The following is a 57,425-nucleotide window of genomic DNA, read 5'->3' as shown; positions in this document are numbered from 1 at the left end:
TACAGCGCCATCAGCGGCCTGGGCTCGTTGAGCGATGCGTACAAGGCTGGTTCCGGCGCCTTCACCACGATTACCCAGTTCGACGACACCAACAAGACCGTCAAATACGACGACAAGGGCAACGGCGCGGGCAGTTCGGCTTCGGCGCTGGGCAAGGTGGTCGATCTGGTCGGCGCGGTGCGTAACGACGCGTCCACCACACCAGCCAAATCCCATTATCAGTACCCACGTCCTTGGCGTCAGACGCTGGACGGCCAGAACCTCGAATTCGTGGTGCAACCGTCACTGCGTCCTGCCAAGAGCACCACGCCTGCCAGCGATGCGGGCTTCCCGAGTGGCCACACCAACGCCGCGTACCTGTCGTCCATCGCCCTCGCCTACGCGATTCCCGAGCGCTACAGCGAACTGATGCTGCGTGCCTCGGACATTGGCGACAACCGCATCGAAGCCGGCATGCACTCGCCCTTCGACGTGATGGGCGGGCGCATCACGGCCACTTATTTCGCCATCGACAACCTGTCCAACCCGGCCAACACCCAACTGCGCGCCGACGCCCGTGCCCAGGCGCTGGCGTACTTCACCGCGCAGTGTGGCGGCGACGTGAATAACTGCATGGCGAAGATCGATCCGGCTACCGACCGCACGTCCCAGCACGCGCAGGACAAGGCGCTGTACACCTCACGCATGACCTACGGTTTCAGCCCGGTCGGCCCGACCAACCTTGCGCCCGTGGTGCCGGTCAACGCTGAAGTGCTGCTGGAAACCCGCTTCCCGTACCTGGACGCCAGCCAGCGCCGCGAGATTCTGGGCACCACCGAGATTTCTTCGGGTTACGCAGTGATCGATCAGTCCAATGGCTACGGCCGTTTGAACCTCTACGCCGCAGGTGACGGTTATGCCGCGTTCAACTCCAATGTCACGGTCAACATGAACGCCAGCCAAGGCGGATACAACGCCATCGACGCCTGGCGCAACGACATCTCGGGCACAGGCGGCCTGATCAAGAACGGCACTGGCAACCTGATACTCACCGGCAACAACACCTACTCGGGCGGCACTGTGATCAACGGCGGCGTCCTGACCGGTCACGCCCAGTCGTTCGGCAGCGGGACGATCACCGACAATGCGACGCTGGTGCTCGATCAGTCGACCAATGACACCTTCAGCAACGCCATTACCGGCAACGGCGCATTGATCAAACAGGGTGCAGGCTCGCTGAACCTGACGGGCAACAGCAGTCTGTCCGGCGCGACCACTGTGCAGGCCGGGCGACTGGCGGTGAACGGCAACCTCGGCAACTCGGTCGTGACCGTGAACTCCGGTGCAGTGCTGGGCGGCAATGGCTCGGTGGGCGGTATCAACGCGGCTTCAGGCGGTGTCGTCGCACCGGGCAATTCGGTGGGCCAGTTGAACGTCAACGGTAACGTCAACTTCGCGCAGGGCTCGGTCTATCAGGTTGAGTCAGATGCGGCTGGCAATGCCGACCGCATCGTCGCCACAGGCCGCGCCACACTGAACAACGCCACCGTTTCGTTGGTCGAGGGCGGCAACTGGGTCGCAGCAAGCCGTTACTCGATTCTCTCGGCAGCGGGCGGTATCAGCGGTACGTTCAACAACGTACAGTCGAACTTCGCGTTCCTGACGCCCACCCTCAATTACACCGCGACCGATGTCGGCCTGACGCTTGATCGCAACGCGCAGAGCTTCGCCAGCCTGGCGACCAGCCGCAATGCTCGAGCCGTCGCTCAGGGCCTGGACAGCGCAGGCGCAGGCAACGCGTTGTGGAGAAGTGTCGTACAGGCCGATGCGGCAACGGCACAGGCCACCTTCAACGCTCTGTCCAATGAACTGCATGCCTCGACTCAGTCTGCGCTGATCGAAGACAGCCGTCTGGTGCGCAACGCCATCGCTGACCGCCTGCAGCAATCGCAATCGACGCAAGCATCCGGCGGTGCTTCGCAAACCCTGGCAGGCGATGCCTCGCGCGGTCTGGTCTGGACGCAGGCCATCGGCGCAACCGGCAAGACCGACAGCACGGATGACGCTTCGGGTCTGGACAGCCACACCAGCGGCCTGTTGTTCGGTGCCGACGTGCCGGTCAACGACACCTGGCGTGTCGGTGCGCTGGCCGGTTTCAGCCGCAGCAGCTTCGACCTGCGCCATGCGTCTGGCTCCAGCGACAGTGACAACTATCACCTGGGTATCTATGGCGGCGCAAAATGGGGCCAACTGGGCCTGCGTCTGGGCGCCGTGCGGACCTGGCATGATCTGACGTCCAAGCGCACCCTGGACCTGCCGGGCTCTTCCGAGCGATTCAAGCAGGATTATCAGGCGGCGACCAATCAGGTATTCGGCGAACTCGGCTATGCCATCGAACTGGGCAACGCGCAGCTCGAACCCTTCGCCAACCTCGCCCACGTCAGGCTGGACACCGACGGTTTCGACGAAAACAGCAACGCCATCAGCCTGCGCAACAAGTCCGAGGAGAACCACATCACGTTCAGCACTCTCGGCCTGCGGGCAGCCACGCACATGAACGTGGGCAGCGTCGACGTCAAACCCAACGCCACCGTCGGCTGGCGCCGTGCATTCGGCGACGTGACACCCGAAAGCCGCGCAGCCTTCAGCGGCGGCGACACCTTCGCACTGTCCGGCGCACCGATTGCGCGTAATGCTGCGGTGCTGGGAGCGGGTGTGGACCTGGGGTTGAGTGAAACGCTGAGCGTGGGCGTGAGCTACAACGGACAGATCGGCAGCGACACGACCGATCAGGCGTTGAATGCGCGGGTGACGTTGGCGTTTTGAGGGGTGGGCTGACTGTTATTCGCCAGTCAAAAGCCAGGAATGATTAGGCCACATCATTCTGCGTCCGCTCTGGAATGGGACGCAGAGCGTCCCGGGCTGCATGCCCACGCGGAGCGATGGGCACGATCAATATCATGTGATGATCGTTCCTACGCTCCGCGTGGGAATGCCTCTCAGGACGCTCCGCGTCCGGCCGTGAGGTGACGCAGAGCGTCGCGGGCACGATGTCGGGCGATCAATACCAGCGCTGGACATCAATCAAACCAACCTGTCCCTGATAATCCCGGGCACTTGAGTATCGCCAGTGCTCACCGACATCTACATACCCCCGCTTGACCGGGTTGTGGTGGATGTAGTCGAGTTTCTGCCGCATCACGTCTTCACTCCAGATGACCTCTGCGTGGGTGCCTTCCTGCCAGACCTGATAAACCCTGTCTGCCTTATACGCACGTTTCGTAAAGCGTAATCGCTCAAGCACACGCTCTGCGTTGCTCCTCTCCAAATGATCGACGATCCGTCTCGCGGTGAAGGATTTGAAGCTGCGAACGCAACTGCCAGATCTTGTGCCTGAGCCACATAGTGCAGATGGTTCTCCAGAATCACATACCCGAACAGTTGCATTCCCTGCTCATTCTGCTGATAGCGCCACGCGTCCAACAGAATGCCCACCAATTCAGGCCGGGTGAATAAGGGCTGCCACTCCACAATTGTGCACGTCAGGAAATGAGGTTTGTCAGGTTCAGTGATGGTGTAGCGGCTTCGGGCCATCGATTCGTCCTTGAGTCAGCAGACGGGGAGTCTGATGACACAAGGCTAACGTCCATTTCCACGAGAGAGGAACGAGCAAGGTGTTACGAGGTTTTGTTCAGCTTCGGGCCTACGCCGGGACGCGGAGCGTCCTGAGAGGCATTCCCACGCGGAGCGTGAGGAACGATCAGCGGTCTCAAGCACACTGATCGTTCCCACGATCAACAATCAGAACGCTGGCAGTACCGCGCCGTCGTACTTCTTGTTGATGAAGTCTTTGACTTCCTGACTGGTCAGGGCCTTGGACAGTTTCTGGATGGCGTCGCTGTTTGCGTTGTCTTCGCGGGTAACCAGGAAGTTCACGTACGGCGAATCGGCACCTTCGATGATCAGGGCGTCTTTCTGCGGATTGAGTTTGGCTTCCAGCGCGTAGTTGGTGTTGATCAACGCCAGGTCAACCTGACCCAGTGCACGCGGCAGTACGGCCGATTCCAGTTCGCGGAATTTCAGTTTCTTCGGGTTGGTGGCGATGTCTTTCGGCGTAGCCAGTGCGTTGGTCGGGTCTTTCAGCGTGATCAGACCGTTCTTCTGCAGCAGGAGCAGTGCGCGACCGGCGTTGCTGCCTTCGTTCGGAATGGCAACGGTTGCGCCTTCAGGCAAGTCGGCAATGCTCTTGTATTTTTTCGAGTAGCCGCCGAACGGTTCGACGTGTACGCCAACACCTGTCACGAGGTTGGTGCCCTTGCCTTTATTGAAGCCATCCAGGTAAGGCTTGGTCTGGAAGTAGTTGGCGTCCAGACGCTTCTCGCTCAACTGCACGTTCGGCTGAACGTAGTCAGTGAAGACCTTGATTTCCAGGTCCACACCTTCCTTGGCCAGCGTCGGCTTGATCAGCTCAAGGATTTCCGCGTGCGGCACAGGCGTGGCGCCCACGACCAGTTTTTCACCGGCGTGCGCCAGGCCAATCGAGAAAGCAGCCGCCAGAGCGGTCATCAACAACGTCTTTTTCATGCAATGTCCTTAGCGAATCCGTAAGCGTCACAAAAAATGACGCCTTTTCAGTGGTTTGCCGCGGCGCTATCCCGTGCTGCGACATCATGTGGACATTACCGAGATTTGTTATTCCGAGAAAATACTTTTTAAGCAAATGCTTATGCTTTTTTTCTCGAAGATGTCTTCCAACTCATTTGCAGCGCTCTGCAACAAGGGTTATGCCGGGTTTTGCTCAAGTCGGTCCGCGACCGTTTCCAGTAACTGCCTGAGTGCCGCAAGCTGGCCGGGATTGTTTTCGGCGAGCAGCCTGCGAGCCTGATGCTCGATCTGTTTCAGCGGGCTGGCGAGTTCGGGCAGGTGAATGTCTTCAGGTTGAATCTCATCGCCCTGGCTGACCAACAGCGCAAAATGAATGACGTTCTCAAGCTCTCGCGTGTTGCCGGGCCAGCTATAGGCTTCCAGCGTTTTCTGCGCGGCCTCGCTGACCAACTGGACAGGCAGGTTCAGACGCTGGCTGTAGATGCCGACGAAATACTCGGCCAACGGCAGGATGTTGCCGGGCTGCTCGCGCAACGCCGGCAGGTCGAGCTTGCCTTCGCGCAGGTAATGGTAGAGCCGCTCATTGAATTTTCCGGCCGCCACGGCCTGGGCCAGATCGATACTGGTGGCTGCCACCAATCGCACATCCACAGGGCTTGGCTGATGCGCGCCGACTCGGGTGACTTCATGATTTTCCAGCGCCGCCAGCAACTTCACCTGAATGGGCAGCGGCAAGTCGCCGATTTCGTCCAGGTACAGCGTGCCGCCGTTGGCCGAACCGAACCAGCCTGCGCGGCTGCTCACCGAGCCGCTGTGTGCGCCTGCCGCGTAGCCAAACAGCTCGGCGTCGGCATAGGTCGGGCTGATGGCGCCGCAATTCACGGATACGAACAGGCCGGAGCGATCACTGCCGCGATGAATATGCCGTGCCAGCAACTCCTTGCCCGTTCCCGACTCACCGCGTATCAACACGGGCAACGAACGCGGCGCCAGCAACTCCATCTCTTCGCGCAACTGGCGCGAACGCGGGTCGATGAAGACCAGCGCCTTGGCACGAATGCTCAGTGGGCTTTTGTCGGAATCGGGGAAGGTCAGCAGCGGCTGACCGAAGGTTTCGTGAAGGCTCATGACGCACTCCCGCCCGAGCCGCTCACGGTCTCAGGCGTTAAAAAAACGGGGCCGGATGGCCCGCAATACAAGGCAATCCGGTCATGCGCGACGACGCGCGTGTTGCTCCAGACGATTTTGCAGACGGTACAGATATGCGAACCCTTGCTCCCAGCGTTGATGGCCGGACTTGACGTTGATGTGCCCGGCTTCGCTCAGAAAACCCAGTTCAGCGCCCCAGTGACGGGCCATTTCCATCGCGCGTTGCGAGCTGACGGCCGGGTCGTTGTCGGAGCTGACAATCTGGGTCGGAAACGGCAGCAGGTCGGTGGGTATCGGTGAGAAATTGCGCAACGCAGGCGGGCAGTTCGGACGATCCACGTCGGCAGGCGCGACCAGCAGCGCGCCCTGCACCTGACGCAGCGTCTCCAGCGGAGCCAGTTGCGCCCAGTGCGCGACGGTGACGCAACCCAGGCTGTGAGCGATCAGGATCACGGGCGTATCTTGTGCAGCAATGGTGCGCTGCAATTCACCCACCCAGTCTTCACGGCGCGGCTTGAGCCAGTCGGCCTGCTCGACGCGCGCGCTGTTGGGCAGACTGTTCTGCCAGTGGGTTTGCCAGTGATTATCAGGGGATCCCTGCCATCCTGGCAGGATCAGATACCGGATCGACTCGTTATGCATGGATTCGCCTCCTGCACGTATGCGTTCATGGGGCGAGTATAGGGATGGAACATATATTCGTTAAGGAATAAGAAGATATTTATTAATTCCCAAAAAGAATATAAAGCTCAAAGCAAAAAAAGGACCGCTCCCTGCCTTGAAGGAACGGCCCTGAATAAAAAACTAGATTGAGCGAAGGTTAACCAATCTTTGTGACAACTGTGCGACGCCGCATCAGGTGGCTGGAACGGAACGGGTGCCCGGTACGATGTCATCCACGATCAGCGGATCGTCTTTCTGGGTGACTTCACGCGCCACGGTCCACACCACAAAGGCTGCAATGATGTCGAAGATCGCCAGCACGACGAACAGCGGGCTGTAGCCGATCTTGGTGACCAGCACACCGAACACCATGGTGAATGCCGCTGCGCCAAGGAAGCCGAACATGCCGCCCATGCCGGTGGCTGTCGCGACTTCGTTTTTGCCGAACGAGTCCGAGGTGATGGAGTACAACGCGCCCGACAGGGTCTGGTGCGCGAAGCCGCCGATGCACAGCAACGCGATGGCGGTGTAAGGGCTTGCAACCAGCCCGATGCACGCCGGGCCGATCATGCAGAAGCAGCCGAACAGCATCACCATCTTGCGCGAGGTGAACAGCGAAACCTTGCAGTACTTGTGGAACAGCGGGCTGAGATAGCCGCCCAGCACGCAGCCGATGTCTGCCGCCAGAAAGGGCAGCCAGGCGAACATCGCGACTTCCTTGATGTTCATGTGTCGCTCGGTCATCAGGTACAGCGGAATCCAGGCATTGAACGTTTGCCAGGCAGGCTCGGACAGAATCCGCGCCGAGGCGATGGCGTAGAAGTTGCGATTCCTGAACAGTTTTTTCCAGCTGCCCTTCTGCGCCGGAGCGTCCTTGAGACGTGCTTCCTGACCGCTGAGGATGTAATCACGCTCGGTGTCGCTCAGGCGTTTCTGATCACGAGGGTGCTTGTACAGCAGCAACCACAGGCCGCTCCAGATAATGCCCAGTCCGCCGACGATCAGGAACGCCAGTTCCCAGCCGTTGTGCAGGATGGCCCACACCACCAGTGGTGGCGCCAACAGGGCGCCGAAGGACGAGCCGATGTTGAACCAGCCGATGGCGACCGAGCGCTCCTTGGCCGGAAACCATTCGGTGGTGGCCTTGACGCCCGCAGGCAGCCCCGCTGCCTCGGTCAAGCCGAGCAGACCGCGAAAGATCGCCAGACTCTGCCAGCCGGTGGCAAACGCAGCCGCCGCGCAGGCTGCAGACCAGGCCACGGCAAAGATCGCAAAACCCATTTTGGTGCCGATGGCGTCGATGATATAGCCCGCAACCGGCTGCATCAGGGCGTAGCACATCTGCCAGGCGACCACGATGTGAGCGTACTGCTCGGTCGAGATGCTCAGCTCACTCATGAGCGTCGGCGCTGCGACAGACAACGTATTGCGAGCGAGGTAGTTGACGACCAGACCGGCTGTAACCAGCCCGACCATCCACCACCGAATGCCTTTTACTTTCATCTCTTCACCCTGCTTATTCTTGGATTGGCGACGAGCGTCCCGCAGCCTTGACCGAGGGGCGGCTGGATTTTGTAACGTCAGGTTACTGAAGCTGAAAAGGTTTTATGCATGCATAGTCGGCGGATTACGGCTTTTTTGCCGCATTTTTCGCACCATGATGAGTGATCCCTGGACGGGATGTGAGCGCTGGACATGAGCTTTGTTACTCTTTGAATTATTTTTATGGTTGTAATTTTTGAAAGCCGTACGTTGTCGTACAACACGGCGCATTTATAGTCATTTGCCATGAGCGTGTCAAATGCCGAACACCACTGTGAGCAACGTTCTCTATAGGAAAATCACTCAACGAGCTGAACAGCCAAAAGCCAGTCATACGATGACAAGAGGTTTTCACGCATAGCCGATTGCCACTGCGTGCACAGCGCTGCATTCAGTCAGGCAGTACTTGCAAAAGTGTCACAAAAGCTTCCATTCTCTGTATGCAGCGTCAGGCAAAGGAGTTGCCCATTGATGCCTTGTCGGCAAAGACCGACGTTGAATGCCAATCGAAGACAGGAAGGGTCGCCCGCATGCCTGAGCCAAGCAGCCTCGCCAGCTGGACCCGTTCGCTGCGCAAGCAACTGGATGCGCTTGGCCTGAACAGTGACGACTTGTGCCAGGCAGCGGGAATCGATACGCCGCGGCTCAATGATCCCGATGCCAGCTTTGCAGCAAGCTCCACTGCGAAGCTCTGGCGACTGGCTGTGCAGGCCAGCGGCGATCCGGCGCTGGGGTTGCGGGTTTCACGCTTTGTCAGCCCCACCACTTTTCATGCGCTGGGTTATACGCTGGTGGCCAGCGGCTCGCTGCGCGAAGTCTTTGAACGCATCGTGCGCTATCACTCGATGGCCGAAGATTCACTTGAACTGGATTTCAGAGCCGCGGGCGAGCGTTACGAATTTCGCTTTACGGCACCCGCTTCCTGCCAGTCAACGACGCATGAATTACTGGATGCCTTCGCCGCCATTTATGTACGCACCTGCCGCAACCGGCTGGGCAGAAACTACGCACCGCTGGCCGTTCACCTGCAACGTCCACAACCTGAAAATCCGCAGCCCTGGCATGAGCTGTTTCGAGCGCCACTGTTTTTCTCGGCGTCGGAGAATCGGCTGGAATTTGCCTGCGACGACTTCGACAGTCACCTGGACGAAAACCCGATCGTGCTGACCGAACAGATGCCCAGCGCAGAACCCTTGCCATCGCTGATCTGGGAGCAGCGTGTACGCTCGGCCATCGAAACCCTGCTGCCATACGGTGAACCCTCGGCCGAGAGCATCGCCGAAGCCCTGCACCTGACCCCGCGCAGCCTGCAACGGCACCTGGCCGACGAAGGCTGCCGCTATGATTTGCTGCTCAATCAGTGCCGCCAGAACCTGGCGCTGATGCACATGAGCGACCCGCACAGCTCGTTGAGCGAGGTCGCCTACCTGCTGGGTTTCGCCGACACCGACAGCCTGAGCCGCGCCTTCAAACGCTGGACCGGCATGACGCCGGGGCAGTACCGAAGTGACTTGATACGCTGACGAGACGTTTCTGCGCCCGAACCGAAATATCCGCACGATGATGATTGATGCATGCCCACGCGGAGCATTCATCGTTATACACAAGTCTGCCTCAACCCTGATCGTGCCCATCGCGTGGGCATGCATCCCGTGACACTCCGCGTCACAAATGGCACAGATTGCGGATTAAGTGAGCCGAGCGCATGACGTGGATAACGCTGGAGCCTGGCCACGCATCTGCGCCACATTCGAGAGCGGACGCGGAGCGTCCTGAGTGGCATTCCCACGCGGAGCGTAGGAACGATCAGCGTGATCTCAGGCACGCCGACCATGCCCATGCTCAGCGTTATACCCGAGTCTTGCCGCCTCCCACGGGGTATGCATTCAGTCAGTCACGTTCGTTTTGGCCCCCGTTTTGCGCGTCTTGCGGACTTGTGTATAACGATGAGCGCAGAGTATCGGCACGATCAGCGTCGGGCGCACCTTCAACACACGGCGCTGGCCTTGGAGTAATTAGCCACCTTGCGCAGCTTCTCCACTTCAAAGACCTCCAATTGCCCCTCCCCCAAACGCACGATCTTGCGCTGATGCAGGTCCTGCAGCACGTCGAGCAAAACGGCCGGAGAAAGATCCTCAGGCGGCTGGATTTCGTCCATCGTCACCAGACGCCGCGCATGGCTGAGACTTCCATAGCCTTCGGACAGCATCAGCAGGCGCCACGCAACCCAGTGCCGGGCGGGCAATCGGACCATCTCCTCGGAAGGCGGAATCGGCAGGCCCAGCTTGTGACTGAGCAGAGTGGCAAACGGGCGCCAGTACTGCGGATACTGATCGAGCAGCTCCATGAGCACGCGCTGGGGCACATGCAGAAAGATCGTCTGCTCCCGTGCCACCACATCGAACCTGCGCGGCAGCCCGTCGAACAACGACACTTCTCCAAACCAGCAAGGCAGGCGAATGGGTTCCAGACGCGGCACCAGACGCTGATCAGCAGCAGGGCCGACACGCACACCGCCCTCGACCAACACGTAAAGACCGCACGCCGGGTCGCCTTTTTTGAACAGTGCCTTGCCGGGCGTCTTGCGAATCTGGAAAGCGGCGTCCAGCAGGCTATCCTGCAAACCGGCAGGTAGATTGGAAAACCAGTAATCGGACAGCAATCGTGACCGCCATAACGTTCCATTTGTCATATTTGCTCCCTTGTTTTTCAGGCAGTCGTATTGCAAAGGCGATACGGTAATCAACCCGGATCAGCGCTTCAGGCAGGAATAATAATGAAAAACCTTGTCGATCATCTCAGCCAATACGCTTCCTATCACCGCGACTCACGCAATATCGTGACCCACTTCATAGGTATCCCGCTGATTGTTCTGGCGGTGGCCGTACTTTTGTCCCGGCCGGGCTGGTCAGTGGGCGGCATCTGGCTATCGCCCGCAGCACTGGTGACGTTGGCCTCGACCGTGTTTTACCTGCGACTGGACCGGGTGCTCGGCGTGGTGATGGCGGTACTTTTGCTGCTGTGCATCTGGGCAGGTGCGAATCTGGCGCAACAGACGACGATGGTCTGGCTGAGTGCAGGCGTGGGGCTGTTTGTCGTTGGCTGGATCATCCAGTTCATCGGTCATTACTACGAAGGCCGCAAACCGGCATTCATCGATGACGTGACCGGCCTGATCATCGGCCCGCTGTTCGTGGTGGCGGAACTGGCGTTCCTGATGGGCCTGCTGAAACCGTTGCAGCACGCCATCGAAGAACGTGCAGGCCCGGTGGGGCGTAACGTGCGCAAGGCTGCGGTTTAACTAACTGGTGATGATCGTTCCTACGCTCCGCGTGGGAATGCCTCCCAGGACGCTCTGCGTCCGCTCTTGAATGTAACGCAGAGCGTCACGGGCGGCATGCCCACGCGGAGCAATGGGCACGATCAGTACCGGGTCGTTCGAACAAGCACGATCAGCCCGACTGCCTTACAACTTCTGCCAGACCTTGGGCTTGAAGAACAGGGTCTCACCCCGCGCCAGGCCCACAAGGCTGTCGTGATCCTTGACCACTTCAGCCTCGATCAGCTCGCTCTGCCCTTCGACCTTGAGCGTGACCCGCGTGGTGGCGCCAAGCGGGCGGATGTCGCGGACTTCAGCGGCGTGGTGGTCTTCCAGTTCCTGGCGTGACAACGACACTTCATGCGGGCGGAACAGGACGTGGCCTTCATCACCCAGGCTCAAGCGATTGGAGTCGCCGAGGAAGTGATACACGAAGTCGTTGGACGGGTTTTCATACACCTCGCCCGGCGAGCCAATCTGTTCGATCACGCCCTTGTTCATCACCACGATGCGGTCCGCCACTTCCATGGCTTCTTCCTGATCGTGAGTCACGAAGACCGAGGTCAGGTTGATGTCTTCGTGCAGACGCGCCAGCCAGCGACGCAGCTCCTTGCGGACCTTGGCGTCCAGCGCACCGAACGGCTCGTCCAGCAGCAGCACCTTGGGTTCCACAGCCAAGGCGCGGGCCAGCGCAATACGCTGGCGCTGACCACCGGAAAGCTGCTCCGGATAGCGGTCGGCCAGCCAGTCCAGTTGCACCATGTTCAACAGCTCATGAACCTTCTCGGCAATCCGCGTCTCGTTGGGACGTTCGCGCTTGGGCTTCATGCGCAGGCCGAACGCGACGTTGTCGAACACGGTCATGTGCCGGAACAGCGCGTAATGCTGAAACACGAAACCGACGTTGCGATCACGCACGTCATGGCCAGAGACGTCTTCACCGTGGAACACGATGCTGCCGGCGTCCGGGGTCTCCAGGCCTGCGATGATGCGCAGCAAGGTGGTCTTGCCGCAGCCTGACGGGCCGAGCAAAGCGACCAGTTCGCCACTCTGGATGTCCAGATTGATGCTGTTCAAGGCCTTGAAGGCGTTGAAGTTCTTGCTGACGTTACGGACTTCGATCGACATGATTATTCCTCCGCCGCGTTATGGCGCAGACGGTTAATACGGGATTCGCTCCACTGCTTGAGCAGCAGGATGAACAGCGCAAGGATCAGCAACAGGCTCGCCACTGCAAAGGCGGCAACGTGGTTGTATTCGTTGTAGAGGATCTCGACGTGCAGCGGCAGCGTGTTGGTAACGCCGCGAATGTGGCCGGACACCACCGACACCGCGCCAAACTCACCCATCGCCCGTGCGGTACACAGCACCACGCCATAGATCAGGCCCCACTTGATGTTCGGCACCGTGACATGCCAGAACATCTGCCAGCCGTTGGCCCCCAGCAGACGCGCCGCCTCTTCTTCCTGCGTGCCCTGCTCCTGCATCAGCGGGATCAGCTCACGCGCGACGAACGGCACGGTGACAAAGATGGTTGCCAGCACGATGCCCGGCAGCGCGAAGACGATCTGGATGTCGTGATCCTGCAGCCATGGCCCGAACAGGCCCTGCGCGCCGAACATCAGCACGTAGACCAGACCGGCAATGACCGGCGATACCGAGAACGGCAGATCGATCAGCGTGACCAGAATGCTCTTGCCACGAAACGAATACTTGCTCACGCACCACGCGGCGCTGACGCCAAACACAAGGTTGAGCGGCACCGAGATCAGCACGGCAATGACCGTCAGCTTGAGCGCCGACAGCGCGTCCGGCTCGAGCACCGCCTCGAAGAATGCGCCCAGACCGTTTTTCAGGCCTTGCGAGACCACGATGAACAGCGGCAGCCCCAGAAACAGGGCGAAGATCAGCCAGCCAAGGCCGATCAGGATACGACGCGCTACCGCATTGCCACGACGTGCGTCGTTGGCGGAGGCTGCAGCGGATACCGATGAATAAGACATGCTCGCCTCCTCAGGATGGGGTTTCAATGCGCCGCTGCAGCAGGTTGATCAGCAGCAGCAGAATGAAGGAAACCACCAGCATCAGAACGCCAATGGAAGTCGCACCGGTGTAGTCGTACTGGTCGAGCTTGACCATGATCAGCAAGGGCATGATTTCGGTTTTCATGGGCATGTTGCCCGCGATGAAGATGACCGAACCGTACTCCCCCACACCGCGAGCGAAGGCCAGCGCGAAGCCGGTCAGCCACGCAGGCAGCAGCGCCGGCACGAGAATGTGGCGAAACACCTGCAGCGGACGGGCACCCAGGCAGGCGGCGGCCTCTTCGACTTCACGCGGGATATCGGCCAGCACTGGCTGAACAGTGCGCACCACGAATGGCAGCGTCACGAAGGTCAGCGCCAGGGTGATACCCAAGGGGGTGTAGGCGATCTTGAAACCCAGATCAGTGGCGAACTGCCCGACCCAGCCATTGGGCGCATACAGCGCTGTCAGGGCGATACCGGCCACGGCGGTCGGCAGGGCAAAAGGCAGGTCGATCATCGCATCGATGATCTTGCGTCCGGGGAAGGTGTAACGCACCAGCACCCATGCCAGCAGCGTACCGATCACGCCGTTGATGACAGCTGCGTAGAACGCTGTGCTGAAACTCAACTTCAGCGCCGCCAGTACGCGAGGTGCGGTGATGATGGTCCAGAACTGATCCCAGGTGAGCTGTGCGGCATGTACGAACATGGCGGCCAGCGGTATAAGCACAATCAGACTGAGGTACACCAAGGTGTAGCCCAGCGTCAGCCCGAAGCCGGGTATGACGGGGGAGATACGACGCGACATAGAAGTCCCTGGTTTTACTTGCACGAAGCCCGGACGTCGATCCGGGCTGTTTTACCATCACTGCGATACGCGCCCGTTGAGGGCTGCGCGGTATCGTCATGCGGTTTATTGCGCTTGATAAATCTGGTCGAACACGCCGCCGTCGTTGAAGAACTTCGGCTGCGCAGTCTTCCAGCCGCCGAAGTCTTTGTCGATAGTCACCAGATCCAGTTTCGGGAATTGCTTCTCGTATTTGGCGGCGATCTCTTTATCACGCGGACGATAGAAGTTTTTCGCCGCAATTTCCTGACCTTGTTTGCTGTACAGGTGTTTCAGGTACTCGGTCGCGACGGCGGTGTTGCCTTTCTTCTCGGCATTCTTGTCGACGACGGCGACGGGCGGCTCGGCCAGAATCGACAGCGACGGTACGACGATGTCGAACTTGTCTGCGCCACCGTCTTCCTTCAGCGCCAGGAACGCCTCGTTTTCCCACGCCAGCAGCACATCACCCTGACCGTTGTTGACGAAAGTGATGGTCGAGCCGCGCGCGCCGGTGTCCAGAATTGGCACGTGCTTGAACAGGGTCTGAACGTATTCCTTGGCCTTGGCTTCGTCGCCCCCGCCCGCCTTCAGGCCATAGGCCCAGGCAGCCAGGAAGTTCCAGCGCGCGCCGCCCGAGGTTTTCGGGTTGGGCGTGATCACCGACACGTCTTTCTTGATCAGGTCGCCCCAGTCCTTGATGCCTTTTGGATTGCCCTTTCGCACCAGAAACACGATGGTCGATGTGTACGGCGTGCTCGCGTCCGGCAGACGCGTCTGCCAGTTCTCAGGCAAGGTTTTACCCAGTTTGGCGATCTCGTCGATGTCACCGGCCAGCGCCAGGGTCACGACGTCGGCGCGCAGGCCGTCGATCACGCCACGGGCCTGCTTGCCCGAGCCACCGTGGGACTGCTTGATGGTCACGGTGTCGTCCGGATGGGACTGTTTCCAGTGCTTGGCGAACTCGGCGTTGTATTCCTGATACAGCTCACGCGTCGGGTCGTAAGACACGTTGAGCAGCTCGTAATCCTTGGCGACAGCGGAACCTGCGAATACAGCGCTGGCGAGAGCGGCCAGGGCAAAACGGCGAATGGACATAGGTGAAGCTCCTGCAAATTCTGTGTGTCGGCTTTTTTTGATTTCTTCGTCGCACGCCAGCGTGAGATTCACACCGGCGCGCTGCTTGTCAGGGGTGCATCGCATTCGGTTGTTTCATCCGGCGCTGTGTCAGCTCGGCTTGTTACCCGGGTTCTGCAAACGAAACTTTTCCTTGCGCTCGATCTGCACCACTTGTGCGTTGTGCACGGTGATCTCGACGGCGCCAAAGCGCAGGTCACGCAACGCACTCTGAATCTCACGCAAAATGGCCGCTTCGTCCTGACCGTCAACACTACGTAGAGATGCGCTCATTATCGTATTCCTTGAAAGGGGAGCCTGCCGTCGCACCCGAAGCGCTGGCATGTGGCGATAAGGCAATAGTAGTGAGGTGTAGATATTCTTAAAAAGACTATTTAAGAATGCAGATATAACCAAAAGAAATTAAAAGATTTCACGCCATGGCGGAACGCATTGCACGTCCGGCCAGAGCGTGAATCAGGCGTGTCAAACCCGTCAGACCGGGGCTGCCGTGAACGCCGGGGTATGTGCCCAATTGATCGATTCGGCAGGCACGGGTCGCCCGAACCAGTAGCCCTGGCCCAGCTCACACCCGTTGTCGAACAGAAACGCCGCCTGCTCGGCCTGTTCGATGCCCTCGGCCAGCACTCGCATGCCCATGCTGCCCGCCAGCGCGATGACCGCGCGCACGATGGCAATATCGTCGTCATCGCCAGGCAGCCCCGCCACGAAACCCTGATCGATCTTCAGCTTCTGGACCGGCATGCGCTTGAGCCTGAGCAGAGAGGAATAACCGGTGCCAAAGTCATCGATGGCCAGACTCAGGCCCAGCTCGCGCAGCCGGTGTAACTGCTCTATGGCCTGCTCGGGGTCTTCCATCACCGCGCTTTCAGTCACTTCCAGCTCCAGCAAGGCAGGATCAAGGCCGGTATCACGCAGCACCTGGCTGACCTGACGATCAAGATCACCGGTGCTGAACAACCGGCTGGAAACATTGACCGCCACAAAGCGGATCGGCACGTCGCAGGCTTGCCAGGCCAGCATCTGCCGACATGCCGTTTCCAGCACCCAGGCATCGATATCGGCAATCAGCCCGCTCTGCTCGGCCACCGGAATGAATTCCCCCGGTGAAACCATGCCCCGTGACGGGTGCTGCCAACGCACGAGCGCTTCGACACCCACGATGCAGCGCGTGGAGAGGTCGTGAACCGGCTGATAAAAGACGCGTAATTCCTGATGTTCGATGGCGTGGCGCAGTTCGCTCACCAACTGCACCCGCTGACGGGCGTGGGACGTCAGTTCTTCGGTGTACAACGCATAGCCGTCGCGGCCGTTGCTCTTGGCCTTGAACAGCGCAGAGTCGGCATTGCGCAACAATTGCTGGTCGGTCAGCGCATCGCCTGGAAACAGGCTGATGCCCAGGCTGGCACTGATGAACAGCTGCTGTCCGGCGATGGTAAATGGCGCCTTGAGCACTTCGATGACCCGCTGCGCCAGAGCCGCAGCCAGGACCATCTGCGGACAGTTCTTGACCAGCAAGGCAAACTCGTCACCGCCCAAACGCGCCAGGGTCATGTCGCTCTCGGTCACACCTTCGAGTCGAACGGCAATGGCCTTGAGCACTTCGTCGCCGATATTGTGGCCGAGGCTGTCATTGATGTTCTTGAAATGGTCCAGATCGATCAACAGCAGCGCGCAGCCGCGCTTGCTGGAACGGGCAGACGTCAGCGCCTGACTGATCCGGTCAGTGAGCAGCAGACGGTTGGGCAGGCCGGTCAGCGCATCGTAGTGGGCCAACTGCGCCAACTCCTGCTCGGAACGCTTGATGGCGGTCATGTCGGAAAACACCGCGACGAAGTTTTTCGGCTGGCCGTCATCGGCCTTGATGCTGCGGATCGTCTGCCACTGCGGATAGACTTCGCCGCTCTTGCGCCGATTCCAGATCTCGCCGCTCCACTGACCGGCGCTGAGGATCGAGCGGTACATCTGCCGATAGAACTCCGCACCGTGGCGGCCGGACTGGAACTTGCTGGGGTTGAAACCCAGCACTTCATCGGGCTGATAGCCGGTAATGTCCACAAACGCCCGGTTGACGTGCACGATCCGCCCTTTCGCATCGGTCACCAGCACTCCTTCCAGCGTACTGTCGAACACTGCAGCAGCCAGTCTCAGTTGGTCGTGATCGTCCTGATGACGCGCTACCTGTGCCTTGCCGGTGATGACTTTCATCAAACGGTCACGCGCGACAAAGAGCATGACCGCGCTTATCAACACCCATCCATAGCCGCCCGCGCGCTGCCCGATGGCCAAATGAGCCGGATCTTCGATGAAAAGCGGCAGCAGGCAGTCGAACGCCAGCAGCCACAGAACGGACAGCATGCCGTACAGAATGGCCGTCCGTAGCGCTCCGTCAGTAGAGTCCGTCATAAGAAAATCCAGGGCCTTATGAAAGGAGCGCAATTATAAAGCAAGAAACATCCTGCGACTCTTATCTAAAAGCGTGACTGGTTTTCTGTGGGATGTCAGTGATAATGCAGCTGTTACTTTTTTCTTCACGCGTATCTCTACGAGGGCCAAACAGCCTATGTGGTACAACGGTTTGCTCGACCTTTCCGTCTGGCAGGTAATAGCAGTCACACTGGCTATGACCCATGTGACGATTGTCGGCGTCACGGTCTATCTGCACCGCTACTCAGCTCACCGCTCCCTGGAACTCAATGCGGGGCTCAAGCACTTCTTCCGTTTCTGGCTGTGGCTCACCACGGCGCAGAACACTCGCGAGTGGACCGCCATCCACCGCAAGCACCACGCAAAATGCGAAACCGTCGACGACCCGCACAGCCCGGTCGTCAAAGGGCTGTCCACCGTCCTGCGCAAGGGCGCCGAGCTGTATCGCGAAGAGGCTCAGAACGAAGACACCCTGCGCATCTACGGCAAGAACTGCCCGGAAGACTGGATCGAACGCAATCTGTACTCGCGCTACAAGCTGCTCGGTATCGCCCTGATGGCGGTCATCGATCTGGCGCTGTTCGGTGCCATCGGTATCACCGTGTGGGCAATCCAGATGATGTGGATTCCGTTCTGGGCCGCAGGCGTGGTCAACGGACTGGGTCATGCCGTGGGTTATCGCAACTTCGAGTGCCGTGATGCAGCGACCAACCTGGTGCCGTGGGGCATCATCATTGGTGGCGAAGAACTGCACAACAACCATCACACCTATCCCAATTCGGCCAAGCTGTCGGTCAAGCCGTGGGAGTTCGACATGGGTTGGGCGTGGATCAAGGTGTTCAGCTTTCTGCGTCTGGCCAGGGTGCAGCGCGTCGCGCCTATCGCCCATCGGGTCGAAGGCAAGGGCCATATGGACATGGACACCGCGATGGCAATCCTCAACAACCGCTTCCAGATCATGGCTCAGTACCGCAAGGTCGTGATCGGTCCGCTGGTCGCTCAGGAACTGGCCAAGGCCGATGCGTCGGTCCGCCATCAGTTCCACCGTGCCAAGCGCCTGCTGTCCCGCGAGACCAGCCTGCTGGACGACAGACACCATGTGCGCATCCAGACCATGCTGGAACACAGCCAGGCACTGAAGGTGATCTACGAAAAACGCCTCGCGCTGCAGCAGATCTGGGTAAAAACCAGCACCAACGGTCACGACATGCTGTCAGCCATGAAAGAGTGGATTCACGAAGCCGAAGCCAGTGGCATTCAGTCCCTGCGCGACTTCGCCGATCAGTTGAAAACCTACTCGTTGCGCCCGGCTCAAGCCTGACACCGTTGATCGGCGCGCCCCTTGCGGGCGCGCCTGTTCCGGAACTTCCCTCCCCGACAAACATCTGATCATCTTTCCCGCTGTGAATGGGAGAGCGTGCAAGCACTGGCTGCGCGCTGCTTGAGACGTTGCCTTTATGGAAAAGCAAAGCCCTATCGCCTCTGCTACCGAAATGCCCGCCGCCGCTGAAACCCTGCTGGCCCTGATGCATGCACAGGCGGAGGTGGCGCGTCTGAGCGAGCGTGAACAACTGTTCAGTTCGCTGCTGGTCAGCGTCAACGCTGTGCTATGGGCGTTCGATTGGGAAACCCAGCGCATGATTTACGTCAGCCCGGCCTACGAGCGCATCTTCGGGCGCTCTGCAGGGCTGTTGCTGGCCGATTACAGCGAATGGCGCGACAGCATCTACCCGGATGACCTCAACTACGCTGAGCGCAGCCTGAGCGAAGTGATCGAGAAAGGCGCTATCGAAGACCGTGAGTACCGCATCATCCGCGCCGACGGTGAAGTGCGCTGGCTGAGCGATAAGTGTTTCGTCAGTCGCCAGACCGATGATGCACAGCGTCTGGTCGTGGTGGGCATTGCCGAGGACATCACCGAGAAGAAACAGCTCGAGGATGAACTGCAGCGCCTGGCCACCACCGACGTCCTGACCCAGAGCAGCAACCGACGCCACTTTTTCGAATGCGCCCAGCGCGAGTTCGAACTGGCACGCCTGAACGGCACGCCGCTGGCCTTCCTGCTGCTGGACATCGACGATTTCAAGCTGGTGAACGACACCTACGGGCACCAGGAAGGCGATACCGTGCTGCAGCGCATTGCCGAGAGCGGTCGCTCAGCGCTGAGGCGTGGGGATCTGTTCGGACGTATTGGCGGTGAAGAGTTTGCAGCGGTCTTTCCTGGTTGCGCACCGGAAATGGCCATGCAGATCGCAGAGCGCCTGCAACGCGAGATCCAGCGCCAGAGCTTCCAGTGCGGCACCAGCACCTTCAGCATCACGGCCAGCCAGGGCCTGACCAACCTGACCCAGGACGACCACAGCCTGGAAGCCCTCTACGGCCGCGCCGATGCCGCGATGTATCAGGCCAAGCGGCAGGGCAAGAACCAGATCGTTCTGGTTTGACCTGATCGCCTGATCCACCATTGATCGCGCCCATCTGCGTGGGCAGCCTTGAAGCTCTGCGTCGCATTCGGGAGCGGACGCGGAGCGTCCTGGGAGGCATTCCCACGCAGAGCGTAGGAACGATCATCATCGTATTCCTCCAGGAGGACTTGTGTATAACGCCGAGCGCGGAGCGTAGGAACGATCATCACACGATATTGATCGTGGGAATGATCAGGATCGGCGCTTAAACCGCCATCGGCGCGGTCATGGCCGGGTGATGCTCATAGCCTTCCAGCGTGAAGTCAGACGGCTCGATCAGTTCCAGCCACTCCGGCTGATACACACCGGTCTTGGCAAACTCCGGCACGCGGTCGGAGATTTTCAGTTTCGGCATCGGGAACGGCTCGCGGGTAAGCTGCTCGTTGAGCATGTCCAGATGGTTCTCGTAGACGTGGGCGTCACCAATGAAATAGGTGAACCAGCGTGGCGTGTAGCCCGTCAGACGACCGATCAGGCTCAGCAGCGCCGCGCCTTCGGTCAGGTTGAACGGCGTGCCCAGACCCAGATCGTTCGAACGGATGTAGAGGGTCAGCGAGATTTCACGCGTCTGCGGGTTCGGATGCAGCTGATACAGCAGGTGGCAAGGCGGCAGCGCCATCTCATCCAGCTGTGCACAGTTCCAGCCGTGGAACAGAATCCGGCGGCTGCCTGGATCGTTGATGATGGTGTCGACGCACTGGCGAATCTGGTCGATGGCCTTGTACAGCACCACGAACGCCTGGCCGTCTTCTTCGGATTCGGCAATCTGGCGATAACCCTGACCGAGCGCCAGTTCAATCGCGGCGACATTGGCCGCATCAATGCGCTTGTAGGCAGGCCACTTGCGCCACTGCACGCCGTAGATCTCGCCCAGATCATCCTCGCCCTTGCGGAACGGGTTGTTCAGCCACTGAGCGTTTTCGTTGGCGTTCTGGTCCCAGACCTTGCAGCCCAGCTCGCGGAATTCGGCCGCATTGCTCACGCCACGCAGAAAACCAACCATCTCGCCGATGGCCGATTTGAACGCCATACGACGCGTGGTGATTGCCGGGAAACCTTCCTGCAAGTCGTAACGCAGCATCGCACCCGGAAAGCTGATGGTGTTCACGCCGGTACGGTTGGACTGCAAGGTCCCGTGCTTGATCACGTGGGCGACCAGTTCCAGATATTGCTTCATAAATCACCTGCATTGTTGAAAGCGCCACACGCGAACATGCGGCGTTTCGGTGTCAGACCGCTGCGTTGGTCGTCGTCGCAGCGCGCTTGTAAGCGAACCAGATCAGGAGCAGACCGGCGATGATCATCGGCAGACTCAAAATCTGACCCATGGTGACCCAGCCCCACGCCAGATAGCCCAGCTGCGCATCCGGCACCCGGACGAACTCGACCACGAAACGGAAAATGCCGTAAAACAGCGCGAACATGCCGGAAACGGCCATGGTCGGGCGGGGTTTGCGCGCATAGAGATTAAGGATGATGAACAGTGCCACACCTTCGAGTGCGAACTGATACAGCTGCGACGGATGGCGTGCCAGTTGTGCAGGGTCGCTGAACGGCGGGAACACCATTGCCCACGGCACATCGGTCGGCTTGCCCCACAGCTCGGCGTTGATGAAGTTGCCGATACGCCCGGCACCCAGACCGATCGGCACCAGCGGTGCAACGAAGTCCATCAACTGGAAGAAGCTTTTGCCGTTGCGCTTGCCGAACCACCAAGCCGCGATCATGACGCCGACAAAGCCCCCGTGGAACGCCATGCCGCCCTTCCAGACCTCGAAGATGAGCAACGGATTGGCGATATAGGCCGACAGGTCGTAGAACAGCACATAGCCCAGCCGTCCACCGACGATCACGCCCATGGCCAGCCAGAAAATCAGGTCGGAAAGTTTTTCCTTGGTCCAGGTCGGATCGAATGCGTTCAAGCGACGTGACGCCAGCAGCCAGGCACCACCGATGCCGACCAGGTACATCAAACCGTACCAGTGAATTTGCAGCGGGCCGATGGCGACTGCTACCGGGTCAATCTGCGGGTAAGGCAGCATTGCGTATCCTCAATTGGAACGCCCGTGCGGGCGACTGAATCAGGCGGGCATGTTACCGGAGCCCGGCCGGTTGCTCTAGCGGCCACTGGTCAAAGCTGCGTACAGTTCAGGAAAAAGGAGAACCTAATGTGTCTGATCGTATTCGCGTGGCGGCCGTCTCAGGCCCAGCCGCTGATTGTGGCGGCCAATCGTGACGAATTCTATGCGCGCCCTACCCGACCACTGAGCCAGTGGGAGGAAATGCCGAATGTTTACGCAGGGCGAGACCTGGAAGCCGGCGGCACCTGGATGGGCATCGGTGCCTTGGGACGCTTTGCCGCTGTGACTAATATTCGTGATCCGGGCCAGACTTTGGGCCTGCGTTCCCGTGGCGAGTTGGTGGCGAAGTTTCTGGCGGGCGAGCAATCGCCCGAGGATTACGTGGCCGAAATGGCTGCGCGCGCCAGTGAGTACACCGGTTTCAACTTGCTGGCGGGTGACGCAGGGCAGTTGTATTACCTGAACTCGACCGACCCGACGCCCCGGTTGCTGGGCGAAGGCGTATACGGGCTGTCCAACGCAGGCCTGAACACGCCATGGCCCAAACTGCTCAAGGCCAGAGCAGCGCTGACCGACCAACTGGATGACCCTCGGCCTGGACCATTACTGGACCTGCTGAAGGATCCGCAGCCTGCCGCAGACGCCGAACTGCCTGAAACCGGCGTGGGCCTTGCCACCGAGAAGCTGCTGTCCAGCGTGTTCATCGCCAGCCCCAACTACGGCACCCGCGCCAGCACCGTACTGATCGTCAACGCCGACGGCACACGGCAGATGATCGAACACAGCTTCGGTCCGCAGGGTGGGCAGCTGGGTGAGGTTGAGTTGAGCGTGTAGCTGACGCAGAACGTCCATCGTTATACACAAGTCTGCCTCGACGCTGATCGAGAGCGGACGCGGAGCGTCCCGGGCGGCGTTACCACTTCAGAGCGTGGGAACGATCATGGCGTTGCTGATACTGATCGTGCCCATCGCTCCGCGTGGGCATGCATCCCGTGACGCCCTGCGTCACAGATGGCACAGATTGCGGATTCAGTGAGCCTAGCGCATGACGTGGATAACGCTGGAGCTTGGGCACACATCTGCGCCACATTCAAGAGCGGACGCGGAGCGTCCTGGGAGGCATTCCCACGCAGAGCGTAGGAACGATCATCATCGTATTCCTCCAGGAGGACTTGTGTAGAACGATGAGCGCAGAGCGTGGGAACGATCAAGCGCGCTCCAATTCAACACTTGAACCTAGTGCCCTTTCACGGACCCCGGGTTGATCATCCGCGACAGGCCGAGGTTTTTCAGTGCCAGTTGCAGCGAGCTGCTGATGACTTGCGGGTTATCGTTGGTCATCAATTGGGCCAGCAGGTCCTTGGCCTTGCTCAGGTTGATCTGGCGCAGCATCCACTTCACTTTCGGCAGGTTGGTGGCGTTCATCGACAGGCTGTCGAAGCCCATCGCCATCAACAGCACTGCGGCCGCTGGGTCGCCCGCCATTTCGCCGCAGATACTGACCGGCTTGCCTTCGGCATGGGCATCACGCACCACGCTTTGCAGGGCCTGTAGCACCGCCGGGTGCAGGTAATCGTAGAGGTCAGCGACACGCGGGTTGTTGCGATCAACCGCGAGCAGGTATTGGGTCAGGTCGTTGGAGCCGACCGACAGGAAGTCCACCTGACGCGCCAGATCGCGAGTTTGATAGACCGCCGCCGGGACTTCGATCATCACGCCTACGGGCGGCATCGGCACGTCGGTGCCCTCATCACGCACTTCGCCCCAGGCGCGGTGGATCAGGTGCAGCGCTTCTTCAACCTCGTGGGTGCTGGAGATCATCGGCAGCAGAATGCGCAGGTTGTTCAGACCTTCACTGGCCTTGAGCATGGCGCGGGTCTGAACCAGGAAAATTTCCGGGTGGTCGAGGGTGACGCGAATGCCGCGCCAGCCAAGGAACGGGTTGTCTTCCTTGATCGGGAAGTACGACAGCGCCTTGTCACCACCGATGTCCAGACTGCGCATGGTCACCGGCAGTGGATGGAACGCGGCCAGTTGCTCGCGGTAGATTGCCAGCTGTTCCTTTTCGCTCGGGAAGCGCTGGTTGATCATGAACGGCACTTCGGTGCGGTACAGCCCGACACCTTCAGCGCCACGCTGCTGAGCACGCGCCACGTCGGCGAGCAGGCCGGTGTTGACCCAGAGCGGCATGCGATGTCCGTCCAGCGTCACGCACGGCAGTTCACGCAGCGCATCAAGGCCCTGGGAGAGCTGACGCTCCTCCTCGACCACTTTACCGAACTGCTTGCGCATGATGTCGCTGGGGTTGGTGAAGACCTCACCGTGGTAGCCGTCGACGATCAGGTCGATACCATCGACCTTGGAATACGGGAAGTCCACCAGGCCCATGACCGTCGGAATACCCATGGCCCGGGCCAGAATCGCGACGTGGGAGTTACCGGAACCCTGCACCGAGACCAGGCCGACCAGCTTGCCTTCCGGCACCTCACCGAGCATGGCCGGCGACAGTTCTTCACTGACCAGAATCGTATTGTCCGGATAGACCAGCGCCTGTTGCCGCGCTTCCTGAAGATAGGCCAGCAGACGGCGGCCCAGGTCCTTGACGTCCGAAGCCCGCTCACGCAGGTAGGCGTCGTCCATCAGTTCGAAACGTTTGACGTGTTCGTTGACCACCGAGCGCAATGCGCCCTGCGCCCACTGGCCGGTCTTGATGACGTTGGTGACCTCACTGCCCAGCGAGGCATCGTCAAGCATCATCAGATAGACGTCGAACAGCGCGCGTTCTTCGGGGCGCAGCTGCGTGGCGAGCTTGGCAGACAGGGTGCGCATGTCGTTGCGCACGCCTTCCAGTGCGTTCTGGAACAGCGCCAGCTCGGCCGCGATGTCAGTAACCGTCTTGTCGGGCACCACTTCCAGATCGGCAGGTGGCAGCATGACCACCGCCACACCGACCGCAGCGCCGGGCGAACCGGCCACGCCGACGAATTTGGCTTCCTGAATACCCTTGCCCTGGCGACCCAGACCCCGGATCGAGCCAGTGGCTTCGGCGTGAGCAATAACGCCCGCGAGCTGCGCGCTCATGGTGACGAGGAAGGCTTCTTCGCCCTCATCGAACTGGCGGCGCTCCTTTTGCTGGATCACCAGAACCCCGACCACACGACGGTGGTGGATGATCGGCGCACCCAGGAACGACGCGTAACGCTCTTCACCGGTTTCGGCAAAGTAGCGATAACGAGGGTGATCGGCGGCGTTTTCGAGGTTCAGCGGTTCTTCGCGCGTGCCCACGAGGCCCACGAGGCCTTCGTTAGGCGCCATGCTGACCTTGCCGATGGACCGTTTGTTGAGGCCTTCGGAGGCCATCAGTACAAAGCGGTTGGCTTCGGCATCGAGCAGGTAGACCGAGCAGACCTGGCTGCCCATGGCCTCCTTTACGCGCAACACAATAATGCCCAACGCCGCCTTGAGATCCTTGGCGGAGTTAACTTCCTGGACGATCTTGCGCAGCGTATTGAGCATGGCTCGGGGTCGAACTCCGTGTCAGTCGCGCGATAAGAGGCGCGGGGCAAGCTCTTTGAGTGCGCGTCGATACACCTCGCGCTTGAATGTCACCACCTGGCCAAGCGGATACCAATAGCTGACCCAGCGCCAGCCATCGAACTCCGGTTTCCCGGTCAAATCCATCCGCACCCGCTGCTCGTTGGAGATCAGGCGCAGGAGAAACCATTTCTGTTTTTGGCCGATACACAGCGGTTGGCTATGAGTACGGACCAATCGTTGCGGCAGACGATAGCGCAACCAGCCTCGAGTGCAGGCAAGTATTTGCACATCATGTCGTTCAAGTCCGACTTCTTCATTCAACTCACGATAAAGCGCGTCTTCCGGCGTCTCCTGCGGGTTGATTCCCCCTTGCGGAAACTGCCAGGCATCCTGGTTAATACGCCGAGCCCATAGGACCTGACCAGCATCGTTTGTCAGAATAATCCCGACATTAGGACGGAAACCATCGGGGTCGATCACGGCAACAACCTCGCAAACGCATGTCGCCGCATTGTTCCACAAAGGCGATCAAACCAGCAACGAGGCTTGTCACCTTATGTGAAGACTTGTGAAAACCTCGTATTCTGATGCTCTTTTTTCAGCTAATTCAGCGAGTAACCGCATGCGCCTGGCACTATTCGACCTCGACAACACGCTTCTGGGTGGCGACAGCGATCACGCCTGGGGTGATTATCTGTGCCGTCGCGGCATCCTTGACACCGCGTCCTACAAAACCCGTAACGATGAGTTCTATCAGGATTATCTGGCCGGCACGTTAAACATGACCGACTACCTGAACTTCACACTGGAGATTCTGGGCGCGACCGAGATGGAGCAGTTGGCGCAATGGCACCGTGAGTTCATGCGTGACTGCATCGAACCGATCATGCTGCCCAAGGCCATGGAGTTGATCGCCAAGCACCGTGCGGCGGGCGACAAGCTGGTGGTGATTACCGCAACCAACCGTTTCGTGACGGCGCCCATCGTGGAGCGACTGGGGATCGAGACGCTGCTGGCCACTGAATGCGAGATGATCGATGGCCGTTATACCGGCCGCACGACGGGCATTCCGTGCTTCCGCGAAGGCAAGGTCACGCGGTTGAATCTGTGGCTGGAAGAGAACGCGTTCAGCCTTGAGGACAGCTATTTCTATAGCGACTCGATGAACGATCTGCCGCTACTGGAGCAAGTCGCCAATCCGGTCGCAGTCGATCCCGATCCGAAACTGCGCGCCGAAGCCGAGCAACGCGGCTGGCCGGTGATCACGCTGCGTCACTGATTCAGCCAGTGCTTACGCCGGTTTGAAGCCCATCAGGCCGGCGATCACGACGAAACACACCACGCTGACGATCGCCAGTGCAAGGGTGAAGCCGCGCCTGTCGGTCCGCGCGCCGAGGCGCAATCGATTAAGCCTCGCCACCAGCCATACCCAGCTGAACAGGCCCACCGTGTAGAGCACGCTGCTGCCCAACACCCAGGTCTGCCCCAGCGACAAACCTATCGAATGTACCAGCCACCAGCCGCTGAACGGCAGAATCGCCAGACAGACCGCCATCAGCAGCCAGAAGAACAGCAATGGACGCTTGAGCAGACGCGTCTGGATGGTCGCATCACCTTCGAGGCGCACCTTGATGACGCCGCTGGCCAGCACCAGAACGCTGAGCAACAACAGCGTGATGGCAGCGATGTGCAGGGTTTTCAGGGCGGTGACGGGTTCCATTGCAGGGTCTTCCTCTTGAATCGGGGCCTGTCGAGTCTAGCAGTTCATCTATGCAAGAAGGCCACACGCTCAGCCTTATGTGTGGACTCTACGGTCTCTCGGCAATCAATATACTTTATGGTTATGCTCATTAAAGGGGGCCGCTTCTCTATAAGTATCCACCTGCCTGAATAAGTAGGTCTTCATATGGGCTATATGCCGCAGCCTATAAATCGAATTCGTACGGAACTCGACTCGGTTGGCGGTCGAGGCTTCGAAGCTCGGACCGTGAAAACGCCTGGGCAACGAAACGGGAGCGAAAACAAGCGCTTGAAATCATAAACGTTGTGAAGGTACGCCCTAAAGTCTGCTTCTATTTTCAGCTCAACGTGGTGTCAAAGCATGCTCGGCGTGGAGCCGAGGCCACTCACCAAACGCCTCGACAGCACTGCGTATAGCCGCGCAGTTGTGATCTCGCTAGCGTGCAACGTAAGACCTCCATGAATATCGGTGTGAATCGGATCTTCCAAAAGCACCCGAAGCATGATATCAAAAGAGCATCAACTAATGGACTGCGCTACGTTGATCTGCGCTCCCATGGAGCTTTGAAGTTAAATATGGACTATTCGAGCGAACAATGAGCGATATTAGATACGTAGAACACCGAGACTTCCGAGCCAATATACAAAAAATGGTCAAGGCAGGTGGTTCCAGCCAAAAAGCCGCGATAGCGGTGCAGGCGATGTTCGGCAGGATCGCACTTAGAGAAGATCCATTCGAAGGACTACAGATTACTCATCATGGTGAAACAAGAATCGAAAAATGTGTGAAGTATGACCTTGCCGGAAGAGCAAGATTAATTACGATCCAAGACGAAAAGGTCGTATTCTTTCTATTCCTTGGCAACCATGACGACACCGACACATGGCTAGATCGACATAAAGATATTAAATTTAGCGTAAGCAAGCAACTGGTAGTCAACTTTGTACCGGTATCCGTAAGCACTGAAGAAAGGATTTCTGCTGGAAATAGCTTGTCCTTTCATTCGGAGCAACTATTTACACTGTTTGAGCCCCCAGAGCTATTCGACAGAGCACTCGAAGGCTTGTCTAGGGCTATAAGTCGCGACATCGAGGCACTAACTGGCGCCCACTCCGAGGAAGATATATTCAACGTCGTTGAAAAAATTGAGAGAGATGAACACGCAACTGCTTTGTATGATGCGTTAGTATTAATACGCTCTGACAATATCAGCGCAGCCAATGATCGTTTAAAACTCTACCTCGGCGACAGTCGCGAAATTGATGAGCTTCCTCCGGAAGAGGTTCGCAGAGTGCGATTCGGTGATGCTTTCATAGAATTCAAACCTGATGACAAAGAATTCCTAGCTCGGGCAGACCAAGTAATGATGGGCGGCGACTATAAAAGCTGGATGCTATTTATGCACCCGGAGCAAGAAAAAATTGCTACTTCTAACCTGACTGGCCCTGCTAAACTTATTGGAGTTTCAGGATCTGGGAAAACCTGCGTAGTCGTTCGAAGAGCAATTTGGTTAGCAACCGAGCATCCCAACGATCGCATATTAGTTATCACTCTGAACAAACCTCTAGCGCATCTTATTGAAAGCCTTGTCAAGGCTGCTGCGCCCAGAGAGCTATCTGCAAGAATCGATGTACTACCTTTTTTCAAGCTATGCCAGAAGCTACTAGAAAAATACGAACCACAAAACCTCAAACTATATGATGATATAACTTGGAAGAGCGGAGAGCACATCGACGAAATCTGGACTGAGTTTTATCGATGCGAGCTTAATAATGAAGATGCTAAAATCTTATTACCTATACACAAAACCCTGATCCAACGCGGCATAAACTCAGAACACTATATCAGAGAAGAATTCGACTGGATTCGCTCCGCATTTCCTAGAGCACGCCGCGAAGAATACTTAAAAACAGAACGCGAAGGTCGCGTAATCCCATTCGACGCGGACTCACGAACTTTAATACTTCAAGGGTTAAGGCTGTGGGAAAAAAAAATGCGCGACATTGGCATTTGCGACTACTTAGGCCTAGCTACTGAACTCTATCAATACAAAGTCAGCTTCGAAACCAGCTATCGCTCAGTGATAATAGACGAATGCCAAGATTTCGGGACTATAGAACTCGAAATAATTCGCGCTCTAGTTCCTTCCGCCAAAAACGACTTATTCTTGTGTGGAGATGCTGCCCAAAAAGTGCAGACGAAAAGGCAGAGCATGAGACTCGCCGGCATAGAATGCGGCAGCACAAGATCATTAACTCTGAAGAAAAACTATAGAAACACTAAAGATGTTCTTAGGGCAGCATCTCAAATATTCAAGAAACACTACAAAGTAGAACAACAACCTCTTGAAGATTACGAATTCCTTGATCCGGAATTGGCAGACCGTAGCGGCACCACGCCTCTTATACTGGAAGCCGACTCTCTTGGACATGAACTCTCGTACACTCTAAGCTATCTGCAAGATGAAATCCTTAACAACCCCGGCCGAAAAGCTTGTATTGCCTACTGTGGGTTTACTAGCTATGAAGTGAAAAATCTGTCAGAAAAAACTGGAATACCATTATTAGACGGCGCTATTGATATTGATAGCAGTGACATCTTCCTTTCTGACTTGGAGCAAACGAAAGGATTTGAATTTGACTACGTCGTTATCCTTAATTGTTGCGCCGAAGTAATCCCCGATCAAACAGCACCAAAGGAAGAACAGTTCAGGGACATATCAAAGTTTTATGTTGCCATGACAAGAACCAAGCACCAACTGATACTTTCGTACCACACATGCTTGAGCGATCTACTTTCTGACAGCTCGGAATATTTTGTCCAAGATACATGGAGCAGCTGGCTGGATAATGGTGAAGCAACTAGAAACCTGTACGAACCAATACGAATTGAAGTAAATCGAGGTGAGGGTGGCGGAAACTGCTTATCTCTCACCGGATTGAAATTTATATATCATAGCGCCGCAATTGGATTGAGTTCAAGAAGCATCGAAGTTATATTAAATTTAGTAGACGGAAAGGGACTTCGAGATAAACGAGGCGCAAAAAAATGGAAAACGGTCGGACAGCTAATTTCTGACATGGCAGCAGACATGCGCGTAAAAAATATACTGGGCTCAATTGCTTACGAGGAAATCAGGCAAACTAAATTTGCAAAGCGATCAGAAGCGCTTAGCAGAACAGTTGGCTTATCCAAACTAAGTCGAAAAAAAGAAAACTTTAATACCATTACACCTAACTCTTAATCAATCAATCCAAAACTGAAAAAACTTGGCCTGCCGCGCGAGTAGCGGAAGATAGCCTGCAGCAGGCAAGTTTAAAATTGTTCTTTACTGTATTACGCCCTATACTTCGTAGCACCCCGATTAGTAAAGGGTCTTATACTCCTTGAGTTTATCAACTCCATACTCCGCCCCAATGGAGTCGAAGACGAGAGAACCCTACCCCAAAAACAGCCGATACGCCGGGTTCTCGCTTTCATCCCAGTACGGATAGCCGATCTCGGCCAGTGCCTGGCTCACCAGGTGCCGTTCGTCCTCAGGCACCACCAGCCCTGCAACCACCCGACCATCCGCCGCGCCGTGGTTGCGGTAGTGGAACATCGAGATGGTCCAACGGCCGCCCAGCCGGTTAAGAAAGTTGAACAACGCGCCGGGGCGTTCGGGGAATTCGAAGCGCAGCACCACTTCATCGCTGACCCGCTCGGCGTGTCCACCCACCATGTGGCGGATGTGTAGCTTGGCCAGTTCGTTGTCGGTCAGGTCCAGCACCGGAAAGCCCTGTTCGGTCAGGCTGGCGATCAACGCGCTGCGCGGATCGTTCTCCGGATGGGTCTGCACGCCGACGAAGATGTGCGCTTCGCGGTCGGTGTGGTAGCGGTAGTTGAATTCGGTGATCTGCCGTTTGCCGATGGCCTCGCAGAACGCCTTGAAGCTGCCCGGCCGTTCGGGGATGGTCACGGCGATGATCGCTTCGCGGCCTTCGCCCAGTTCGGCACGCTCGGCCACGTGGCGCAGGCGGTCGAAGTTGACGTTGGCCCCGGAGTCGATCGCCACCAGGGTCTGGCCGCTGACACCGCGTTGTTCGACGTACTTCTTGATCCCGGCCACGGCCAGCGCGCCGGAAGGTTCAGTGATGGAGCGAGTGTCGTCGTAGATGTCCTTGATCGCTGCACAGATTTCGTCGGTGCTGACCGTGATCACTTCATCCACGTAATGACGGCAGACCTCGAAGGTATGATGGCCAATCTGCGCCACGGCCACGCCATCAGCAAACAGCCCGACCTGACTGAGCACCACACGCTCGCCTGCGGCCATGGCGGCTTGCAGGCAGTTGGAATCGTCCGGCTCGACGCCGATCACCTTGATCTCGGGCCGCAAATATTTCACGTAGGCCGCGATGCCCGCAATCAGCCCGCCGCCACCGACCGGCACGAAGATCGCGTCCAGTTGCCCCGGCTGCTGGCGCAGGATTTCCATCGCCACCGTGCCTTGACCGGCAATGGTGTCGGGGTCGTCATAGGGATGGATGTACACAAAACCCTGCTCATCGACCAGCTTCAGCGAATACGCCAGCGCTTCGGGAAACGAATCGCCATGCAGTACCACGGTCGCCCCGCGTGAGCGTACGCCCTCTACCTTGATTTCAGGCGTGGTGCGCGGCATGACGATGGTCGCCTTGATGCCCAGCTCCCGCGCCGCCAGCGCCAGCCCTTGCGCATGATTGCCCGCCGAGGCCGTGACCACACCGCGCGCCGCGTCTTCAGCGGTCAGTTGCGCCAGCTTGTTATAAGCGCCGCGAATCTTGAAGGAGAACACCGGCTGCAGGTCTTCGCGCTTGAGCAGCACCTGATTGCCGAGCCGTTCGGAGAGCTGACGCGCGCCGTGCAGCGGCGTCTCGATGGCGACGTCGTAGACGCGGGACGTGAGGATTTTCTTGACGTACTGTTCAAGCATCGGGACGACATCACTGGCGGAAAGGGCAAGACCGGCAAGTCTACCCCGCACTCCGATGCACGACCATACGAATGACGGGGCTTTACGCCGCGCTCGCCGCTATAATGCGGGCCCTTTTGCACACCTCTGGCACCGTGGAGCCCGCATGACCCAGGATCAACTCAAACAGGCAGTCGCCCAGGCAGCTGTCGATTTCATCCTTCCGAAGCTCGACGACAAGAGCATTGTGGGCGTCGGCACCGGCTCCACGGCCAACTGCTTCATTGACGCGCTGGCCAAACACAAGGCTGCCTTCGACGGTGCCGTCGCCAGTTCCGAAGCCACCGCTGCGCGCCTCAAGGGCCACGGCATTCCGGTGTATGAACTCAACACGGTCAGCGATCTGGAGTTCTATATCGACGGCGCGGACGAGAGCGACGAGCACCTGAACCTGATCAAGGGCGGTGGCGCAGCCCTGACCCGCGAGAAGATTGTGGCGGCTGTCGCCAAGACCTTCATCTGCATCGCCGACGGCAGCAAACTGGTGCCAGTGCTGGGCGCGTTTCCGCTGCCGGTTGAAGTCATCCCGATGGCGCGCAGTCATGTGGCGCGCCAACTGGTCAAGCTGGGCGGTGACCCGGTCTACCGCGAAGGCGTGCTGACCGACAACGGCAACATCATTCTCGACGTGCACAACATGAGCATCACCAATCCGGTGGAGCTGGAAGCACAGATCAACGCCATCGTTGGCGTGGTCACCAATGGCCTGTTCGCTGCCCGCCCGGCCGATCTGCTGTTGCTGGGTACCGCCGAAGGCGTAAAAACCCTGACCCGCTAAGCGTCACGGCGTGAAGAAGTGCCCACCTTGCGTGGGCACTTTTGTTTCAACTGGCTAACGTTTCGCAGGGTTATGGCTTGCGAAACACATAGAACAGGTTCGGCTCGCTCACCAGATACAGCACTTCATCGTCGTCCATGGCCACGCCTTCGGCCTGGGGCACGGTCTTGCTCAGGCCCATCTGCCCTTTCTTCAGCGAGCTACTGCCAATCGGACGGCCATCGATATCCAGTTCGACGATCTGCCTGGACTCATCGGACAGCGCCAGCAAGTGACCGCTGTTCTGATCGAACTGCAGGCTGGAGAGGTCGCGTACGAACAGGCCGGCATCGCGTTTGCTGTCGGAAATCACCTGAAGATTGCCGGGACCTTCTGCATTCGTCTTGGGGAAGCCGCGCACTTCGATGATCTGCACCGGATCACGCTCGCGGGCGACAAACAGGCGCTCACGGTGCCGGTCGTAGGCCAGACCTTCATAACCCTTGTTGCCGCCCGCGTTGAGCCCCAGCGTCAGTTGTTCGGCATTGGCCGCATCCACCGACTGGGTGCTGTCATCGATGTGCACCTTGATCAAACGCTGCTGGCGCTCGTCGCTGATCACGTACACGCCAGGACTGATGTACTCGACCGCTTCTGCATCCCCGAAACCGATCAACTTGATGCGTCGCAGGATGCGCCCATCGAGGCTGAGCTCGACCATTTCGGCGTTCTGGTTGGTCACCGTGAACAGACTTTTACGATCAGGATCGTAGCTCAGGCCCGAAACGTCGTCTGTCAGCCCGTCGATAACCTGCCCTTCGATCACGGCGCGGTATTGATCAAGGCCAATGGCTTCCTGCGAATCGGACTGCCAGAACATCTGCCAGTCGAACTGAGCACGCTCCACGAAACGGTATCGCTGGTTGGCGATGGAAAACAGTACGGCTATCAACGGCACGAGGATGACAAGCAGGAGCAAAGAGCGGGTAGAGCGACGCATTGGGGTGACTCGAAAAGGTTGAGCGGGCGGCATTGATAGCACGCCATTCTGAAAACAAGCTTAATGGCGTAGTGCTACTTTTTTACCAAGTATGTGTCGCCGTCCTGGCTCAGTGCTTGCGAAACGAATAGAACAGGTTCGGTTCGCTCACCATGTACAACGTTCCTGCCTCATCCAGCGCAACGCCTTCAGCACGCGGAATCGTTTCTTTCAGGCCATTCATTCCGCCCAGCAAGGTCATGAAGCTGACCTGTTCGCCCTGCTCGTCCACTTCCAGCAGCAGATGCGAATCCGCCGACAGCGCCAGCATGTGACCGGTGCGCGGGTCGATACTCAACGACGACAGGTTGCGCATGTCCAGCGAACGGCTTGGCAGTTTCTGTTTATCGCCCTTGAGCACGTCACTGCCATCGCTTTTCCAGGTGTACAGCGCAGCAGGCCGTTCTTCGCCCAGTATCAGCTGTTGGCGACGCGGGTCCCAGGCGATGCCTTCGAAACCCTTGTTCTGGTTGTCGGATTTGCCCAGATCGTATTTCGGAAAGTCCTCGATGTTCAGCGTCGTGGTCTCTGCTGTGACCTTGACGATGGTCAGTTGATGCTGACGTTCGTCGGTGATGGCGATCAGTCCGTCGTTCATCACTGCCACGCCCTCTGGATTGCTCCAGCCGACCAGCGGGATCTTGCGCAGCACATCACCCGCAAGCGTCAGCTCGACCAGAAAGGCGTTCTTGCCCATAACGGCGAACAGGGTCTTGGTGATCGGGTTATAAGACAGGTCCGACGCCTCGTCCTTTTCCATGCCGGGCAACGCTTTGGCATCGATCTCTACATGGTAGTCCGGCAACCAGATGCTCGCGCTTCGGCCCGCCTTGTTCTCGAAACTTTCCTGAACCCAGAGCACCGCACGATCATCCCAGTGCATCGCAAAGGCCAGGCCGTAACCCATGATGACCGCCAGCAGCAGCCACGAATACCAGCGCAGGCTTCGAATGAAGGCAAAGCGTTTCTTGGACGCAGGCAGCGTTTGGGCAGGAAGGGGCATTCAAGGTGTTCCCGAGCAGAGGTAACGTCGACAGGGCTTATCGCCCTTGAAGGGCCGGCAGGATTATCCAGAACAGGTGTGAAAAAAACGCAAATCGGCATGAACTATTACCCAGCGGATAAACAAAAGCCACCCGGACGTTAACCCGGATGGCTTTCGGTGAGCGCTTTTCGAAACGCTTAGCGAACGACGCTTTCGAATGGCGTCTGACCGCCCAGTTCAAGAACGATCTGGTCACCGGCTTCGAACGGCCCTACGCCCGCTGGCGTGCCAGTCATGATGATGTCACCGGCCTGCAGGGAGAAGTTGGCTGCCATGTGCTGGATCATCGGCACGATCGGGTTGAGCATCAGGCTGCTGTTGCCGTCCTGAACGACCTTGCCGTTGATGGTCAGACGAATGCCGATGTCGGTCAGGTCCGGAAAGGTCTCGGCCGGCACGAACGGCGCGATGACCGCAGCGCCATCGAAGCACTTGGCCAGTTCCCACGGCAGGCCCTTCTCACGCAGACGCGACTGCACGTCACGAAGGGTCAGGTCCAGGCCTGGGGCAAAACCGCTGATGGCATCCAGCACTTCTTCGCGGGATGGATTCTTGGTCAGCGGCTTGCCGATCAGCACCACGATTTCAGCTTCGTAGTGCACCGAACCACGGTCGGCCGGAATGGTGAAACCGCCTTCCAGTGCAACCACGGCGCTGCCCGGCTTCATGAAGATCAACGGCTCGGTGGGAACCGGGTTGCCCAGCTCCTTGGCATGCTCAGCGTAATTGCGACCGATACACACCACTTTGCCCAGCGGGAAGTGGATGTTCGTTCCATCGACATATTTGTGCTGGTAGCTCATGACGTCTCCTGAGTCTGATAAAGGCGGTTTTTATAAGGTTTTATAACGCGTTGTGAAACGTTACGACAGTCGTCAAACAGCGAATATCTTGCCGGGGTTCATGATGCCGTTCGGATCGAAGATCGCTTTCATGGCTTTCATGTACTCGATTTCGACCGGCGAGCGACTGTAGGTCAGGTAGTCGCGCTTGGTCATGCCGACGCCGTGCTCGGCGGAAATCGAGCCGTTGTATTTCTCGACCGTCTCGAACACCCACTTGTTGACGCGGGCGCATTTGACGAAGAACTCGTCCTTGTCGAGGTTTTCCGGCTTGAGGATGTTCAGGTGCAGGTTGCCGTCGCCGATATGGCCATACCAGAGCACGTCAAAGTCGGGGTAGTGTTCGCCGACAATGGCGTCAATTTCAGCCAGAAACTGTGGCACTTTCGAGACAGTGACCGAGATATCGTTCTTGTAGGGCGTGAAGTGCGAGATGGTTTCGGAGATGTACTCGCGCAGCTTCCACAGATTGCGCAATTGCTGCTCGCTCTGGCTCATCACGCCATCCAGTACCCAGCCCTGCTCGACGCAGTGTTCGAAGGTCGCCAGCGCCTGGTTGGCCAGGTCCTCGGTGGTGGCTTCGAATTCCAGCAATACGTAGAACGGGCACGGCGTATCGAACGGCGAAGGCACGTCACCTCGCGCCATGACCCGGGCGAAGGATTTGTCGAAGAAGAATTCGAAAGCTGTCAGGTCGAGCTTGCCGTGAAAGGCATGCAGCACCGGCATGATCGAATTGAAGTCGGTGGTGCCGAGCACCATGGCGGTCAGGTTTCGCGGCGCGCGATCCAGACGCATGGTGGCTTCGACCACGAAGCCCAGCGTGCCCTCGGCCCCGATGAACAACTGACGCAGGTCGTAACCGGTGGCGTTTTTGATCAGGTCCTTGTTCAGCTCCAGCAGATCGCCCTTGCCGGTCACGACCTTGAGGCCCGCGACCCAGTTGCGGGTCATGCCGTAGCGAATGACCTTGATCCCGCCCGCATTGGTGCCGATGTTGCCGCCAATCTGGCTGGAGCCCGACGAGGCGAAGTCGACCGGGTAATACAGCCCGTTTTCTTCAGCCATCGCTTGCAATTGCCGGGTGATCACGCCCGGCTGGCAGACGGCCGTGCGATCGGTCAGGTTGAGGTCCAGAATCCGGTTCATGTAGTCGAATGAAACCACCACCTCCCCATTGGCCGCCACCGCTGCGGCCGAGAGCCCGGTTCTGCCGCCCGAAGGCACCAGCGCGACCAGACGCTCGTTGGCCCAGCGCACGATTGCCTGCACTTGTTCGATGGTCTTGGGGAACACGATGGCTAGCGGGGCCGGGGTGAATTGTTTGGTCCAGTCCTTGCCGTAAGTCTGCAGGGAATCCTCGTCGATCAGCACTTTGCCGGGGTCAACCAGGGTCTTGAGCTCATCAATCAAAGCGGGATGGGTCATGGACTCAACTCTCGAACAATTCATGGGCATCCTGAGAACGGTTCACGTTCAAGAATGGGGTTTCGCGGGGGGCTTATGCTAGCATACGCCCCCCGTGAACAGCGCCTGACGCCGTTTCGGCCACCCCCTGCCAATTTTCTCCGGGACACAGGTTTACGCAGATGAGCAAGACTTCCCTCGACAAGAGCAAGATCAAGTTCCTTCTTCTCGAAGGCGTCCATCAATCCGCCGTCGACGTCCTCAAGGCAGCCGGTTACACCAGCATCGAGTACCACACCAAGTCTCTGCCGGAAGCCGAGCTGAAGGAAAAGATCGCCGACGCTCATTTCATCGGTATCCGCTCCCGCACCCAACTGACCGAAGAAATGTTCGATTGCGCCAAGAAACTGGTCGCGGTCGGCTGCTTCTGCATCGGCACCAACCAGGTTGACCTGGGCGCTGCCCGTGAACGCGGTATCGCGGTGTTCAACGCGCCGTACTCCAACACCCGTTCGGTCGCCGAACTGGTACTGGCCGAGGCCATCCTGCTGCTGCGCGGCATCCCCGAGAAGAATGCGTCCTGCCACCGTGGCGGCTGGATCAAGAGCGCTGCCAACTCGTTCGAAATCCGTGGCAAGAAGCTGGGCATCATCGGCTACGGTTCGATCGGTACGCAGTTGTCGGTTCTGGCTGAAAGCCTGGGCATGCAGGTGTTTTTCTTCGACCCGCTGACCAAGCTGCCACTGGGTAACGCAACCCAGGTCACCAGCCTGAACGAACTGCTGGGTCTGGCCGACATCGTTTCCCTGCACGTCCCTGAACTGCCGTCCACCCAGTGGATGATCGGCGAGAAGGAAATCCGTGCCATGAAGAAAGGCGCCATCCTGATCAACGCGGCGCGCGGCACCGTGGTCGAGCTGGACGCCCTGGCTGATGCAATCAAGGACAAGCACCTGATCGGCGCGGCCATCGACGTGTTCCCGGTCGAGCCGCGCTCGAACGACGACATCTTCGAAAGCCCGCTGCGTGGCCTGGACAACGTGATTCTGACCCCGCACATCGGTGGTTCCACTGCAGAAGCGCAGGCCAACATCGGTCTGGAAGTGGCAGAAAAGCTCGTCAAGTACAGCGACAACGGCACCTCGGTGTCGTCGGTCAACTTCCCGGAAGTGGCCCTGCCCGCTCACCCAGGCAAGCACCGCCTGCTGCACATCCACGAAAACATTCCGGGCGTGCTCAGCGAGATCAACAAGGTCTTCGCCGAGAACGGCATCAACATCTCCGGTCAGTTCCTGCAGACCAACGAGAAAGTCGGTTACGTAGTGATCGACGTCGACGCCGAATACTCGGATCTGGCGCAAGAGAAGCTGCAGCACATCAAAGGCACCATCCGCAGCCGCGTTCTGTTCTGATATCGCTGCTGCATTGAAAAAGGAGACCTTCGGGTCTCCTTTTTTGTGGATTGTTCTACGTGCGCTGGATGTCAGTGACGCAGCAGTTTGCGCAACGGCACGCCGTCTTTCATGACCGGGGATTTGATGACGATATAGCTGAAGTACTTGGAGATGCCGATGTTCTTGTCCAGCAGCTCTTCGATCACTTCCTGATAGTGCTGAATGCTGCGGGTCATGAAGCGCACCAGATAGTCGTAGCCGCCGCTGATCAAGTGACACTCCAGCACTTCGTCCACATGACGGATGTTGGCTTCAAACTTGGCGAAGTCTTCGCGCTTGTGGTCACTGAGGGATATTTCCGTGAACACCGTGACCGATTCGGTGATCTTTGCGAGATTCAGGTGCGCCTTGTAGCTGGAAATGTAACCCGCCGACTCCAGACGCTTGACGCGTTGCAGGCAGGGGCTCGCTGACAGCCCGACGGCATCGGCGAGACTGACGTTGGTCATGCGCCCGTCTTTCTGGAGTTCTACCAGGATATTGATATCAATCCGATCCAGTTTGACCAAGCCTTCCATTACCTACCTCGTGTTGTGCCGTTCACAGTGCCTACCTTCTAGCAAAATCAGCGCCGTAAGGACAGCTGATGCTGAGCGACCAGATCGGCCATGCTGTTGATGCAGATGTCTGCCGGACATGGCTGGCTGTGCTGCGCACGGCTTCTGCGGATCAGACAAAGACCGCCGCTGCCCAACGCAGTGGCGGGCGGACGCGATACCACGAGGGTTTCGGCAGGGTCCAGGTCCATCCCGGCAAGCCATTGCGGATCGTCCAGTGGATGGGTTGTCAGTGACAGCAGACTGTCGGGCTCAAGCCCAAGCCGTTCGCAGAGCAAAGCCCGGTCCTGCAGATCACGGTCGGCGTAAACCAGCAGTCGATAGAACTTGCGCAGATAGAGCATGGCGCCGGGTGCGTCTTCGAACAGCGTCCAGTTGGGTACCGAACGGGCGAAGCTCATGCCCTCCTCCCAACTGGTCTTGATGCCCAGTCGCTCGGCCAGCTGGCGGTGGGCGAAACACAACAGGCCACTGAAGCCCAGTTCGTCAAAACGTGGATAGAGCGTGGCGACGACCGCGCTGAATTCGGTCAGCACAGCATCACGGTCCGGTGCGGACATGGCGTTGTCCAGCAGCGGCTGCAAGGCGGTCCACACCCCGGAGTCGCGATCCACCAGAACTTCATCACAATCGATCAGCAATGCGCGGTAATCAATAAGCCCCATGGCAGGCAACGTCTCCTTTCCAACAGTGAAACCCGGCGCCCGGTCACAGCGTCTCGCAACACCACGACCGGGCCTGGGCTCAGTTGGATTTCAATACTCGTGCCATCGCGGCGTCGAGGATGGTCAGTGCTTCGTCAATCTGCTGCTCAGTGGTCACCAGCGGTGCCAGGAAGCGCAACACGTTGCGGTACACGCCGCACTTGATCACCAGCAGTCCGCCGATGCGTGCCTGATCGATGATCTTCGAGTTGAGGTCAGCGTCGGGGCTACGCTGGGCGTCATCCTTGACCATTTCCATGGCCAGCATGAAACCGGTGCCGCGCACGTCGCCGATACAGCTGTAACGCTCTTTCAGCTTGAGCAGTCCGGCACGCAGGTGCTGACCCAGTTGCTCGCCACGCGCCAGCAGATTTTCCTGTTCATAGGTGTCGATGACGGCCAGTGCGGCGGCGCAGGACAGCGCATTGCCGCCGTAGGTGCCGCCCAGACCGCCCGGAAGCGGTGCGTCCATGATCTCGGCGCGACCGACCACACCCGACAACGGCATGCCGCCCGCCAGGCTCTTGGCGACGGTGACCAGATCCGGCTGGATCCCGGCATGCTCGAAACCGAACCACTTGCCGGTACGACCGAAACCGGTCTGGATTTCATCCAGAATCAGTACGATGCCGTGTTGCTCGGTCAGCGCCCGCAGCGCCTTCAGAAACTCGACCGGAGCGGTCAGAAAACCACCGTCGCCCTGCACAGGCTCGATGAGAATGGCCGCCACGCGGTCAGGCGCAACCTGGGTCGCCAGCAATTCATGCAGCGCAGCCAACGCCATTTCGCTGGTGACACCGCGGTACTCGTTCGGATAAGGGGTGTGAAACACTTCGGGCGCCATCGGCCCGAAGTTCTGCTTGTAAGGCTGGCTCATGCCGGTCAGCGTGGTGCCGAGCAGCGTGCGACCGTGAAAGCCGCCACGGAATGAAATGATCGCCGGGCGATTGGTGTGAGCGCGGGCGATCTTCACGGAGTTCTCCACCGCTTCGGCACCAGACGTGAAGAACACGGCCTTGTGATCAATGCCGCTCTGGCCTGCAACCAACAGACTCAAGCGCTTGGCCAGATCCACATAAGGCTGGTAGGACGCCACCTGAAAGCAGGCATGGGTCACTTTTTCCAACTGGCCCTGAATGGCCTTCACCACGTTCGGGTGATTGTGACCGATGTTCAATACGCCGATGCCACCCACGAAGTCCAGGTAACGCTTGCCGTCGACGTCCCACATCTCGGAACCCTGCGCACGGTCGATGACCAGCGGGTGAGCCGTGACAATGCCGCGCGGCACGAACTGATCGCGCTGACGGAGCAGATGAGGTGTTTCGTCGACTTTGCTGTTCATGGTTTTACCTATAGTGAGCCAGGCAACCGGCGGGTGGCTGCGATGCTGTTCAGGTTAAGCGTTCGGCGAAACGATCTACGCCGAACTTGGCCCTTCAGAAGTCCATATCGACTGTTTTTCACCGTGCAAACGGCAGATTCCTTCACGCCCTCGAAGGCCCGGTCAATCTGCCGCAAAACGCTTTTTTTCAGCGCGTACGGCGCTTGAGAACGGGCCTTTCAACAGATCGTGCTTCACAGTTGCGGCAAGATGGAGCCCCACTCTCATACTCAGGAAAAGCCCATGCCCGCCTTCCTCTACAAAGCCGATCCTGCACGCGCCGAACGCTGGCGATTGCTGTTCGCCGAGCACGCGCCGGACATCGAATGGCGGGAATGGCCGAACATCGGTAACCCCGAGGACGTTCATTATCTGGGCGCCTGGCTGGCACCGGATGATCTGCAGGAAGTGCTGCCGAACCTGAAGGTGTTGTTCGCCCTGTCGGCAGGGGTCGATCAACTGGACCTGAGCCGTATCCCCAAATCGCTGCCGGTCGCGCGCCTGCTCGATCCAGGCATCAGCCGGGGCATGTGCGAGTACGCGATGTTTGCCGTGTTGAGCCTGCACCGCGACATGCTGCGCTATCGGCAGCAACAGGTAGAAGGACGCTGGAAAGCGCATCCACTGACTCCGGCTCATAAACGTCGAGTGGGAGTCATGGGTCTGGGCCTGCAGGCGCAGCAGATTCTGTCGAGCCTCAAGCCGTTCGGTTTCGAGCTGTCAGGCTGGGCGCGCAACGAGCATCGCATTGAGGGCGTGAAATGCCATGCCGGTGAAGAACAACTCCCGGCGTTTCTGGGTCAATGCGACATTCTGCTGTGCGTGCTGCCGTTGACCGGGCACACCGAAGGCATCCTCAATCGCAGGCTGTTCGAGCAACTCCCGCAAGGCGCTGCGCTGATCAACATGGGCCGCGGTGGGCATCTGGTGGAAAACGATCTGTTGGCAGCGCTGGACAGCGGCCAGCTCAGCGCGGCGGTACTGGACGTGATGCAACAGGAGCCCGCGCCTGCGGATCATCCATTCTGGACGCATCCGAATATCCTGCTGACACCGCACGTGGCGGCCATGACCCAGCCGGAAAGCGCGTTTCCCGGACTGCTGGACAATATTCGGCGCTTCGAGCGCGGCGAGGTCATGAACGGACAGGTGGATCGCGGCCAGGGTTACTAGCTGCAAGCCGCTTCGCTTGCCGACAGCCGTGACGGGTTTGTCTTACAATAGCGCTCGTTCAACCGAGAGCCTCGTCATGACCCGCACTGTCGCCCCGCGCAAACCCCGAGCACGCAGCCAGGCCAGAATCGACTCGATTCTGGACGCGGCACGCACGCTGCTGGCGTCGGAAGGCGTGGCCAGCCTGTCGATCTACAGCGTGGCGGAGCGCGCAGGTATTCCTCCGTCTTCGGTCTATCACTTCTTCGCCAGCGTGCCTGCTCTGCTTGAAGCGCTGACGGCAGACATTCACGCGGCGTTCCGGGCCTCCCTGCAAGCGCCCATCGAACATGATTCGCTCGACAGCTGGCGCGACCTGTCCCGCGTGGTCGAGATGCGCATGCTGGACATCTACAACGCCGACGCCGCCGCCCGCCAGTTGATCCTGGCCCAACACGGTCTGACCGAAATCAACCAGGCCGACCGCCAGCACGACATCGAACTGGGTCACCTGATGCTCGACGTGTTCAACCGCCACTTTCACCTGCCTGCGCTACCGGATGACGTGGATGTGTTCGCACTGGCCATGGAACTGGGCGACCGCGTGTACGCCCGTTCGGTGCAACTGCACGGCGAGATCACGCCGCGCATGGCGGTGGAAGGGATGCGGGTGTTTGATGCGTATGTGGGGTTGTATTTGCCGGTTTATTTGCCGAAGAGATCTGTTTGAGAGCCCTTATTGACGAATGGTGGCCACTTCACGCGAACTCTGGGTATAAGTTTCTATCCTTCTGTTCGCATCGTTCAGCAGAGACAGATTCTCTTCAAACGCTGCCTGGCTGAAGCCTGGCTTTGACCGATTTGCATACATATATTCGTTGTTCAGTTTTCTGTATGCGGCCTCCCGAAGCGTTGCTTTGGCATCGAGTTGTCCGAGCAGATAAGGATCTGCCCCAAGCAAACTATTGGTAATAGCAAAACTTTCCGCGGCAGACTCATATTCCCTTTTTGCTTTTTTGATCTCGGCGACTCCATCATCCCGTGGCGCATCGCGCTTTCTGGAGCGGGCTGGCTTCGCAACAGAAGACGAGGCTACATTGACCTCGGAAGACGGTAGTGGCCGGGTGGGTGATCGCGGGGCAGGAGAGGCTGCACTGGCAATCGTTGATGAAACGGGAACCCCGTTCCCCACTCCGGGAACGGCGTGCCCTGCAGGTAATGACCCCATCACTCTTGGCAGCGAAGAATGTCCAGCACTAAAAGCCAATGCGCGCCTGGCAGGCTGATTCTTAAGCAATGCCAAATACCCGGGCATATGCCCTGTCGGATCACTGAAATTAACCGGATCCCCCTGACAATAGGCATACGCATTCAAGCCCCCCTCCTCGAACGGACTCAGGCTGTCCGGACTGTTGAACCGCATCAATACCGGGTTGAACGCTCGATAACCGTTGCCCAGCAAATAATGGCCGGTCACCGGATCGCAGCGTTCACCATTGAAGCCCATCAATGAGGCCGAGCTGACTTCAGCCGGGAGATGTCCGTAAGGCATATAGGCCATCGCTTCCGGGCCGGAACTGCCCAACTTATTGAGCACAGAGCGCTGTTGATCGGTGGCAAGAAGATTGACGATGGTGTCAGCATTTTCGACTTGTGCCTGGGCCAGCAGCAGATCATCGTGCTGAACAACAATGCGCGTCACGGAGCCCTGAATTTCCGTCGCCAAATGGCTTTTCTGGTAAAAGCACTGCACATCCGGCCGTCCCGCAGACGTGCTGGCGGTCAGTCGATCAAGCGCATCGTAGCGATAACGGCTGAGCACTGCGTTCGTGGGGAATGCCATGTTGAGCCCTCCAAGAGCAACAGACTCCAGCATCCTGCAAACCGGGCACAGGCGACACCTGTCAAAACTGCTAGCCCAGTCCCTGATGCCGACCAACAGCCGCTTCCTGCAGAGCCCACAGGCGCACACTTTACAGCGTGGCGTTTCGATGATTGGCTGGCGAAGGCAATGTCTTTCCAGAAACCATGGATGACCACGTCAATACATCCACTCTTTATGATGAGGGAACATCATGAGTCATCAAGACAAGCAATCCAAAGGCCCCCTGCTGGACACCGGGTTTGGTGAAGGCGGTATATCCAGACTGGACGCTCTGGGGACCGGCATCGTGTATGCGGTCGAACAACGCTCGGACGAAAAAATCATTTCATGCTTTTCCGACGCCTCTCAATGCGGCCTCGTCTGTCTTTCTGACGCTGGAAAGCTGGACACATCGTACGCAGATTCAGGCTACATAATCCCGCAATTCGATGCGTCGAACTTTGCCTGGGTTTTCAATCAGGTTATTACGTTGCCGGATGAAAAATACCTGCTATGCCCTGTGGCTCATGGAGCCAGTGCGTTGGGTCTGGCCCGCGTCGACAAATCTGGCAAACTGGATTCAACGTTCGGGGGTAATCAAAACGGGTTTATCGTTCAATACCTGCCTTTGGAATCACAAGGAAAAGCGGGTTCTGCAAGCACGCCAGTCAGGCCCGATCCGCCCGTCGAACCGGAAGCTGGCGTTCTTCACGCCGCCATGTCTCAACAAGCGGCTGCGAGCAGTTCAAAACACCTGTCAGATTCAGGCGTTATCGTTTACGCCACCCTTCAAAACCTCCCCGATGCCTACGTTCTGAAATACACCGATCAAGGTGCACTGGACGCATCGTTCGGAGACGGCGGCGTTACCACAGTCAGACACACATCACCCAACGGGCTTGCAGGTTTGAGAGGTCAGTTGGCATTGAAGGACGGCAAAAATCTCATTTGGGGATCCATGCAGGAACCTGTTGAGGGCAAATACGCGTCAACAGGCTTCATCGCTCGTCTGAATGCAGATGGCTCAGTTGACACCGGTTATGGCACAGCGGGCTACTTGATGTTTGATCCTGCGCCAGATGAAAGCGCAACAGTGCGTTATATCGTCGATCTACGGCCTGATAACGATGGCGGCTACTGGGGCTACGGCAATGCGTCCTCGACTGATATATCGAGCTATCGGGGTGCCTTGTTCAAATTGAACGCGGATGGACTTCCAGACAGCCAGTTCAATGGTGGCCGTCCACTGTTTTACTCCATCAATGAGTCGGCAACCCTGCTGTACAGCATTGAAATTGATTCGCTCAAGCGGCTCATTATTGGCGGAAGTTTTTGGCAAGGCACCAATAATGGTGCGGGATTTATTGCACGCCTGTTGCCTGATGGCAACGCGGATACGTCTTTTACCGACTCCGGATGGGCCAAGTCGGGAATGGGCAACCAGGATCGAATTACCTTTGTGAAGCTACATGACGACAGGACATTACTGGTGGGCGGCAATGTAGATATCAGCAGCCCCGTTGTAGCCCGATTTACGCTGCCTTCTTGAGCGTGCGCGGTCTTTGCAAGCAGGGCGAGAGACCTCTCATGAGCCGCTCAACCTGCCGGGCACAATGGTAAAAACCCCGAAGGGTCTTCACCGTTCGGGGTCGGGTGTTTAAGCGTGTTCACAGTTTGGCGATCGAGACCTCTGTGGATTTCACGAAAGCAATCACTTCGCTGCCCACCACCAGCTCCAGCTCTTTGACCGAGCGGGTGGTGATCACCGACGTCACGACGCCGGAAGCGGTCTGTACATCGATTTCGGAAAGCACGTCGCCGTGGACGATTTCCTTGATGGTGCCCTTGAACTGGTTGCGAACGTTGATGGCTTTGATAGTCATGGCAGGTCTTCCTTTGGGGATCGGAGTTAAGTGGCCCAACGCAGTTGCGTGGGCAAGGGTGAAGAGGGTTCAGGCTCAGGCGGCGAGCCGGGAATGGCCAGCACCTGATTGAGGACTTGGGTTTCAAGCGCCGCGAGACGATGCGAGCCACGTGCTCTGGGGCGTGGCAGGTCGACTAGCAGGTCGAGGCCGATACGGCCTTCTTCGATCAGGATCACGCGGTCGGCAATGGCAACGGCTTCGCTGACATCGTGCGTCACCAGCAGCACAGTGAAGCCATGCTGGTGCCACAGTTTTTCGATCAGTTGCTGCATTTCGATGCGCGTCAACGCATCCAGCGCACCCAGCGGTTCGTCGAGCAACAGCAGACGCGGCTTGTGAATCAGGGCCCGCGCCAGTGCGACGCGCTGCTTCTGTCCACCGGACAATGCGGCGGGCCATTCATTGGCGCGCTCGGCCAGACCTACCGCTTCCAGCGCTTCGAGCGCCTGTCCGCGCCAGTCGCCCGTCAGGCCAAGGCCTACGTTATCGATAATCTTTTTCCACGGCAGCAAACGTGCTTCCTGAAACATCAGGCGCGTGTCTTCGCGAGCGTCGCCAAGCGGTGCGGAGCCTGCAAGCAGCGCGCCTTGAGTCGGGCTGTCGAGTCCGGCCAGCAGGCGCAGCAAGGTACTTTTGCCGCAACCGCTGCGACCGACCACGGCCACGAACTGTCCCGCCGGAATGTGCAGGTCGATGTCCTTGAGCACTTCACGCGAGCCGAACGCCTTCTTGATGTTCTGAATCGCCAGTGGAATGCCGCGCAGCAGGTGTGCCGGTTGTTGTTTCAGATTGCTCATGCGGCATCGCCTTTACTGACTTGATAGGCCGGGTGCCAGCGCAGGCAGACCCGTTCCAGACCTCGCGCCGCCAGGTCGGCGAGCTTGCCGAGCACGGCGTACAGCACGATTGCCAGCACCACGATGTCGGTTTGCAGAAATTCACGGGCGTTCATTGCCAGATAGCCAATGCCGGAGCTGGCCGAGATGGTTTCAGCCACGATCAGCGTCAGCCACATGAAGCCCAGCGCGAAGCGCACGCCGACCAGAATCGAAGGCATGGCGCCTGGCAGGATCACATGGCGAAACAGGCTGAAGCCGGACAGGCCATAGCTGCGCGACATTTCCACCAGGGCCGGGTCGATGTTACGAATGCCGTGATAGGTGTTCAGGTAGATCGGGAACAGCGTGCCCAGCGCCACCAGAAAGATCTTGGCGGTTTCATCGATGCCGAACCACAGAATCACCAGCGGGATCAGCGCAAGGTGCGGCACGTTACGGATCATCTGCACCGAGCTGTCCAGCAGGCGTTCGCCCCACTTGCTCAGGCCGGTGATGAAGCCCAGCGCCAGGCCAATACCGCCGCCAATCACAAAGCCCAGACCTGCGCGCCAGCCGCTGATGGCCAGGTGTGTCCAGATTTCACCGCTGGAAACCAGCGTCACACCGGCTTCGATAACAGCGCTGGGTGCAGGCAGAATACGTGTGGATAACCAGCCGGCGCTGACCGACAGTTGCCAGACTGCCAACAGCAGAACAGGTAACGCCCAGGGCGCCAGCCGGTGAATGAGGCGTTGCGAAGCACTGAGGCTCATGGAGTGGTCTCCTCGAAGGGCCTGTGGATCACTGTGCTTGAGCAACAGCAGCCGGCGGCGTCCAGACCACGTCAGCAATGCTGAGCGGCTTGGGAATCAATTTGAGCTGGAAGAAGGTGTCGGCAATCTTCTGTTGAGCAGCGACCACAGGCGGGGTGATGAACAGCGCGCCGTAGCCCTGACGCTTGACCGAGGTCAGCGTGATATCGGCTGGCAGCCCCAGCAGCGGCGCAACCTGTTTGGTCACTTCCTCGGGATTGGCCTTGGACCACTCACCCACTGCGCGAACCTCTTCAATCAGCGCCTGGATCACCTTCGGGTTTTTCTGTGCATAGGGCTTGGTCGCGAGATAGAACTGGTGGTTGTCAACGATGCCGGAACCGTCTCTCAGGGTGCGTGCCTGCAATTGTTTCTCGGCAGCGGCCTGGTACGGGTCCCAGATGACCCAGGCGTCGACGCTGCCGCGTTCGAAGGCGGCACGGGCATCGGCGGGCGGCAGGAACACGGTCTGGATGTCGGAGTATTTGAGGCCTGCGTCTTCCAGCGCGCGGACCAGCAGGTAATGCACGTTGGAGCCTTTGTTGAGGACGACTTTCTTGCCCTTGAGATCCTTGACCGAGGTAATTGGAGAATCCTTGGGCACCAGAATCGCCTCGCTGGTCGGCGCTGGCGGCTCGTAGGCCACGTAGAGCAGATCGGCACCGGCCGCCTGCGCGAACACTGGCGGCGTCTCGCCGGTGACACCGAAGTCGATGGAGCCGACGTTCAGGCCTTCCAGCAATTGCGGGCCGCCGGGGAATTCAGTCCACTGCACTTTGACGCCCTGCTCGGCCAGCCGCTTTTCCAGCGAGCCCTTGGCCTTGAGCAGTACCAGCGTGCCGTATTTCTGATAGCCGATACGCAGGTCCTCGGCCTGAGCCTGGCTCAGGGCACCGAACGTGACTGCTGCAGCCAGCAGAGCGGCCAGACCTCGACGCAAAATGACAGTGCGCATGGCGCGCTCCTTTACCGGATATTGGGTGGCGGGTATCGCCGGAATGAAGGAGACAGTAACAGTGATTTTTTATATCTATAAATCTCATTTATTCATTTGGTTATTCCATATGGAGATATACAAAGCCTCGCTCTGAACCCATCGTGAATCTGGAGGTGCCGTGTCGCTTCAAGCCCGGACGCGGAGCGTCCTGAGCGGCGTTACCACGCGGAGCACTCATCGTTATATACAAGTTCGCTTCAACACTGATCGTGCCCATCGCTCCGCGTGGGCATGCCGCCCGTGACGCTCCGCGTCACAAATGGCACAGATTGCGGAATCAGTGAGCCAAGCGCATGACGTGGATAACGCTGGAGCTTGGGCACACATCTGCGCCACATTCGAGAGCGGACGCGGAGCGTCCTGGGAGGCATTCCCACGCAGAGCGCTCATCGTTATACACAAATCCGCCTCGACACTGATCGTGCCCATCGCTCCGCGTGGGCATGCATCCCGTGACGCTCTGCGTCGCAAATGGCACAGATTGCGGATTCAGTGAGCCAAGCGCATGACGTGGATAACGCTGGAGCTTGGCCGCGCATCTGCGCCACATTCAAGAGCGGACGCGGAGCGTCCTGGGAGGCATTCCCACGCGGAGCGTAGGAACGATCATTATCGTATTCCTCCCAGAGGACTTATGTATAACGATGAGCGCGGAGCGTAGGAACGATCAGCGTGATCTCAAGCACGCCGATCATGCCCATGCCCATGCCCATGCTTGTGCTCAGCGTTATACCCGAGTCTTGCCGCCTCCCACGGGGTATGCATTCAGTCAGTTACTTTCGTTTTGCCCCCCGTTTTGCGCGTCTTGCGGACTTGTGTATAACGATGAGCGCGGAGCATGGGAACGATCTGGCGCCACCCACTTGATCGTGCCCATGCTCCGCGTGGGTATGCAGCCCGTGACGCTCCGCGTCACATTTCCAAGTGAACACAGGGGCAACGAACATGACTGTCCTCAAAAACCGCCCATAAAAAAGGGCCGATAAATCGGCCCGAATACCCCACGCTTGGTGAATCGGAAATCAGCGGTTCGGCTGAGGCGTCAGGCGCAGGTAAGGCGTGACGGCTGTATAGCCCTTTGGAAAGCGCTGCTTGATCTCTTCCTCGTCCTTGATCGACGGCACTATGACCACCTCATCACCGTCCTTCCAGTTGGCGGGCGTGGCGACCTTGTAGTTGTCGGTCAATTGCAGGGAGTCGATGACCCGCAGAATCTCGTGGAAATTACGCCCGGTGCTGGCGGGATACGTAATGGTCAGGCGCACCTTCTTGTTCGGATCGATCACGAACAGCGAGCGTACGGTCAGGGTGTCGCTGGCATTGGGATGAATCAGGTCGTACAGATCGGACACCTTGCGGTCCGCGTCAGCCAGGATCGGAAAATTGACCTGGGTGTTCTGCGTGGTGTTGATGTCGTCGATCCATTTGACGTGCGAGTCCACCGGATCCACCGACAGCGCGATGGCCTTGACGCTGCGCTTGGCAAACTCGTCCTTCAATTTGGCAGTGAAGCCCAGCTCAGTAGTGCAGACCGGCGTGAAGTCTGCGGGATGGGAAAACAACACACCCCAGCTGTCGCCCAGCCACTCATGAAAGCGTATACGGCCTTCGCTGGAGTCCTGCTCGAAGTCGGGGGCGATATCGCCAAGTCGCAGTGTCATGGTGTGGCTCCTGTCTTGTTCGATTGAGTCTTTCAGTCAAGACCACTCTGCCTGTCGTTGAAGTAAATTAAAAAGAATGGATATCGCTTTGATTAGATCGATAACGAATATCAAAAAACAGGCAAAAGAAACCCCGCACGGGGCGGGGTTCCTTTGACACTCAGTACACTTACATGAAGCTGTAGGTGTAGTTGAAGATCAGACGGGTCTGATCGGTGTCAGCAGTTGTTGCGCTGTCGCCGCGGAAAGTACCGTGACGCAGAGTAGTGCCGAAGCCCTTGAGTGGGCCGCTCTGGATGACGTAGTCAACACGCATGTCGCGTTCCCACTCGGAGTGAGAGTCACGAGCACGGTTCACGTCACGGATGTCATCACCGCTCAGGTAGGCAATCGCAGCTTTCAGGCCTGGAACACCAACCTTGGCGAAGTCGAACGAGTACTGGCCGAACGTGGTGTTTTCACCCGCGCGGTTGAAGCCGTTGATCATCGAGTCAGTGAACAGGTAGAAGCTGGAGCCGCCGTTGCCTTCCAGGCTGCCAACACCGTTGTTTTTACGAACGTTGCCCTGGCCGAGGTAAACCATGCCGCCGTCGTCGCCTACCTGCTGGTGACCAACCATGAGTGCGTGGCCGCCCAGGGTGTAGGTGAACATTGCAGACCAGGTCTGGTTATCAACTTCGCCCGGAGTCTTGGCGTAGCCACCGTTGTTGCTGAAGCTGTAGCCAGAGGTGTTGCTGCTGTTCTTGCCATCAGCGCTGCTGTTGAAATAGCGCAGGTCAGTCTTGAAGGACTGGTTGTCATTGATCTGGTAGACGTGAACCAGGCCCAGGAAGTGCTGCTTGTAGAAGTCTTCCAGATTGGCGTAGTAGTACTGCAGGGTCAGGTCTTTGGTGACTTTCCAGTCGGCACCGGCAAAGCGGAACTCGTCGCTGGTCTTGGCAGCACCGGCTACGGACAAGTCAGTCCAGTTGCTCGAAGCACGGCCAATGGATTTGCTCAACTGACCGGCAGTGAAGGTCACATTGTCCAGATCCTTGGAGGTCACGATGCCGCCCTGGAAGGCTTGCGGCAACAGACGGCCATCGTTGCTGACCAGAATCGGCAGGTTAGGCGCGAGAGCGTTACCCACTTTCAGCTCGGTCTTGGAGAAGCGGACCTTGGCGTTGGCGCCGGCACGGCTCCAGTCGCTGACAGAAGAGCCGTCAGTGTCGGTCGGAACAACGGTGTTAGCTGTGGTGGCGTTGTGATGCTGAATGCCACCACCCAGATGCAGACCCATAACTGCCTGTGCATCAAGACCGAAACCAACGGTGCCTTGTGTGTAGCCCGACAGGTAGTCGAACTTCAGGCCGGTAGCGGTCTCACGCTGATCTGGAGCACGACGGCCTTCACGTAGATCGTTGTTGAAATACAGAGTACGAGAACTGATGGACGCTTTACTGTCTTCGATGAAACCAGCTGCACCGGCCTGTTGCGCCAATACACCAACGGTTACGGCCAGGGCCAGGGTGGACTTCTTCATTGCAACGCTCCTCGTGAATCTAATTTTTTATTTCCACGGTGCCGGGCATTTTTGCCCTGACCCATGGATTCGCGCAGGTGACAGGCCCGACCTTGAGGTCAATGGTTTCTGTGCACCCCGACTGCATGACTAGACCGCGCATGTCGGTGGCTGGACGGTAGTGAAAACCCTGAAGAACAGAAAGGAATCAATTAACCCCAATCAATAACTTTTCGGCATATGTCACAACTCGTGTCAATCACGACGTCACGGAGTGTATCGACCTAATTCGCTAATTCACAAAATATATTTTGCTACCGCTCGTCAGATCGTTCTGTTTCGTGCAACCAAATGGCCAGTTCAAGACCCGCCGGTCACGCCCGACCTAAAGAAAGCCTTTAGCCATCTCGGCTAAAACCCTTGTAGATCGGGAGCTTCGGAGAGAATAGGGATCAAATGTTACAGTTGTCATCACTGCGCAGACGCACGCTCCCCTGCCTCAAATATTTTTTGAAGAATGGTTTTTCAGGCCATAAAAAGGTCGGTTTTACCTCGTGAACCACTTCCGACAGGGGCGCATGCGTGAACAAATCGCCCGCTTTACTGTCCCGCGTCAGTTATGTGAGCCAGTTGGCAGATGCAGAATAGACGTGAATGTGCGGTTCGCCCGTTCGATTTTCCCAATAAAGAGACAAAACCGTTTCAAGGCTGATGCGCAAACGTTATTCATTTAGCGATGCCAGGGTGCTGAGCTGCGAATCCCGCAACGCCGACTAATGCCTTGGCACGGGCAGCATCACTGATTCGGCCGGTTCTGGACACAAATTGCATCAGCTTGGTGTGGCGCACCGTTGTGATGCGCAAATTGGGTGCATAAATAGGGGCGACGGCTGCATGGCCGAAGCAACTGAAAGACTCAGCGACCATTATCGGATTATTCAAAACCCGCCAAACCAGGGCTTTTAAAGGATTAACACGGGGTTTATCGCTGCTTTCTCAAAACTGGCACGCTGCCTGCAATAGGTATTACATCACCAGTTTTGGGGACCTTGGTACAGGCAGGCCGGGGAATCCCCTCTTTTATTCCTCCCGGAGACTGACCTCCAGTCTCCAGCGCCCGTCCACCTTCTCAGTGCGCCAGTCGCCCTGAAGTGGACGGGCCGCCAGGAGCGTCAGCACCAACCCCTTCTCCCCTCGTTCCAGCTTCCAGCGCGCAACCTTGCTGTCGAATCGCAATTGGCCGCTCCACGGCCGTCCCGAAGCATCGAGCCTGAGCACTACGGCGCCATCCACCGTGCTGCCTTCATAGCGGGGCTCTTCGTCGAACCACAGCGCCAGGCCCGTCGGCAGCTCTTCAATCTGCTCCAGCTCCACCGGCACAGGTTGCTGCAGGCGGCCGATGATTGTGCCGATGGTGAAGCCGACAATGGCCATCGAACCAAGAACACGCGGCCATAGCTTCGGTCTGGGGTCCTCTTCAGGGGTAGAATGCATCCCGTCCTTTTGTTCGGAGCCGTGCATGTTTCACGTCATCCTTTTTCAACCAGAAATTCCGCCGAATACCGGCAATGTCATCAGGCTGTGCGCCAACAGTGGCTGCACCCTGCATTTGATCGAACCGTTGGGTTTCGAGCTGGACGATAAACGCCTGCGCCGGGCGGGTCTCGACTATCACGAGTATGCCACGCTGCAGACGCACGCCGACCTGCCCGGTTGTCTGGAAAAGATCGGCAACCCACGGCTGTTCGCCTTCACCACCAAGGGCTCGCGGCCGTTTCATGATGTCAGTTTCGAGCCGGGCGATGCGTTTCTGTTCGGCCCGGAAAGCCGGGGCCTGCCTGCCGATATTCTCGACTCGCTGAGCGGCGACCACCGCCTGCGCCTGCCGATGCGCGAAGGCTGCCGCAGCCTGAACCTGTCCAATACCGTCGCCGTGGCCGTTTATGAGGCGTGGCGGCAGCATGGGTTTGCGTAGCGCCTCAGGCGGACGCGGAGCGTCCTGAGAGGCGTTACCACGCTGGGGCGTGGGGACGATCCAGATCTGATTGTGCCGATGCTTTGCGTCATCTCACGCTGCGGGCATCAAAAAAAAGCGCCCCGAAAGGCGCTTTTTTTCATTCAGCTGTAACGCTTACTGAACAGTCGGCGTTTCGCCAGCTTCCTGCATGCGCTGCAGTTCCTGTGCGTACAGCGCGTCGAAGTTCACCGGGGCCAGCATCAGCGCAGGGAACGAACCGCGGACAACCAGGTTGTCGATGGCTTCGCGAGCGTAAGGGAACAGGATGTTCGGGCAGAACGCGCCCAGGGTGTGGCTCATCGAAGCGTCGTCCAGGCCCTTGATCAGGAAGATACCGGCCTGTTGCACTTCAACGATGAAGGCGACTTCGTCACCGTTGTTGACGGTCACGGACAGGGTCAGCACCACTTCGTAGAAGTCGCCTTCCAGCGGCTTTTGACGGGTGTTGAGGTCGAGGCTGACAGTCGGGGTCCATTCCTGGCGGAAGATCGCCGGGCTTTTCGGTGCTTCGAAAGACAGGTCGCGAACATAGATACGCTGCAGGGAGAATTGCGGAGCGTTTTCTTCTTCGTTGGCCACGGCGCCGTTGTTCGGTTGATCGGTCATTTCGGATCCTTCTCAAATGGGGCGGTTAAATAGGGGAATCAGCCGAGCAGCGCATCGAGCTTGCCGGCGCGTTCCAGAGCGAACAGATCATCACAGCCGCCCACGTGGGTCACGCCGATCCAGATCTGGGGTACCGAAGTACGACCGGCCTTTTTGGTCATCTCGGCACGAACCTGCGGCTTGCCATCGACCTTGATTTCCTCGAAGGCCACACTCTTGCTCTGCAACAACTGCTTGGCACGTATGCAATACGGGCAGTAGTCGCTGGAATAGACGATGACTTGAGCCATTTTCATTTCACCAGTGGGAGATTGTCGCCGCGCCAGGTCGAGATACCGCCGGACAGCTTGGCCGCCTTGAAGCCGGTCTTGAGCAGCTCGCGGGCGGTGCTGCCAGCATGCTGCCCCATTGCGTCGACGATGATCAACGTCTTGTCCTTGTATTTCTGCAGTTCTGCGGTGCGGGTCAGCACTTTGTCCTGCGGAAAGTTCAGGGAGCCGACGATGTGGCCGTTGGCGAAATCCTTCTTGGAGCGCACGTCGATGACCACGCCCTGGTCGCTGTTGACCAGTGCGGTCAGCTCGCGAGTGCTCAGGCTCGCGCCGCCTTTGCTCAGTTCGTAAGCGATCAGCAGTCCCAACAGAATGACGAAGGCACCGGTGATCAAATAGTGGTTAGTAGCGAATTCAAGCAGATGAGCAACCATCGGTAGGTTCCAGGGCGTTAAAATGTCGGCCAGTATACACAGCACCCAAGGTCGGCCAAAGTCCGTACGGCAGTGACGCCGTTTGAACTTGTCCTTAAAATGCCGATCCCTTGTTCTTTATTCCAACCAGCCTCGAGTGGGTTCTATGACTGCCACCCCAAAACCTCTGGTCCTTATCATCCTGGACGGCTTCGGACACAGCGAACACCGTGAAGGCAACGCTATTCTGGCTGCGAAGATGCCAGTCATGGATCGCCTCTACAAGACCATGCCCAACGGCCTGATTTCAGGCTCCGGCATGGATGTCGGTCTGCCGGACGGGCAGATGGGCAATTCTGAAGTCGGCCACATGAACCTGGGTGCCGGGCGCGTGGTGTATCAGGATTTCACTCGAGTGACCAAGGCCATTCGCGACGGCGAGTTCTTCGAGAACCCGACCATTTGCGCCGCCGTGGACAAAGCGGTTGCCGCTGGCAAGGCCGTGCACATCATGGGCCTGCTGTCCGACGGCGGTGTTCACAGCCACCAGGACCATTTGGTTGCCATGGCCGAACTGGCCGTCAAGCGCGGTGCCGAGAAGATCTACCTGCACGCCTTCCTTGATGGCCGCGACACGCCACCGCGCAGCGCGAAGAAATCCCTTGAGCTGATGGATGAAACCTTCGCCCGCCTGGACAAGGGCCGTACCGCCACGATCATCGGCCGCTATTTCGCCATGGACCGTGACAACCGTTGGGACCGTGTCTCCAGCGCTTACAACCTGATCGTCGACAGCGCTGCCGAATTTCATGCAGACAGCGGCGTGGCCGGGCTTGAAGCAGCCTACGCGCGTGATGAAAACGACGAATTCGTCAAAGCCACGCGCATCGGTGAGCCTGCGAAAGTCGAAGACGGCGACGCCGTGGTGTTCATGAACTTCCGTGCCGACCGCGCCCGCGAACTGACCCGCGTGTTCGTCGAAAACGATTTCAAGGACTTCGAGCGCGCCCGCCAGCCGAAGGTCAACTACGTGATGCTGACTCAGTACGCCGCCAGCATTCCTGCGCCGTCCGCGTTTGCCGCAGGCAGCCTGACGAATGTGCTGGGCGAATACCTGGCAAACAACGGCAAGACGCAACTGCGCATCGCCGAGACCGAGAAATACGCGCACGTCACGTTCTTCTTTTCCGGTGGACGCGAAGAACCGTTCCCGGGCGAAGAGCGCATCCTGATTCCGTCGCCGAAAGTGGCCACCTACGACCTGCAGCCGGAAATGAGCGCGCCGGAAGTGACCGACAAAATCGTCGACGCTATCGAGCATCAGCGCTATGACGTGATCGTCGTCAACTACGCCAACGGCGACATGGTCGGCCACAGCGGCATCATGGAAGCGGCGATCAAGGCCGTTGAGTGCCTGGACGTCTGTGTCGGCCGCATCACTGAAGCGCTGGAAAAGGTCGGTGGCGAAGCACTGATCACCGCGGACCACGGCAACGTCGAGCAGATGACCGATGATCACACCGGTCAGGCTCACACCGCACACACGTCCGAGCCCGTACCGTTCGTGTACGTCGGCAAGCGCCAGCTGAAGGTCCGCGAGGGCGGTGTGCTGGCAGATGTCGCGCCAACCATGCTGCACCTGCTGGGCATGGAGAAACCGCAGGAGATGACGGGTCACTCGATCCTTGTGAACGAGTAATCGGCTGA

At 58.4% G+C, this 57,425-nt stretch carries 50 protein-coding genes and 1 pseudogene (1 of these 51 only partly in view); 15 read left to right on the top strand and 36 right to left on the bottom strand.

Going from position 1 to position 57,425, the window contains the following annotated elements; all coding sequences use genetic code 11:
* On the top strand, positions 1-2,805 hold the 3' portion of the coding sequence (locus AC0IXS_RS16350) for an autotransporter domain-containing protein (protein ID WP_471826251.1). Its footprint begins 264 nt before the window's first position; the window shows 2,805 of its 3,069 coding nt (coding positions 265-3,069); its start codon lies beyond the left edge, outside the window; its stop codon occupies positions 2,803-2,805.
* Between the two features lie 235 nt (positions 2,806-3,040).
* On the opposite strand, the pseudogene AC0IXS_RS16345 reads toward AC0IXS_RS16350, so the two are convergent.
* The 5 genes and pseudogenes from AC0IXS_RS16345 to AC0IXS_RS16325 form a co-directional block, all read right to left on the bottom strand.
* Positions 3,041-3,573: pseudogene (locus tag AC0IXS_RS16345) on the bottom strand (REP-associated tyrosine transposase).
* Positions 3,574-3,780: 207 nt separating this feature from the next.
* Positions 3,781-4,563, bottom strand: coding sequence for a MetQ/NlpA family ABC transporter substrate-binding protein (locus tag AC0IXS_RS16340; protein WP_025994344.1), 783 nt, complete (start codon positions 4,561-4,563; stop codon positions 3,781-3,783).
* A gap of 198 nt (positions 4,564-4,761) precedes the next feature.
* Positions 4,762-5,712: a sigma 54-interacting transcriptional regulator gene (locus AC0IXS_RS16335; RefSeq protein WP_004882786.1), complete on the bottom strand. Its 951-nt coding sequence runs from the start codon at positions 5,710-5,712 to the stop codon at positions 4,762-4,764.
* Between the two features lie 81 nt (positions 5,713-5,793).
* Positions 5,794-6,375, bottom strand: coding sequence for an alpha/beta hydrolase (locus AC0IXS_RS16330; RefSeq protein WP_025994343.1), 582 nt, complete (start codon positions 6,373-6,375; stop codon positions 5,794-5,796).
* Positions 6,376-6,588: 213 nt separating this feature from the next.
* Positions 6,589-7,872: an MFS transporter gene (locus AC0IXS_RS16325; RefSeq protein ID WP_029241244.1), complete on the bottom strand. Its 1,284-nt coding sequence runs from the start codon at positions 7,870-7,872 to the stop codon at positions 6,589-6,591.
* Between the two features lie 596 nt (positions 7,873-8,468).
* Here AC0IXS_RS16325 and AC0IXS_RS16320 point away from each other — a divergent pair.
* Entirely contained in the window at positions 8,469-9,461 is a 993-nt protein-coding gene (locus AC0IXS_RS16320) for an AraC family transcriptional regulator (RefSeq protein ID WP_471825178.1), read from the top strand.
* A 464-nt stretch (positions 9,462-9,925) separates the two neighbouring features.
* Here the strand turns inward: AC0IXS_RS16320 and AC0IXS_RS16315 are convergent, their stop codons facing one another.
* Complete coding sequence (locus AC0IXS_RS16315; protein WP_057409783.1) at positions 9,926-10,630, bottom strand: Crp/Fnr family transcriptional regulator; 705 nt, start codon at positions 10,628-10,630, stop codon at positions 9,926-9,928.
* Between the two features lie 84 nt (positions 10,631-10,714).
* Between AC0IXS_RS16315 and AC0IXS_RS16310 the strand changes: the two genes are divergently transcribed.
* Positions 10,715-11,239, top strand: a complete 525-nt coding sequence (locus AC0IXS_RS16310; protein ID WP_004882798.1) for an Mpo1 family 2-hydroxy fatty acid dioxygenase — start codon at positions 10,715-10,717, stop codon at positions 11,237-11,239.
* A 165-nt stretch (positions 11,240-11,404) separates the two neighbouring features.
* On the opposite strand, the gene AC0IXS_RS16305 is transcribed toward AC0IXS_RS16310, so the two are convergent.
* From AC0IXS_RS16305 to dibA, 6 genes are all read right to left on the bottom strand, one after another.
* The gene (locus AC0IXS_RS16305) at positions 11,405-12,385 is read right to left on the bottom strand and encodes a sulfate/molybdate ABC transporter ATP-binding protein (protein ID WP_025994338.1); all 981 of its coding nucleotides are present in this window, start codon (positions 12,383-12,385) and stop codon (positions 11,405-11,407) included.
* 2 nt (positions 12,386-12,387) lie between these two features.
* The gene (cysW, locus tag AC0IXS_RS16300) at positions 12,388-13,260 is read right to left on the bottom strand and encodes a sulfate ABC transporter permease subunit CysW (protein WP_004882801.1); all 873 of its coding nucleotides are present in this window, start codon (positions 13,258-13,260) and stop codon (positions 12,388-12,390) included.
* A 10-nt stretch (positions 13,261-13,270) separates the two neighbouring features.
* Entirely contained in the window at positions 13,271-14,092 is an 822-nt protein-coding gene (cysT, locus tag AC0IXS_RS16295; RefSeq protein WP_057408445.1) for a sulfate ABC transporter permease subunit CysT, read from the bottom strand.
* 105 nt (positions 14,093-14,197) lie between these two features.
* A complete protein-coding gene (locus tag AC0IXS_RS16290; RefSeq protein ID WP_137203280.1) occupies positions 14,198-15,208 on the bottom strand; it encodes a sulfate ABC transporter substrate-binding protein in 1,011 nt (336 codons plus the stop codon).
* A 129-nt stretch (positions 15,209-15,337) separates the two neighbouring features.
* Positions 15,338-15,520, bottom strand: a complete 183-nt coding sequence (oscA, locus tag AC0IXS_RS16285; RefSeq protein ID WP_003170956.1) for a sulfur starvation response protein OscA — start codon at positions 15,518-15,520, stop codon at positions 15,338-15,340.
* A gap of 201 nt (positions 15,521-15,721) precedes the next feature.
* Positions 15,722-17,653, bottom strand: coding sequence for a phosphodiesterase DibA (gene dibA, locus AC0IXS_RS16280; protein ID WP_471825173.1), 1,932 nt, complete (start codon positions 17,651-17,653; stop codon positions 15,722-15,724).
* 157 nt (positions 17,654-17,810) lie between these two features.
* On the opposite strand from dibA, the gene desA reads away from it, so the two are divergent.
* Together desA and AC0IXS_RS16270 are read left to right on the top strand one after the other, a co-directional pair.
* Positions 17,811-18,995 (top strand): delta-9 fatty acid desaturase DesA, encoded by a 1,185-nt coding sequence (gene desA, locus AC0IXS_RS16275; protein ID WP_122572799.1) that lies wholly within the window; start codon positions 17,811-17,813, stop codon positions 18,993-18,995.
* 136 nt (positions 18,996-19,131) lie between these two features.
* Positions 19,132-20,118: a GGDEF domain-containing protein gene (locus AC0IXS_RS16270; protein ID WP_122690453.1), complete on the top strand. Its 987-nt coding sequence runs from the start codon at positions 19,132-19,134 to the stop codon at positions 20,116-20,118.
* A gap of 226 nt (positions 20,119-20,344) precedes the next feature.
* Here AC0IXS_RS16270 and AC0IXS_RS16265 read toward each other — a convergent pair whose 3' ends face one another.
* Positions 20,345-21,316 carry a thymidylate synthase gene (locus AC0IXS_RS16265; RefSeq protein ID WP_004882817.1) on the bottom strand — a complete coding sequence of 324 codons (972 nt, stop codon included), beginning with the start codon at positions 21,314-21,316 and terminating at the stop codon, positions 20,345-20,347.
* Between the two features lie 52 nt (positions 21,317-21,368).
* The gene (gene lgt / locus AC0IXS_RS16260) at positions 21,369-22,181 is read right to left on the bottom strand and encodes a prolipoprotein diacylglyceryl transferase (RefSeq protein ID WP_057408449.1); all 813 of its coding nucleotides are present in this window, start codon (positions 22,179-22,181) and stop codon (positions 21,369-21,371) included.
* Between the two features lie 126 nt (positions 22,182-22,307).
* Between lgt and AC0IXS_RS16255 the strand changes: the two genes are divergently transcribed.
* A complete protein-coding gene (locus AC0IXS_RS16255; protein WP_122668679.1) occupies positions 22,308-23,054 on the top strand; it encodes an NRDE family protein in 747 nt (248 codons plus the stop codon).
* Between the two features lie 402 nt (positions 23,055-23,456).
* On the opposite strand, the gene ptsP is transcribed toward AC0IXS_RS16255, so the two are convergent.
* Complete coding sequence (ptsP, locus tag AC0IXS_RS16250; protein ID WP_025994331.1) at positions 23,457-25,736, bottom strand: phosphoenolpyruvate--protein phosphotransferase; 2,280 nt, start codon at positions 25,734-25,736, stop codon at positions 23,457-23,459.
* A gap of 21 nt (positions 25,737-25,757) precedes the next feature.
* The gene (locus AC0IXS_RS16245; protein WP_002555745.1) at positions 25,758-26,237 is read right to left on the bottom strand and encodes an RNA pyrophosphohydrolase; all 480 of its coding nucleotides are present in this window, start codon (positions 26,235-26,237) and stop codon (positions 25,758-25,760) included.
* Between the two features lie 142 nt (positions 26,238-26,379).
* On the opposite strand from AC0IXS_RS16245, the gene AC0IXS_RS16240 reads away from it, so the two are divergent.
* The gene (locus tag AC0IXS_RS16240; RefSeq protein ID WP_004882820.1) at positions 26,380-27,036 is read left to right on the top strand and encodes a histidinol-phosphatase; all 657 of its coding nucleotides are present in this window, start codon (positions 26,380-26,382) and stop codon (positions 27,034-27,036) included.
* Positions 27,037-27,048: 12 nt separating this feature from the next.
* On the opposite strand, the gene AC0IXS_RS16235 is transcribed toward AC0IXS_RS16240, so the two are convergent.
* Complete coding sequence (locus AC0IXS_RS16235; protein ID WP_471825167.1) at positions 27,049-27,477, bottom strand: DUF2269 family protein; 429 nt, start codon at positions 27,475-27,477, stop codon at positions 27,049-27,051.
* Between the two features lie 616 nt (positions 27,478-28,093).
* Here AC0IXS_RS16235 and AC0IXS_RS16230 point away from each other — a divergent pair.
* Entirely contained in the window at positions 28,094-30,742 is a 2,649-nt protein-coding gene (locus AC0IXS_RS16230) for a 3'-5' exonuclease (RefSeq protein WP_471825165.1), read from the top strand.
* Between the two features lie 195 nt (positions 30,743-30,937).
* Here AC0IXS_RS16230 and ilvA read toward each other — a convergent pair whose 3' ends face one another.
* Positions 30,938-32,452, bottom strand: a complete 1,515-nt coding sequence (gene ilvA, locus AC0IXS_RS16225; protein WP_122414051.1) for a threonine ammonia-lyase, biosynthetic — start codon at positions 32,450-32,452, stop codon at positions 30,938-30,940.
* A 145-nt stretch (positions 32,453-32,597) separates the two neighbouring features.
* On the opposite strand from ilvA, the gene rpiA reads away from it, so the two are divergent.
* Complete coding sequence (gene rpiA, locus AC0IXS_RS16220) at positions 32,598-33,269, top strand: ribose-5-phosphate isomerase RpiA (protein WP_004882823.1); 672 nt, start codon at positions 32,598-32,600, stop codon at positions 33,267-33,269.
* A gap of 70 nt (positions 33,270-33,339) precedes the next feature.
* Here rpiA and AC0IXS_RS16215 read toward each other — a convergent pair whose 3' ends face one another.
* From AC0IXS_RS16215 to AC0IXS_RS16200, 4 genes are all read right to left on the bottom strand, one after another.
* On the bottom strand, positions 33,340-34,248 hold the full coding sequence (locus AC0IXS_RS16215) for an SdiA-regulated domain-containing protein (protein ID WP_025996034.1): 909 nt from the start codon (positions 34,246-34,248) through the stop codon (positions 33,340-33,342).
* Positions 34,249-34,357: 109 nt separating this feature from the next.
* Positions 34,358-35,290 carry an SdiA-regulated domain-containing protein gene (locus AC0IXS_RS16210; RefSeq protein ID WP_057411130.1) on the bottom strand — a complete coding sequence of 311 codons (933 nt, stop codon included), beginning with the start codon at positions 35,288-35,290 and terminating at the stop codon, positions 34,358-34,360.
* Positions 35,291-35,469: 179 nt separating this feature from the next.
* Positions 35,470-36,135, bottom strand: a complete 666-nt coding sequence (locus tag AC0IXS_RS16205; RefSeq protein WP_029243862.1) for a fumarylacetoacetate hydrolase family protein — start codon at positions 36,133-36,135, stop codon at positions 35,470-35,472.
* A 72-nt stretch (positions 36,136-36,207) separates the two neighbouring features.
* Complete coding sequence (locus AC0IXS_RS16200; RefSeq protein WP_471825162.1) at positions 36,208-37,602, bottom strand: FAD-binding oxidoreductase; 1,395 nt, start codon at positions 37,600-37,602, stop codon at positions 36,208-36,210.
* A 161-nt stretch (positions 37,603-37,763) separates the two neighbouring features.
* On the opposite strand from AC0IXS_RS16200, the gene serA reads away from it, so the two are divergent.
* On the top strand, positions 37,764-38,993 hold the full coding sequence (gene serA, locus AC0IXS_RS16195) for a phosphoglycerate dehydrogenase (protein ID WP_004882828.1): 1,230 nt from the start codon (positions 37,764-37,766) through the stop codon (positions 38,991-38,993).
* Positions 38,994-39,064: 71 nt separating this feature from the next.
* Here serA and AC0IXS_RS16190 read toward each other — a convergent pair whose 3' ends face one another.
* The 3 genes from AC0IXS_RS16190 to gabT form a co-directional block, all read right to left on the bottom strand.
* A complete protein-coding gene (locus tag AC0IXS_RS16190; protein WP_002555947.1) occupies positions 39,065-39,553 on the bottom strand; it encodes an Lrp/AsnC family transcriptional regulator in 489 nt (162 codons plus the stop codon).
* Between the two features lie 47 nt (positions 39,554-39,600).
* The gene (locus AC0IXS_RS16185; protein WP_122668681.1) at positions 39,601-40,257 is read right to left on the bottom strand and encodes an HAD family hydrolase; all 657 of its coding nucleotides are present in this window, start codon (positions 40,255-40,257) and stop codon (positions 39,601-39,603) included.
* Between the two features lie 79 nt (positions 40,258-40,336).
* Positions 40,337-41,641 (bottom strand): 4-aminobutyrate--2-oxoglutarate transaminase, encoded by a 1,305-nt coding sequence (gene gabT, locus AC0IXS_RS16180; protein WP_191957002.1) that lies wholly within the window; start codon positions 41,639-41,641, stop codon positions 40,337-40,339.
* Positions 41,642-41,923: 282 nt separating this feature from the next.
* On the opposite strand from gabT, the gene AC0IXS_RS16175 reads away from it, so the two are divergent.
* Entirely contained in the window at positions 41,924-42,853 is a 930-nt protein-coding gene (locus AC0IXS_RS16175) for a 2-hydroxyacid dehydrogenase (RefSeq protein ID WP_471825158.1), read from the top strand.
* 76 nt (positions 42,854-42,929) lie between these two features.
* Positions 42,930-43,562 (top strand): TetR/AcrR family transcriptional regulator, encoded by a 633-nt coding sequence (locus AC0IXS_RS16170; protein WP_043306291.1) that lies wholly within the window; start codon positions 42,930-42,932, stop codon positions 43,560-43,562.
* 6 nt (positions 43,563-43,568) lie between these two features.
* Here the strand turns inward: AC0IXS_RS16170 and AC0IXS_RS16165 are convergent, their stop codons facing one another.
* Entirely contained in the window at positions 43,569-44,675 is a 1,107-nt protein-coding gene (locus tag AC0IXS_RS16165; protein ID WP_137203286.1) for an RHS repeat-associated core domain-containing protein, read from the bottom strand.
* Positions 44,676-44,907: 232 nt separating this feature from the next.
* Between AC0IXS_RS16165 and AC0IXS_RS16160 the strand changes: the two genes are divergently transcribed.
* Complete coding sequence (locus AC0IXS_RS16160; RefSeq protein WP_471825156.1) at positions 44,908-46,245, top strand: hypothetical protein; 1,338 nt, start codon at positions 44,908-44,910, stop codon at positions 46,243-46,245.
* A 118-nt stretch (positions 46,246-46,363) separates the two neighbouring features.
* Here the strand turns inward: AC0IXS_RS16160 and AC0IXS_RS16155 are convergent, their stop codons facing one another.
* The 7 genes from AC0IXS_RS16155 to AC0IXS_RS16125 all read right to left on the bottom strand — a co-directional run bounded on the left by AC0IXS_RS16155 (position 46,364) and on the right by AC0IXS_RS16125 (position 53,931).
* On the bottom strand, positions 46,364-46,579 hold the full coding sequence (locus AC0IXS_RS16155; RefSeq protein ID WP_002555770.1) for a TOBE domain-containing protein: 216 nt from the start codon (positions 46,577-46,579) through the stop codon (positions 46,364-46,366).
* A gap of 26 nt (positions 46,580-46,605) precedes the next feature.
* A complete protein-coding gene (gene ssuB, locus AC0IXS_RS16150; RefSeq protein WP_025996026.1) occupies positions 46,606-47,418 on the bottom strand; it encodes an aliphatic sulfonates ABC transporter ATP-binding protein in 813 nt (270 codons plus the stop codon).
* Complete coding sequence (ssuC, locus tag AC0IXS_RS16145; protein ID WP_122668685.1) at positions 47,415-48,212, bottom strand: aliphatic sulfonate ABC transporter permease SsuC; 798 nt, start codon at positions 48,210-48,212, stop codon at positions 47,415-47,417. Before ssuC ends, ssuB begins: the two co-directional genes overlap by 4 nt.
* A gap of 28 nt (positions 48,213-48,240) precedes the next feature.
* Positions 48,241-49,206: a sulfonate ABC transporter substrate-binding protein gene (locus AC0IXS_RS16140; protein ID WP_025996024.1), complete on the bottom strand. Its 966-nt coding sequence runs from the start codon at positions 49,204-49,206 to the stop codon at positions 48,241-48,243.
* Between the two features lie 1,064 nt (positions 49,207-50,270).
* Entirely contained in the window at positions 50,271-50,909 is a 639-nt protein-coding gene (locus AC0IXS_RS16135) for a peroxiredoxin (protein WP_449121641.1), read from the bottom strand.
* Positions 50,910-51,078: 169 nt separating this feature from the next.
* The gene (locus tag AC0IXS_RS16130; RefSeq protein ID WP_191954843.1) at positions 51,079-52,431 is read right to left on the bottom strand and encodes an OprD family porin; all 1,353 of its coding nucleotides are present in this window, start codon (positions 52,429-52,431) and stop codon (positions 51,079-51,081) included.
* Between the two features lie 1,059 nt (positions 52,432-53,490).
* The gene (locus AC0IXS_RS16125; RefSeq protein WP_057409566.1) at positions 53,491-53,931 is read right to left on the bottom strand and encodes a hypothetical protein; all 441 of its coding nucleotides are present in this window, start codon (positions 53,929-53,931) and stop codon (positions 53,491-53,493) included.
* Between AC0IXS_RS16125 and AC0IXS_RS16120 the strand changes: the two genes are divergently transcribed.
* Entirely contained in the window at positions 53,930-54,385 is a 456-nt protein-coding gene (locus tag AC0IXS_RS16120; RefSeq protein WP_025993333.1) for a tRNA (cytidine(34)-2'-O)-methyltransferase, read from the top strand. The two genes, AC0IXS_RS16125 and AC0IXS_RS16120, sit on opposite strands and share 2 nt — an antisense overlap.
* Before the next feature lie 156 nt (positions 54,386-54,541).
* On the opposite strand, the gene secB is transcribed toward AC0IXS_RS16120, so the two are convergent.
* From secB to AC0IXS_RS16105, 3 genes are read right to left on the bottom strand one after another with little or no spacing between them, the layout of a single operon-like run.
* Complete coding sequence (gene secB, locus AC0IXS_RS16115) at positions 54,542-55,033, bottom strand: protein-export chaperone SecB (RefSeq protein ID WP_004883102.1); 492 nt, start codon at positions 55,031-55,033, stop codon at positions 54,542-54,544.
* A gap of 38 nt (positions 55,034-55,071) precedes the next feature.
* Complete coding sequence (gene grxC, locus AC0IXS_RS16110; RefSeq protein ID WP_449124397.1) at positions 55,072-55,323, bottom strand: glutaredoxin 3; 252 nt, start codon at positions 55,321-55,323, stop codon at positions 55,072-55,074.
* A gap of 2 nt (positions 55,324-55,325) precedes the next feature.
* A complete protein-coding gene (locus AC0IXS_RS16105; RefSeq protein WP_004883098.1) occupies positions 55,326-55,739 on the bottom strand; it encodes a rhodanese-like domain-containing protein in 414 nt (137 codons plus the stop codon).
* A 145-nt stretch (positions 55,740-55,884) separates the two neighbouring features.
* Between AC0IXS_RS16105 and gpmI the strand changes: the two genes are divergently transcribed.
* Positions 55,885-57,417 carry a 2,3-bisphosphoglycerate-independent phosphoglycerate mutase gene (gene gpmI / locus AC0IXS_RS16100; protein ID WP_191954844.1) on the top strand — a complete coding sequence of 511 codons (1,533 nt, stop codon included), beginning with the start codon at positions 55,885-55,887 and terminating at the stop codon, positions 57,415-57,417.
* Positions 57,418-57,425: the final 8 nt, after the last annotated feature.

The organism is Pseudomonas sp. AC016 (assembly GCF_979253365.1).
Note: the sequence above shows the minus strand (reverse complement) of the source record. Positions and strands in the feature narration are given on the sequence as shown.

Excerpts from the sequence above, each read along its gene's own strand:
- AC0IXS_RS16230 (WP_471825165.1), top strand. The coding sequence starts at position 28,094 with ATGAGCGATATTAGATACGTAGAACACCGAGACTTCCGAGCCAATATA.
- ssuB (WP_025996026.1), bottom strand. The coding sequence starts at position 47,418 with ATGAGCAATCTGAAACAACAACCGGCACACCTGCTGCGCGGCATTCCA.
- AC0IXS_RS16155 (WP_002555770.1), bottom strand. The coding sequence starts at position 46,579 with ATGACTATCAAAGCCATCAACGTTCGCAACCAGTTCAAGGGCACCATC.
- AC0IXS_RS16105 (WP_004883098.1), bottom strand. The coding sequence starts at position 55,739 with ATGGTTGCTCATCTGCTTGAATTCGCTACTAACCACTATTTGATCACC.
- AC0IXS_RS16170 (WP_043306291.1), top strand. The coding sequence starts at position 42,930 with ATGACCCGCACTGTCGCCCCGCGCAAACCCCGAGCACGCAGCCAGGCC.
- AC0IXS_RS16130 (WP_191954843.1), bottom strand. The coding sequence starts at position 52,431 with ATGAAGAAGTCCACCCTGGCCCTGGCCGTAACCGTTGGTGTATTGGCG.
- AC0IXS_RS16335 (WP_004882786.1), bottom strand. The coding sequence starts at position 5,712 with ATGAGCCTTCACGAAACCTTCGGTCAGCCGCTGCTGACCTTCCCCGAT.
- secB (WP_004883102.1), bottom strand. The coding sequence starts at position 55,033 with ATGACCGATCAACCGAACAACGGCGCCGTGGCCAACGAAGAAGAAAAC.
- AC0IXS_RS16235 (WP_471825167.1), bottom strand. The coding sequence starts at position 27,477 with ATGGAACCCGTCACCGCCCTGAAAACCCTGCACATCGCTGCCATCACG.
- ptsP (WP_025994331.1), bottom strand. The coding sequence starts at position 25,736 with ATGCTCAATACGCTGCGCAAGATCGTCCAGGAAGTTAACTCCGCCAAG.
- AC0IXS_RS16340 (WP_025994344.1), bottom strand. The coding sequence starts at position 4,563 with ATGAAAAAGACGTTGTTGATGACCGCTCTGGCGGCTGCTTTCTCGATT.
- AC0IXS_RS16165 (WP_137203286.1), bottom strand. The coding sequence starts at position 44,675 with ATGGCATTCCCCACGAACGCAGTGCTCAGCCGTTATCGCTACGATGCG.
- desA (WP_122572799.1), top strand. The coding sequence starts at position 17,811 with ATGTGGTACAACGGTTTGCTCGACCTTTCCGTCTGGCAGGTAATAGCA.
- AC0IXS_RS16140 (WP_025996024.1), bottom strand. The coding sequence starts at position 49,206 with ATGCGCACTGTCATTTTGCGTCGAGGTCTGGCCGCTCTGCTGGCTGCA.
- AC0IXS_RS16210 (WP_057411130.1), bottom strand. The coding sequence starts at position 35,290 with ATGCCCCTTCCTGCCCAAACGCTGCCTGCGTCCAAGAAACGCTTTGCC.
- AC0IXS_RS16290 (WP_137203280.1), bottom strand. The coding sequence starts at position 15,208 with ATGTCCATTCGCCGTTTTGCCCTGGCCGCTCTCGCCAGCGCTGTATTC.
- cysT (WP_057408445.1), bottom strand. The coding sequence starts at position 14,092 with ATGTCGCGTCGTATCTCCCCCGTCATACCCGGCTTCGGGCTGACGCTG.
- AC0IXS_RS16120 (WP_025993333.1), top strand. The coding sequence starts at position 53,930 with ATGTTTCACGTCATCCTTTTTCAACCAGAAATTCCGCCGAATACCGGC.
- ilvA (WP_122414051.1), bottom strand. The coding sequence starts at position 32,452 with ATGCTTGAACAGTACGTCAAGAAAATCCTCACGTCCCGCGTCTACGAC.
- AC0IXS_RS16185 (WP_122668681.1), bottom strand. The coding sequence starts at position 40,257 with ATGGGGCTTATTGATTACCGCGCATTGCTGATCGATTGTGATGAAGTT.
- grxC (WP_449124397.1), bottom strand. The coding sequence starts at position 55,323 with ATGGCTCAAGTCATCGTCTATTCCAGCGACTACTGCCCGTATTGCATA.
- oscA (WP_003170956.1), bottom strand. The coding sequence starts at position 15,520 with ATGAGCGCATCTCTACGTAGTGTTGACGGTCAGGACGAAGCGGCCATT.
- ssuC (WP_122668685.1), bottom strand. The coding sequence starts at position 48,212 with ATGAGCCTCAGTGCTTCGCAACGCCTCATTCACCGGCTGGCGCCCTGG.
- AC0IXS_RS16215 (WP_025996034.1), bottom strand. The coding sequence starts at position 34,248 with ATGCGTCGCTCTACCCGCTCTTTGCTCCTGCTTGTCATCCTCGTGCCG.
- AC0IXS_RS16205 (WP_029243862.1), bottom strand. The coding sequence starts at position 36,135 with ATGAGCTACCAGCACAAATATGTCGATGGAACGAACATCCACTTCCCG.
- AC0IXS_RS16135 (WP_449121641.1), bottom strand. The coding sequence starts at position 50,909 with ATGACACTGCGACTTGGCGATATCGCCCCCGACTTCGAGCAGGACTCC.
- AC0IXS_RS16125 (WP_057409566.1), bottom strand. The coding sequence starts at position 53,931 with ATGCACGGCTCCGAACAAAAGGACGGGATGCATTCTACCCCTGAAGAG.
- AC0IXS_RS16160 (WP_471825156.1), top strand. The coding sequence starts at position 44,908 with ATGAGTCATCAAGACAAGCAATCCAAAGGCCCCCTGCTGGACACCGGG.
- rpiA (WP_004882823.1), top strand. The coding sequence starts at position 32,598 with ATGACCCAGGATCAACTCAAACAGGCAGTCGCCCAGGCAGCTGTCGAT.
- AC0IXS_RS16255 (WP_122668679.1), top strand. The coding sequence starts at position 22,308 with ATGTGTCTGATCGTATTCGCGTGGCGGCCGTCTCAGGCCCAGCCGCTG.
- AC0IXS_RS16305 (WP_025994338.1), bottom strand. The coding sequence starts at position 12,385 with ATGTCGATCGAAGTCCGTAACGTCAGCAAGAACTTCAACGCCTTCAAG.
- AC0IXS_RS16240 (WP_004882820.1), top strand. The coding sequence starts at position 26,380 with ATGCGCCTGGCACTATTCGACCTCGACAACACGCTTCTGGGTGGCGAC.
- cysW (WP_004882801.1), bottom strand. The coding sequence starts at position 13,260 with ATGTCTTATTCATCGGTATCCGCTGCAGCCTCCGCCAACGACGCACGT.
- serA (WP_004882828.1), top strand. The coding sequence starts at position 37,764 with ATGAGCAAGACTTCCCTCGACAAGAGCAAGATCAAGTTCCTTCTTCTC.
- gabT (WP_191957002.1), bottom strand. The coding sequence starts at position 41,641 with ATGAACAGCAAAGTCGACGAAACACCTCATCTGCTCCGTCAGCGCGAT.
- lgt (WP_057408449.1), bottom strand. The coding sequence starts at position 22,181 with ATGCTGCCTTACCCGCAGATTGACCCGGTAGCAGTCGCCATCGGCCCG.
- dibA (WP_471825173.1), bottom strand. The coding sequence starts at position 17,653 with ATGACGGACTCTACTGACGGAGCGCTACGGACGGCCATTCTGTACGGC.
- AC0IXS_RS16175 (WP_471825158.1), top strand. The coding sequence starts at position 41,924 with ATGCCCGCCTTCCTCTACAAAGCCGATCCTGCACGCGCCGAACGCTGG.
- gpmI (WP_191954844.1), top strand. The coding sequence starts at position 55,885 with ATGACTGCCACCCCAAAACCTCTGGTCCTTATCATCCTGGACGGCTTC.
- AC0IXS_RS16320 (WP_471825178.1), top strand. The coding sequence starts at position 8,469 with ATGCCTGAGCCAAGCAGCCTCGCCAGCTGGACCCGTTCGCTGCGCAAG.
- AC0IXS_RS16315 (WP_057409783.1), bottom strand. The coding sequence starts at position 10,630 with ATGACAAATGGAACGTTATGGCGGTCACGATTGCTGTCCGATTACTGG.
- AC0IXS_RS16270 (WP_122690453.1), top strand. The coding sequence starts at position 19,132 with ATGGAAAAGCAAAGCCCTATCGCCTCTGCTACCGAAATGCCCGCCGCC.
- AC0IXS_RS16330 (WP_025994343.1), bottom strand. The coding sequence starts at position 6,375 with ATGCATAACGAGTCGATCCGGTATCTGATCCTGCCAGGATGGCAGGGA.
- AC0IXS_RS16310 (WP_004882798.1), top strand. The coding sequence starts at position 10,715 with ATGAAAAACCTTGTCGATCATCTCAGCCAATACGCTTCCTATCACCGC.
- AC0IXS_RS16265 (WP_004882817.1), bottom strand. The coding sequence starts at position 21,316 with ATGAAGCAATATCTGGAACTGGTCGCCCACGTGATCAAGCACGGGACC.
- AC0IXS_RS16190 (WP_002555947.1), bottom strand. The coding sequence starts at position 39,553 with ATGGAAGGCTTGGTCAAACTGGATCGGATTGATATCAATATCCTGGTA.
- AC0IXS_RS16325 (WP_029241244.1), bottom strand. The coding sequence starts at position 7,872 with ATGGTCGGGCTGGTTACAGCCGGTCTGGTCGTCAACTACCTCGCTCGC.
- AC0IXS_RS16200 (WP_471825162.1), bottom strand. The coding sequence starts at position 37,602 with ATGACCCATCCCGCTTTGATTGATGAGCTCAAGACCCTGGTTGACCCC.